Here is a 55,118-nt window from a genome sequence, read left to right as displayed (position 1 = left end):
GAGGTCGTCGCGCTCGCTGGCCAGCTGTACGACGGCCTGCAGGTAACCCAGCGGCATGCCGGTGTCGTAGCGGTGCCCGCGGTACACGATGCCGTGCACGGGGGTGCCCTCGGCGAGCAGCAGCGCCATCGCGTCGGTCAGCTGGATCTCGCCGCCGCTGCCCGGCTTGGTGCGCCGGATCGCGTCGAAGATGGTGCCGGGCAGCACGTAGCGGCCGACGACCGCCAGGTTGCTCGGGGCCTCCTCGCGGGCCGGCTTCTCGACCAGGCCGGTGACCCGTACGACGTTGTCCACGTCGGCGTACTCGGGACCGGCGTCGGACACCGACGCGATGCCGTACCGGTTGACCTGGTCCTCGGGGATCTCGATGAACGCCAGCACGATGCCGCCGGTGCGCGACTGCAGGTCGATCATCTGCGGCAGCAGCGGCTGCGACTCCTCGGTGAACTCGTCACCGAGGAGCACCGCGAACGGGGCGTCGCCCACGTGGGACTCCGCGTAGGAGACCGCGTGGCCCAGGCCCAGCGGCTCGCCCTGGCGGCAGGTGTAGATCTCGGCCAGTTCGGAGGTGCCGCGGACCGCGGCCAGGCGCTCCAGGTCGCCCTTGGCCTCCAGCCGCGCCTCCAGGTAGGGCTGGCGGTCGAAGTGGTCGACCATGCTGGTCTTGCCACGTCCGGTGATGAGCAGGACGTCGTTGATGCCCGAGCGCGACGCCTCCTCCACGATGTACTGCAGAACGGGCCGGTCGACGACGGGTAGCAACTCCTTGGGCACCGCTTTGGTGGCCGGGAGGAACCGGGTCGCCAGTCCGGCCGCCGGGATGACAGCCTTCGTGGCCCGCTGACCGTGCGCTTGTGCGTGGGGGGTGTGAGCCGACATGTCGCGAGACTAACGGCCCCGAGCCTGTCGAGGGGCCTGTGGGCTGCTCGACGCGCCGCCGGATGGGCACAGGACGCCGCCGGGCAGCGCGACCTGGAAGGTGTCCCGCCCGGCCGCCTTGGCGGCGTACAGGGCCTCGTCGGCGGCCTGGAGCACCCCGGCGCCCTGCTGCCCGTGGTCGGGCAGCACGGCCAGTCCGATCGAGACCGTGATGTTGACGTAGAGGTCCGGTCCGCCGTCGCGGGCCGGCACGATGATCGGCTCACGGCGCACCGACTCGCACAGCCGCTCGGCGACGGCGACGCCGCCCACCTCGTCGGTCTCCGGCAGCAGCACCACGAACTCCTCGCCGCCGTGCCGGAAGGCCACGTCGACCTCGCGGATCTCGTACCGGATGCGCTGGGCGAACTCGGCCAGCACGGCATCGCCGGCGGCATGGCCGTAGGTGTCGTTGATCTCCTTGAACCGGTCCAGGTCCAGGGCGAGCACGCACAGCCGGCGGCCGAAGCGGACGGCCCGCTCGGACTCGCGGCGCAGCGACTCGCGCAGCGAGCGGTAGTTGAACAGCCCGGTGAGCGGGTCGGTCACCGACAGCCGCTGCGCCTCCTCGTGCACCCGCACGTTGTCGACGGCGACCGCGGCCTGCCCGGCGAACGTGCGCAGGGTGACCAGATCGGAGTCGTCGAACTCGTCGCGGCCCAGCCGGTCGTACAGGGCCAGCACGCCGCGCGCCGCGGGCAGCGCCCCGGGCTGCGGGAACGAGCTCGCCTCGCCCAGCCCCGGCGCCGAGAAGGGCACCACCATGTACGTGCGGCAGTCCGGCTCGCCCGGGTCCAGCCGCGGCCCGTCCCGCTCGACGCGGCCCAACCGGGGCACGCCGGTGGCCGCGACCAGGCCGGTCAGCCCGAGCCCGTACGGCACCCGCAGGGTGCCCCGCTCGCCGGTGGTCCACTGCTCGGGCAGGCCCTCGGTGCACTGGCCGACCAGCGCGCCGGTGGCCGGGTCGGCCAGCAGCACCATGCCCGCCGACGCGCCGGTGGCGTGCCGGGCGGTCTGCAGGATGACGCGCAGGATCCGATCCAGGTCGTGGGTGCTGGACAGGGTGTCGCCGAGCACGCCCAGGTGCCCGCGCAACTGGTCCCGGCTGGCCGTCAGCGCCGCCACGTAGGTGTGCAGCTCGCGGGTCATGTGGTTGAACGCGGTGGCCATCCGGGCGATCTCGTCGTTGCCGCGTACCGGCACCCGGGCGTCCAGGTCGCCCCCGGCCACCCGGTCGGCGGCCGCGGCCAGCTCCACCACGGGCTCGGTGGCGGTCTTCGCGAGCCACCAGGCGACTGTCACGGCCACCGCGGCGGTGATCAGGACGACGAGGGTGAGCAGCAGGTAGAGGCCGGTCGGCGGCCGGGCGGGCAGCGACACCGCCAGCGGCAGCGGCTCCCCGGCGACGGGACCGACCCGCGCCACGAGGTGGCCGTTGTCCGCCGCGCCGGTCGCGCCGTCGCCAAGCTTTCCCGCGTACACGCTGATGGTCGCCGCGTCCGCGCCGAGCATCGTGGTGTGCACCGGCCCGCCGCCGCCGGGCTCCTCGGGCGGGGGTGCGAGGTCGATCTCCTGGCCGAACTCGTCGCCGATCGCCCCGTCGGCGGGCGGTTCGTGCGGGCCGGCCGCGACGACGCCGTTCGGGCCGGGGCCGTCGGCGCTCGGGTCGACGGGCAGCGCACCGCCGGTGAGGTCGCCGGGCTGCCCCGCCGCCGGGCCGGGCTGCGCGCCGATGCCGCCGGGCACCGCGCCCGGCATCCCGCCGATGCCGCCCGCCCCGTCCTCCGCAGCGCCGTCGGTGTCATCGCCGTCGGTGTCATCGCCGTCGAGGGTGTCGCCGGTGCCGGGTTCGCCGAGGGTGCCGTCGGCGTCGGTCGCCAGGTCGGGATCGCCGGCGGCGGCCGCGCCCGCCGGCACGCCGGTGCCGGGCAGCAGGGTCAGCTGAGCGCCGCTGGCCTGGGCCAGCCGCCGGATCAGGTCGCCGTCCACGGTGAGGGCGGCCGAGACGGTGCCCGTCGGCTCGCCGTTGGGGCCGGCCAGCGGCACCCGCGCCGACAGCGCCTCGAATCCGGCGACCGCGTCCGGGCGCACCTGCGGGTCCGGGCCCGCGCAGTCGGCCCACGGCGGGGCCGGGGCCTGGGCGGTGGTGGCGCCGTCGACGCCGGTGTCGATGTGCACGCCGCCCGCGAGGCCCGCGGCGACCATGCGCTCGGCGGTGGCCAGGCGCTGGTCGGCGGGTGCGGCGGCGACGCCCTCGGCGACGGCGCGCAGCTGGCCGCAGAGCGCGCCGACCGACGTGCGCACCGAGCCGGCGGCCACGGCCAGCCGCTCGGTGGCGCGTTCGTGGGACAGCTTGCTGACCATGGTGCCGACGAAGAAGGCGCCGAGCAGAACGGGGCTGAGGACCACCGCCAGGAAGGCGGTGGTGAGCCGTGCGCGCAGTGTCACACTTTCCCCCTCGGCGGCGGTGAAGTCATCGGAGTCAACGGCCAACGCCGCGCTAGGATGCGACGCTTGTACAACCTGGGGACGTTATGAGTGAATATTCCGTTTCTTCAGTGACGTCCGCGGCGACCAAGCGGGCGGTCCGCGCCGCGGCGCTGGCGGCCCGCCGCGCGCTGACTCCAGCGGCCGCAGCCAGGGCGGATGCGGCGCTGGCGGGGTTGCTGCCGGAACTGATCGCGGCGGACGGGGCGCTGACGGTATGCGCGTACGTGCCGATGACCGGCGAACCCGGCGGCCCGGATCTGCCGGACCGGCTCGCCGCCACGCCCGGCGTGGCCCGGGTGCTGCTGCCGGTGCTGCGGCCCGACCGCGATCTCGACTGGGCCGACTACACCGGGCCGGACTCGCTCGCGCCCGCCACGTTGGGGCTGCGCGAGCCCACCGGCCCGCGCACCGGCATGACCGGAATCACCATGGCGGACCTGGTACTGGTCCCCGCGGTCGCCGTGGACCGGCGCGGCGCGCGGCTGGGCCGCGGCGGCGGCAGCTACGACCGGGCCCTGGCCAGGGTCGCGCGCGGCACGCCGGTGGTCGCCCTGCTGTACGACGGCGAACTGCTCGACGAGGTGCCCGCCGAGGGGCACGACCAGCGGGTGGGTTACGTACTCATGCCGAGCGGCCTGCGGCGCATTCCCGGCTGACGGCGACAGTGTGATCGGCGACAGCCACTTGGCACGTCGCGGGGCGGTCAGGCACTATTAGCACTCGGTATATCCGAGTGCCAGTAATGATCATGGAGGGGAACGTGCCCACCTACCAGTACGCCTGCACCGCTTGCGGTCACCAGCTGGAGGCCGTGCAGTCCTTCGCGGACGAGCCGCTGACCGAGTGCCCGACGTGCGAGGGCACCCTGCGCAAGCTGTTCTCCTCGGTCGGCGTGGTCTTCAAGGGCTCCGGCTTCTACCGCACCGACTCGCGCGGCAGCGGCTCCGGCACGGCTCCCGCGGCGTCCGGCAGCTCCTCGACCTCCGCGTCGAGCGGCTCGACCAGCGGCGGCAGCTCCACGTCGAGCAGCAGCACGCCGTCGAAGAGCACCTCGTCGTCGACCGCGAGCAGCAGCGCTTCCTGAGCTTCGCCCGCAATGTCCGTTTCCGCGCTATAGTACGGCGGTGCGCCAGCCCCGCCACCGCTGTAGCCGGCGGTCAGTCCCAGTGCGGCGGGCGCTCGTCGCGCAGCCGGTCGTCGTTGCTCCACGACCGCTCGCCCCAGCCCCGGTCCGTGTCCTCACGGGTCTGGTCGGGCAGCACAGGCGCGTCGTCTTCGAGTTCCACGACTCGATCGTCGTCACGACCGGCGAAGTCAGCCTCAGTGCTCACCCCAGCAGCATAGGACCAGGCGCGCTGCGTCCCGCGGTCCGCCTCCGCGGGCCCGACCGCCGAAGCTCCGCCCCCGCCGGATGGCACGGGCGGAGCTTCGTCCGTTCCCGGGGCCGGTCGTGAACCGGCCCGCCGATGATCAGTGGCGCAGGCCCGCGCCGTCTGCCGACGGGGCCGACGCCGAGCAGGCCGCCTCGGCGTATCCGGGACCGCCGCCCGCCGTGCCGCCCCCGCCGGGCTGGCATCCGGAGGTCACCCCGCGCACCGTCGTCCCGCGACGGCTGCCCGAACTGGATCACGAGGCGATCGACCTCGCCGAGGAGCGCGCGGACCGCTTCACCAACGCGCTCGGCATCGCCGCGGGCATCGTGCTGATCCTCATCGCCTGCGTGCAGTGGCGGACCTGACAGTCAGATGGTGCTCCAGACCGCGTGGGCGCCGGTGTCACCGGTCTTGAAGACGTAGTAGCCGGTGGCCCCGGCGGCGAGCAGGTTCAGCGCGATCAGGGCCCAGCCCGTGGCGCGGGAGCCGCTGGTCGCCGGCTTCTTCGCGGCCGAGGTGGTGAAGAGCACCAGCGCGATCGCCAGGACGCCCAGCAGGGTGCCCGCCCAGGCCGCCGCGTCGCCGTAGTCCTTGTGCACGTCCACCTGGGCGAGGATCTGCGGCGGGTAGCCCTTCTCGACGAGCGTCGCGAACAGCGCCTCGCCGCTCTGGCGCGCGAACCACAGCGCGATGGGCGCGCCCACGCCGAGCAGCAGCACGGCCCAGCCGATGTAGCGGCGCACCGCCGGGGCGAACGAATAGACCACCACGCCGACGATCAGCAGTGGGGCGAACACGACTGCGGCGTGCACGAGCAGGGGGTGAGCCGGCAGGCCGAGTAGTTCCTCGAACACTGTGCCTCCACGTGGATTCCGGGGGTGCGTACCCAAGGTCAAGGTGAGCCTAGACCCGCCCACGTCGATGGGACAGAGGGGGAATGCGCCGTGTCGCAGAGCACGTATATCGGACCTTTTCTTGAGCAGATCCAAGTTAGCTGCTGAAATGGTGGTCATGCACGGCGACATCGAGCCCCAGGCTCTCCTTCGCGCCCGGGGCCTGCGGGTGACCCGGCCGCGCCTCGCCGTGCTCGACATCCTCGGGCAGGGTGGCCACCTCGAGGTCGAGGAGATCACCCGGCAGGCCCGGCAGCGCCTCGACTCGGTCTCCACCCAGGCCGTCTACGACGTGCTCGGCGCACTGGCCCGCGCGGGCCTGGCCCGGCGCATCGAACCGGCCGGCTCCCCGGCCCGCTACGAGGCCCGCAGCGGCGACAACCACCATCACATCGTCTGCCGCGGCTGCGGCGCGATCGCCGACGTCGACTGCGCCACCGGCGCCGCGCCCTGCCTCGACCCGAGCCAGACCCACGGCTTCGCCCTCGACGAGGCCGAGGTCACCTACTGGGGCCTGTGCCCGTCCTGCCAGCAGCTGGCCGCCGAGGACCGGACACCCGACGCGGCGTCCTGACGCCGCCCGCTACGAAACGGCCGGCGAGGCGTCCTCGACCGGCGGCGCGGCGGGCTGGAGTGCCTCCACCGCCGCCCAGGTCTCCTTCACCGGCGCTTCCGCGCCCGCCGGGCACACCCGGCGGAAGTCGCACCAGCTGCACAGGCTGCTCGGCGTGGTCGGGAACGCCTCGTCGGGCGGCGTCCCGTCGGCCAGCGCCCGTTCCGCGGCGATGATGTCGCGCGCGGTGTCCTCGGCCCGCCCCACGTGCCGGGCGATGGACTCCGGGGTGTGCTCGTGCGCGGCGACCGTGCCGGTCGGCAGGTGGTGCAGCTCGACCTTGCGGCAGGGACGGCGGAACACCCGCTCGGCGGCGAACGCGTACAGCGCCAGCGCCAGCGAACCCCGGGCGTCGTCGGCGTCCAGTCCGGTCCGGCCGGTCTTGTAGTCGACGATCACGGCCTCGCCGCCCCGGGCGTCGATGCGGTCGGCCCGGCCGCTCAGCGCCAGCACCGCCGTCTTCGCCGCCACCGTGCGCTCCACGCCCAACAGGTCCAGGTCAGGATCTAGACCTTCGGTGTATGCCTCCAGCCAGCTCAGCGCCCGGTCGTAGACCGCCCGCTCCTGCTCGTCGTCGCGGTAGCCCTCGCGCACCCAGGTGGCCCGCAGCAGCCGCGGCAGGGCCGCGCTCGTGCGCCGCTCCTCGGGCAGGTCCCACCAGTTGCGCAGCGCCGTGTGCACGCTCGCGCCGAGCGAGTTGTGCGCCCAGGCGGGCCCCTTCTGCGGCGCGGGCCGATCCAGGTAGGTGTGCCGGTAGCGGCGCGGGCAGTCGGCGTATGACGCGAGCTTGCTCGGGGTGCACACGAACAGGCGCTCGGGCATCATGTCGAAGCCGAGCTGCTCCGGGACGTCCTTGCCGCGGCGGGGGTGGGGGGTTCGGCTCACCTGGCAGATCGTGCCAGTCCGGTGGGACACTGGCCAGGCGACCCGCCCGACCGGGCCGGTCGGGCGAGGTCAGGAGTGTGTGCGGTGGGACTGTTGCGCTGGCTGCGCGGCGGCGACGACAAGAACGGCGCCACCGCGATGATGTCCGCGGGCCTGGCCGAGATCGACGGCCTGTTCCGGCCGAGCAAGCACAAGCAGACCGAGCACATCCAGGAAGCCGCCCGCCGACGCGTCGACGTCGCCAACGGCACCGGCATCGACCTGGACAACGGCGTGGCCGTCATCCGCCGCACCCCCACGCCCTGACCCCACTCCCACGTGTTGATCATGAACTTATGGCACGGCTCGACGGCGTGTCGTGTCCACAACTTCATGATCGATCAGGAGCTTCGCGTTACGGGTGCGCGGTGGTGAACATCTCGACGAAGGCGCCGATGGAGTCGGCCATCAGCTGGACCGCGATCGCGGCCAGCAGCAGACCGGCGATGCGGGTCAGCACCTCGATGCCGCCGGGCCGCAGCACCTTCACGATGAACCCGGAGTAGCGCAGGACCAGCCACACCGCGACCATGACCGCGATGATGCCCAGCCCGATCGCCAGGTACTGGCCACCGCTGTCGGCCCGCTGCACGAACAGCATCGTCGCCACGATCGCACCGGGACCCGCCAGCAGCGGCGTGCCGAGCGGGACCAGGGCGATGTTCGAGGTCGACTGCTGGTCGGGGTCGTCGGCCTTGCCGGTGAGCAGTTCCAGCGCGACCAGGACCAGCAGCAGGCCGCCCGCGCCCTGCAGCGCCGGCAGCTGGATGTGCAGGTAGTCCAGGATGGTCTGACCGGCCACCGCGAAGACCGCGATGACGCCCAGGGCCAGCGCGACCGCGTGCGTGGCGGCCTTGTGCCGGTCCCGGGCGGGCAGCGCCCCGGTCAGCGCGAGAAAGATGGGCACCATTCCCGGCGGGTCGGTGATGACGAGCAGGGTGACGAAGACCTCGCCGAAGAACTTCCAATCCACACCGGATGCATAGCACGCCGGGCAAGGGTTATCCGACGACTCCCGTGACGGGGGTGGCGCCGGTCGCACCGGCGACGATCCGCTCGAGCGCCTCCGGGGCCGTGGTGAACTCGCCGATGCGCACCTTCTTGTGCGTGCCGTGGAAGTCCGAGCTGCCGGTGACGAACAGGCCGAGCTGGGCGGCGATGCGGCGCACCTCGGCGCGTTCGGCCGGGCTGTGGTCGTGGTGGTCGGCCTCCAGGCCGTCCAGTCCGGCGGCCGCGAGCTGCGCGAACAGCTCCTTCGGCACGACCCGCCCGCGGACCCGGGCCCGCGGGTGGGCGAACACGGTCACCCCGCCGGCTGCCTGCACCAGGCGCAGCGCCTCGAACACGTCGAGGTCGTCCTTGGGCACCCGGTACGGGCTGCCGTTGCCGATCCAGCGCGGGCTGAACGCCTCCTGGGTGTCGGCGACGAGCCCGGCCCGGATCAGTGCGGCGGCCAGGTGCGGCCGGCCGACGGTGCCGCCGTCGGCGTGGGCCAGGATGTCGGCCCAGTTCACGTCGATGCCGTCGGCCCGCATCAGCGCGACCATGCGTTCGGCGCGCCCCAGCCGCGACTCGCGCACCCGGGCCAGCGCCGCGACCAGGTGCTCGTCGGCGGGGTCGAACAGGTATGCCAGCAGGTGCAGCGCGATGGACTCGCTCTCGCCGTGCCAGCGGCAGCTCAGCTCCGCGCCCCGGATGAGGGTGAGGCCGGGCGGCAGCGCCTGCGTGGCGGCCGCCCAGCCGGCGGTGGTGTCGTGGTCGGTGAGCGCGACGGCCCCGAGCCCCGCCGCGCCGGCCAGGCGCATCAGCTCGTCGGGGGGTGTGGTGCCGTCACTCGCGGTGGAGTGCAGGTGCAGGTCGATCGTCACTTGCCGGCGCCGTACGAAGGGATCATCGTCCAGCCGGGCTGGACGTCGGGCGGCAACGTGACCTGGAGCTTGGTGCCGTCGTTCCGGCAGGCGAAGATGCCGTCGGAGTCGGTCTGCGCCAGCACCGTCCGGTTGTCCGACCACACCACCGCGTCCACCGCGGCGATCGGGCAGTCGGCCTGCAGCACCAGCGCCTCGACCTGCGCCTGTTCCTTGTCCTTGCTCGCCGCCGCGTTGATCCGCGACTTGTCCAGGTCGATCATCTGCAGGCCGCTCGGCGTGGCCACGGCGAGCAGCCCGCCGTCGGGGGAGAGCGCCGCGTGGAGCTTGACCAGCGCCCGGCCCACCAGGTCGCCGCAGCCCAGCCGCGCGCCGATCTTCAGGCCCTTCTTGACCGCGGTGACGTCGACCAGGCACAGCAGGTCGCCCTCGCCGCGCACGATGCCGATCGCCACGTTGGCGCCCAGGCTGCCGAACACGGCGAGCAGATCCGCGTTCCAGGTCTCGGTGTACTGCGAGGGCGCCGCCGCGCTCCAGTAGTCGAAGCCCTTCTCGCTGGAGACGACGACCCGCTCGCCGAAGAAGGTCACCGGTGCGGCGGCGTCGGGCACCGGCGACGACGCGACCGTCGTGCCCCGGTCGCCGCCGCTCACCTTGGTGACCGCCATGGTGCCCTGGTCGTTGGTGGCCACCCGGCTGCCGTCGTGGCTCACCGCCCACTCGGCCTGGCCGGACAGCCGGAGCGGCTCGCTGGCGCTGTTGGGCAGCAGGCGCACCGTGTTGGCGTCGGAGTACACCCAGCCGTCGGGCACCTTCGCGATCATGGCGACGTCGCCCTCGTGGACCAGGTCCACCCGCTGGCCGTCGGTGGTCCACAGCTGCTGGCCGACCAGCAGGTCGACCGGCAGCTCCATGGTCGGCAGCTGGGTCTGGCGGGCGGCGACCGGCTGGTCGGCGCCGTAGAGGTTCTGGAAGGTGACCCGGTTCGGATCGGTTGCCGTCGTCGTCGCGGCGCCGAGCCCCTGGGCCGCGACGGCGCCGCCGAGCACGGTCGCGAAGGCGAACACCGTCATCGTGCCCGTCGCCGTCCGCCGCCGCCGCGTCGTCCGGCGCGCCGTTCGAATGGCGCGGCCGGCCGGGTCCGCGGCGGCAGGAAGGGTCTGCGCGCGAGCCGCGAACATCTCACGCAGCTCGTCCTCAAGCATGGTCACCGCCCAGGTTGGCCGACCGGCACGCGGGCCGGTCGAACAGCTTCCCTCCGAGGCGACGGCACCGCGGGTGCGGTGACCGGGGTGGGCTCGGCCGTCAGGATGACCTCGCCTGCGGGCAGGTCGAGCGACTCCGTGACGACCCTGCCCGCTCGCTGCTTCGGGACCGCCGGCTCCGCCGCCGCCTTCGCGGCCGGCAGCCTGCCGGTGACTCCCTCGGCAGCCAGCCGCTGCCGCAGCGTGCCCAGGGCTCGTGACGTCTGGCTCTTCACGGTCCCGGGCGAGATCTGCAGCATCGCGGCTGTCTGCGCCTCAGACATGTCCTCGTAGAAACGCAGGACCAGCACGGCGCGTTGTCGTGCCGGCAGAGCTTTGACATGTTTCCACATCACATCGCGTTCTAGCTGCTCTTCGAGGTTGTCCGGCGCTGCCCGTTCCGGGAGGAATTCGGTGGGTCGCTCGCCGTGCCAGCGTCGCCGCCACCAGCTCGTCGCGGTGTTGACGAGCACCCGGCGGGCGTACGGCTCCACCGCCTCGATCTGCCCCAGGCGCTTCCACGCCAGGTACGTCTTGGTGAGCGCCGTCTGCAGCAGGTCCTCCGCCGTGGCCCAGTCACCGGCCAGCAGGTATGCCGTGCGCAGCAGAGCTGCCGAACGTGCGGTCACGAACTCGCGGAACTCGTCCTCCATGGCCGACCGGTGGCTCACAGACGCACCTCCTATCGCAGGCGTTCGTCTCGAACGCCTGACCGAGGCGCGTCGAACGCGCCCATCACCCCGTGTAAGAGGCTGCCGCACCCCGTTTGGTTCCCGGTATCGGGTGGATACCCCGTATGCGTCGCCTCAACGGACAGACTGGCATACTCGCGCTAGCGGATCTAGATCTGGCAGTGAACTTTCCAGTCCACCGATCGGCCCTTTCGGCAGAGGCCGAATAGCCCGACTACTCCTCTTCCGCCTCACGCCCGAGCCGCGCCTCCACTGCCGCCGGCTCGTACATCTCCTCGACGATGCGCAGGTACAGCTCGTTCGGGTTGGGCATGTGGTCGACCTTGCTCAGCGCCTGGTCCTGGCCGGCGGACTCGAGCACGAACGTGCCGTAGTTGAGCATGCGGCCCAGCGGCGACTGCTCGTACTTCATGTCGGTGACCTTCAGCAGTGGCATCATCGCCACCTTGCGGGTGATGAGCCCATTGACGAGCATCAGCCGCTTGTTGGTCAGGATGAAGCGGTCGAAATACCAGTCGGCGACGGTCCAGGCGACCCAGCTCATCACCAGCGCCCAGATCACCACCGCCACCACCCACATGCCGGCGACATCCTGCTTGGCCAGAAAGCCCGACAGGTAACCCAGCGCGAAGGTGGCGAACACGCCGATCAGCAGCGGGTTGGTGAGGTGCACCCAGTGCCGCTTCCACTCCCCGCGATAACGCTCGGTGGGGAACAGGTAGCGCGCGACCATGGCGCTCGGCTCGTCCTCGAGCGGGAGCACCCGGCGCGGCCCCAGCGGCACCCCGGACGCGTCGAACCGCAGCCCGGCCAGTTCCTCCTCGGTGAAGTTCGGAAGCTCGTCACCGAGGGGCGCCGTGGTGGCGTTGTCACCGGGGGGCCTGCCTCCGGAGCCGCCCGAGGCGGCACCGGCGGTCGCCCCCACGGTGGCCTTGCCGATGAAGTGTGCGTGGTCGCCCGGATCAGCGTGCAGATCGTCCTCAGCAGGCGGCTGGGACTCCGCTCGGGTCCGCGGGATGGGCTCCGTGTCGCGTTCACGGCGACCGGACCACTCCGGACCGTCAGGACCCGGAGTGCGCTCTTCGCTTGGCTCGTCCGGCCCGAGACCGCCGATCATATGAGCTAAGCGACCAGGCTGCCGAAGAAGTCACCGAAACCCTGGGCGATGTCCATGACAGTGCCGCCCAGCGTCTTCACGACGTTCGCCGCAGAATCGGGCCGGAACGCCACGAAGAAGATCAAAAAGGCGATGCCGCCCCACGTAAGGATCTTCTTGAGCATGTCGGGCTATCCCCCTCCGCCTGGCCGTGTCCACTCGACAACTGGTGGCCGTGGCGAGACTCAGCGTATCAGTAACGGTGCCTGCCGAGAATCATTAGCGCATATCCGTGCAAGCCCGTTGACCAGCGTCCGATGAGGAAAGTAAGGAAGTCGACTCATCGAGCGGGACGCAGCCGCGGCGACAGCGCTCCGAACACCAGTTCCGGCGGCATCCAGTCGCTCAGGTCCTGCAGGACGACGTCTTCGGACAGCAGGTAGCCGGCCTGTGCGGGCCAGGTGACGGCGTACAGCCAGCGCCCCCGGGCCTCCCCCGCGTAGGCGCTGCGGTCGTCCGGCGTCGACACCGCCCACAGTGGAGTCGGGTGCCCGTCGGCCTTCACCTTCGCGTGCGCGCCGTGCCCGCCTTCCAGGTCGAGCAGGGCCGGGCCGGGGTCCGGGCCGGACAGCCCGGCGAAGTACGCGCCGAGCCCCGTGCCCGGCTCCTCGGCGACGAGCAGGACGTCGGCCGGGCCGTCACTGAACGGGGTCGGTCCGCTGCACGCCAGCGCCGTGGCCGACACGCCGGACCGGTCGTCGCCCGCCCATGCCACGCCGGTGACGGTCCAGCCGGTCGGCAGCGGCCAGGGGCACCACAGGGGCACTCCGGACTCGGCCGCGCGCTTGGTCGCGCAGGCGAAGACGTCATGGTTGACATGCTGGGCGGTGTGCAGCGGCGGGACCGGCCCGTCGCGCTCACAGACCCAGTCGGAGTGTGCAAGACCGGGCGGCCGCAGATCGCCACCGCACCGCGGACAAGACACCGCGAGCCCCATGACCACCACTGTCCGCCCCGTGATCGGAGCACGTCAAGCCACTCGCCAAGATCGGCGAGCCGGTCAGGCCGGGGGTGGGCCGGCGTACGCACGGATCCAGGCGTGCATGGCCACCGCCGAGGCCACCCCGGCGTTGACCGAGCGGGTCGACCCGTACTGGGCGATCGAGTACATCTGGTCGCACGCCGCCCGGGCCGCGTCGGACAGCCCCGGGCCCTCCTGACCGAACAGGAGCACGCAGTGCCGGGGCAGGGTGGTCGTCTCCAGCGGGCGGCTGCCGGGCAGGTTGTCGATGCCGATGACGGCCAGCCCCGCGCCCCGCGCCCAGGCGGCGAACGCCTCGATCGCGTCGTGGTGGCGTACGTGCTGGTAGCGGTCGGTCACCATGGCGCCGCGCCGGTTCCAGCGGCGCCGGCCCACGATGTGCACCTCGGCGGCCAGGAACGCGTTCGCGGTGCGCACCACCGTGCCGATGTTGAAGTCGTGCTGCCAGTTCTCGATGGCGACGTGGAAGTCGTGCCGCCGGGTGTCCAGGTCGGCCACGATCGCCTCGTGCCGCCAGTAGCGGTAGCGGTCCACCACGTTGCGCCGGTCGCCGGCGGCCAGCAGGGCGTGGTCGTAGTGGTCGGCCGCCGGCCACGAACCGGGCCACGGGCCGACGCCGACCGCCAGCTCGTCCTCGGTGGCCGGGCCGCCCGTGCCGAAGCCGTCCACGCCGTCCGGGGCCGCCTGCGGCGGCACGCCGTCCCGCGCGGTGCGCCCCGCGTCCCGTTCGATGGTCACAAGTGAAAGATTTTAGCTGGTCACACGTTGCGCAGCGCGTCCAGTAGGTCGGCCAGGAAACGCTGCTCGGCCGGGCTGCGGGTGGTCCCGCCGAGGCCCAGCAGGCCACCGGACCGAGCCGCCCCGCAGACCTGGTCCGCGATCGCCTCCAGCCAGTGGCGGTACGCCTGCCCGTCGGCCGGCGTGGCCCGGGCGTCGAGCACGATCGCCGCCGCGCGGCAGCTCACGAGTACCTCGGTGATGGCGGCGTGCGGGTCGCGGAACTGCTCCGCGGCGGGCGGATCGGGGTCCGCCTCGGCGTAGATCGCGCCGACGATGGCTTTCACCAGCTCGGAATCCACGTCGGCGCCCGCGGCGATGGCGTTGATGCCGGCCAGGCCCTCGTCGACCGTACGGCGGTCGCTGTCGGGTTCGGCGGAGGTGGCGGCGATCATGACACGGGCCGGGAGCCGGGTCAGCAGCTCCCACTCGTGCGGTTCGAAGGTGAGGGGAGCGATCTCCCGCCGATACAGCTGGCGCGAGATCAGGTGATCCGCTGCGGAATTACTCGGCATGGCGACCTCCTGAGGTCAGCATATGCCGCAAGCGCGGACGCTTGCCGCCAAGCGTGCCAATCACCCCCGGGGCGGAGATCCGTTGTCTGTGATGTAGTTCTCGGTGCGGCCTATGTACTCGCCGGTAACGGCCGTGCAGAATCCTTTTCACAAGCGCGGGCGGCGGGTGCCGGGGAGGGCCCCGCCGTTCGCTGCATCCAGGGGCGGGAGACGGACCATGCAGTTCGGGCGCTACTTCGAGGAGTTCGAGGTCGGGGCGATCTACAAGCACTGGCCCGGCAAGACCGTCACGGAGTACGACGACCACCTGTTCTGCCTGCTGACGATGAACCACCACCCGCTGCACCTGGACGCCCACTACGCGGCGACGCAGACCGAGTTCAAGCGCAACGTGGTGGTCGGCAACTACATCTACTCGCTGCTGCTGGGCATGTCGGTGCCCGACGTCAGCGGCAAGGCCATCGCCAACCTCGAGGTCGAGAGCCTGCGCCACGTCGCGCCGACCTTTCACGGCGACACCATCTACGGCGAGACCACAGTGCTGGACAAGCGCGAGTCCGGCTCCAAGCCCGACCGCGGCGTGGTCAGCGTCGAGACCCGCGGCTACAACCAGGACGGCACCCTGGTCTGCATCTTCAAGCGCAAGGTCATGGTCCCCAAGCGCCCCGACACCGCCCCCGAGTGACCGGCGGCCCGCGCACCCCGCTTTGCATAGACGTTGGCCTATCTAGATGACTCCGATCGCCGGATTTTCACCTAGATAGGCCAACGTCTATTACAAGCCGGGCGCGCGGGGCACGGCGCAGGCGGCGGTGCCGCCGGGGAGCCGGTGGCGGTGACGGGCGATCCAGCGGTACACCGGCCACGAGAAGAGTCCCACCGCGGGCAGGTCGAGCGCGGCGCCCAGCGGGCGCCAGGGTGAGCGGCTCGCCCGCAGGAGTGCGGCAATGGCTTCCGGGCCGGCGAGCGCGGGGCGGCCGGGCTCCACGTACTGCACCGCGGTCAGGCACTGCTCCCGGGTCAGCCCCAGGGCGGGCAGGTCGGCGCTGTGCCACGGCACGATCACGGCGGCGGTCGGCACCCGGCGGCGGATGAACTCGACGCACCGGGTGCAGAAGGCGCAGTCGCCGTCGTAGACGAAGGTCGCGGACACGTCTTCATGGTCCTCCGCCTCGCACGCGTTGTATCGCGTGCCGCCCTGTGCGTCACGTCACCGTCTGTACCGTGGACAGGACGGGAATGAGCTAAGTGGCGCAGTGGTTTACATGGACGCTGGTCACTCGAAGAAATGAGGAGCACGACGATGGGCACCGTGGAGTTCACCACCGAAAACTTCGGCGAGAAGACGAGCGGCGACGGCATCACGTTCGTCGACTTCTGGGCGAGCTGGTGTGGTCCGTGTGTCCGTTTCGCGCCGGTCTACGAGCGGGCCGCCGAGGCGAACCCGGACGTCACCTTCGGCAAGGTCGACACTGAGGCGCAGCAGGAACTCGCCATGCACTTCAACATCCAGTCGATCCCCACGATCATGGCCATCCGCGACGGCGTGATCGTGTACTCGCAGCCGGGCGCCCTGCCCGAGGCCGCCTTCCTGGACCTGCTCCAGAAGGTGCGCGAGCTCGACATGGAGCAGGTGAAGGCGGACGCGACAGCTGCCTAGCGTTCGAACATATGTTTCAATAGCGGGGTGCGCTGGAGCCATCTGACCGAGAGCATCCCGCCGGACGCGACCGCGCCGGTGCAGCAGACGCTGCCCGGCGCGGTCGTGCGTACGTTCGACACGCCCGGCTTCGCCGGCATGACCTTCTACGAGGTACGCGCCAAGTCGCTGATCAACAAGGTGGCGGGCGAGCCGCGCGGGGTGCCGTTCGAATACACGATCAACCCATATCGCGGCTGCACCCACGCCTGCTCGTACTGCCTGGCCGGGGACACTCCCGTGCTGATGGCCGACGGCCGCACCAAGCCCATCGCCGAGCTGCGGGTCGGCGACGCGATCATCGGCACCGTCCGCGAGGGCTCCTACCGGCGGTATGCGGTGACCCACGTGCGCGACAAGTGGTCCACGGTGAAGCCCGCCTACCGGGTGACCCTGCGCGACGGCACCGAGCTGGTGGCCAGCGGCGACCACCGGTTCCTGACCGACCGGGGCTGGAAGCACGTCACCGGGGCCAGGTCGGGACCCGAGCAGCGGCCGCACCTGACCACGGGCAACAAGCTGATGGGCACCGGCCGCTTCGCCGAGCAGCCCAAGGAGTCCCCGGAGTACCTTCGCGGCTACCTGCACGCGGTGCTGCGCCCGGAGCCGGAGACCGGCTACCGCGATCCGTACGGCACCGTGCCGCGCTTCCGGCTGGCGTGTGCCGAGCCGCAGGTGCTCAGCCGCACGATCGGCTACCTGCGCGAGTCCGGCGTGCACACCGCCGAGTACACGCCGCTGGGCCAGCGCACCGGGCTGCGCACGTACGCCCGGCGGGATCTCGATCTGATCGGCCTGCTGCTGCAGCGGCCGGAGGAACGCGACGCCGAGTGGGACAAGGGCTTCCTGGCCGGGGTCTTCGACGCCGAGGGCAGCCACACCCAGGGCCTGTGGCGCATCGTGCACACCGACCCGGAGCTGGTCGAGCCGACGAGGGCGGCGCTGCGGGCGTTCGGGTTCGAGTTCGTCGTCGAGGACCGGCGCGACCCGATCGGGCTGCTCAGCCTGCGGCTGCTCGGGGGGCTGCCGGAGAAGTTGCGCTTCTTCCACCTGACCGACCCGGCGGTGACCCGGCGGCGCACGGTGCAGGGCGTCGCGATCAAGGGCACGGTGCCGCTGCACGTGGCGTCGATCGAGCCGCTGGGCCTGGAGCTGCCGCTGTGGGACATCACCACCGGCACCGGCGACTTCATCGCCAACGGCGTGGTCAGCCACAACTGCTTCGCCCGCAACACGCACAGCTACCTCGACCTGGACACCGGGCACGACTTCGATTCGAAGATCGTGGTGAAGGTGAACGCGCCCGAGCTGCTGCGCCGCGAGCTGGCCTCGCCCCGCTGGAACGGCAAGCCGATCGCGATGGGCACCAACGTCGACTGCTACCAGCGCGCGGAAGGCCGTTACCAGCTGATGCCGGGCATCATCGGGGCGCTGTCGGACTGGTCGAACCCGTTCTCGATCCTCACCAAGGGCACCCTGATCCTGCGGGACCTGCCGCTGCTGCAGCAGGCCGCGCAGCGGGCCCGGGTGTCGGTGGCGTTCTCCATCGGCTTCCTCGACGAGGCGCTGTGGCGCAGCGTCGAGTCGGGCACGCCCAGCCCGTCGCGGCGGCTCGACGCGGTGCGCCGGATGAGCGACGCGGGCTTGCGGGTCGGCGTGCTGATGGCGCCGATCCTGCCGGGCCTGTCCGACAGCGAGGAGCAGCTCGACGCGACGGTCGGGGCGCTGGTCGCGGCGGGGGCGGCGAGCATCACGCCGCTGGTCCTGCACCTGCGGCCCGGCGCCCGGGAGTGGTACCTGAGCTGGCTCGCCGCGAACCATCCGGAGCTGGTGCCGTTCTACCAGCGGCTCTACCCCGGCAACCGGGCCTACGTGAGCGCCGACTACCAGCGGCTGGTCACCGCGAAGGTGCGGCGGGCCTGCCGGCGGCACGGGCTGCCGGCCCGGGACACGCCTACCCGGGACCTGGTGATGACCGGGGACGAGACGGAGCCGCCCGCCGCCGGCGAGGCGGCGGGCGTTCAGCTCACGCTTCTGTGAACGAGGGCTGCCGGTCGGTGCCCTGGATCCAGCCGACCACGCGGCGCTCCATCACGAACGACAGGAACGGGATGGTGCCGGCCAGCGCCACCAGCAGGATGCGGGTGACCGGCCACTGCACCCGGCGGGCCAGGTCGCCGACGGCGGCCAGGTAGACCACGAACAGCCAGCCGTGCACCGGGGCGATGATCAGCACGCCGACGTTGTTGTCGGCGAAGTACTTCATGGGCATGGCGACGAGGGTCAGCGCCAGTAGCAGCACGCCCACGATCCAGGCGATGATGCGGTACCGGGTCAGTGCGCCGTTCATCGATACTCCTTAGCGGGATAGTCGCTGGGTCGTGCCTCGGGGTTCTCGTTCAGCCAGGCCAGGTAACGGTTGTACTCGGCCAGCTGCGGATCGCCGGAGTCGTCGACCGCGGCAGTGGGCTGATTCACCCGCCGCGTGATGACCGGCCGCGGCCGGTCCACCGGGTCAACGGTCGGGGCCGTGGACTCGGCACGGCCCTTGCGGAGGGTGAGCCGGATCTCCCGGACCCAGATCACCACCACGAAGATCGCGAAGATCGGCCACTCGAAGGTGTACGCCCAGCTCAAAGTGTTTCCCTCGGCGGCGCGGCCCGCCTGCCACCAGCCGAGGGCGAGACATGTGACGACGGCCAGCAGCGCCAGCGCATGACCGGCCAGCCAGCCGGGGGTGAGCAGTCGTCGCACGTCGGCCAGAATAGCCTGCCCCGAAATCGACACCGGCCGCGCCGTTGGCGGAGGTGAGGTGGTCTCGTAGCCTTTGCGAGTGATCGCCGTGCCGACGACCCCGCGCGCCCGCGCCGCCGCGCTCACCGCGGCCGGACTCCTGCTCATCGCCGGCGCGTGGTGGTACGGACGCACCACTCCCGTCCATCCGCTGTCCGGCGACGAGGCGAACACCGTCTGGCTGATCGTCCTCGGGGTCGGGGCCGCCGTGGCGCGCTCCTTGCACCTGATGCGCCACCCGAACGGGCGGTGGCGCCAGGGCGCCGCCGACGGCGAGCCCGGCCTCGTGCTCACCCCGGTGTCGGACCGGGTGCTCACCGCGCTGTGGTTCGCCGTGCAGCTGCCGATCATCGCCCGCTGGGCGCGGCTGGAGGACGGCCGTGAGGCCGGTCTCGCGATCGGGTGGACGCTGCTGGCGCTGGGGCTGCTCTGGGTGGTCGTGCGTCCGGCCCACGGCAACGCCCGGCAGATCGTGCTCAATGCGAGCGGGGTCCGCGTACACCGGCGGCACCTGCCCTGGTCGCAGGTGCGCTCGGCGCGCCCGAACAGCGGGGCCGGGGTGCGCCTGGACACCACTGACGGCACGCTGCGCCTGCGCGGCGCCGACTACCGGATGCGCGACGCCGAGGTCGCCGCCGTCCTGCAGCACTACCTCGACCACCCCGAACTCCGGGGCGACCTCGCCTACCTCCCCGACGCCCCGCCGGAGCTGCGCTCGCGCTGACACGCCGAGGGCGCGACCCGACCCGGGTCGCGCCCTCGGCACCCGGTCAGCGCGCGCGGTACTCCTTGAGGAGGCCGCGCGAGATGATCGTTTTCTGGATCTCGCTGGTGCCCTCGCCGATGAGCAGGAACGGGGCCTCGCGCATGAGGCGCTCGATCTCGTACTCCTTGGAGAAGCCGTAGCCGCCGTGGATGCGGAACGACTCGGTGACGATCTCGTGGCAGTACTCGCTGGCCAGCAGCTTGGCCATACCGGCCTCGACGTCGTTGCGCTCGCCGGAGTCCTTGAGCCGGGCCGCGTTGACCATCAGCGCGTGCGAAGCCTCGATCTTGGTGCCCATCTCGGCGAGCTTGAAGGCGATGGCCTGGTGCTGCGCGATCGGCTTGCCGAACGTCGCCCGCTGCTGGGCGTACGCCACGGCGAGTTCGAACGCGCGGATCGAGATGCCGCAGGCGCGGGCGGCCACGTTGACCCGGCCCACCTCGATGCCGTCCATCATCTGGTAGAAGCCGCGACCGGCCTTGTCGGCGCCGCCGAGGATCGCCGACTCGGGCACCCGGTGGCCGTTGAGCACCATCTCGGTGGTCTCGACGCCCTTGTAGCCCATCTTCTCGATCTTGCCGGGGATGGTCAGGCCGGGCGCGGTCTCGCCGAATCCGGGCTCCTTCTCCAGCAGGAACGTGGTCATGTTGCCGTAGACGCTGTCGGCGCCCTGGTCGGTCTTGACCAGGGTGGCCACCACGGACGAGTACGCGCCGTTGGTCAGCCACATCTTCTGGCCGTTCAGCACGTAGGAGTCGCCGTCGCGGACCGCCTTCGAGGTGATCGCGGCGACGTCGGAGCCGGTGTTGGGCTCGGACATGCTGAACGCGCCGCGCACCTCGCCGGTGGCCATCCGGGGCAGCAGCCGCTGCTTCTGCTCCTCGGAGCCGTGCTGGCCGATCAGGTACGCCACGATGAAGTGGGTGTTGACGATGCCCGACACCGACATCCAGCCGCGGGACAGCTCCTCCACGACCAGGGCATAGGTCAGCAGGGACTCGCCGAGTCCGCCGTACTCCTCGCCGATGGTCAGGCCGAACAGGCCCATCTCCTTCATCCCGGCGAGGATCTCCTCGGGGTACTCGTCGGCGTGCTCCAGCCGCTGCGCGCGCGGGATGATCTCCTTGTCCGCGAACTCGCGCACCGTCTCGAGGATCGCGGTCTGCACATCGGACAAGCCTGGAGTACGGGCGAGACGAGCCATATGTCAGCCTCCTGGGGACTGAACGAACCTTCAGGTGAGCTGAGTATGAGCCGGGCCTCCGTCCCATCCAAGGCGCTTGACAGCACCGTCACTGTGAAAAGGTTCACCGGGTTCGCTAACGTGCGCTGAACCCACATCCGAGAGACAAGGCACCCCATGAGCTACACCCCGCCCGGCCAGGACCCCTACGCCCAGCAGCCGGACCCCTACGCGCAGCCGCAGCAGCCGAACCCCTACGGCCAGCCGCAGCCCCCCGCGCAGCAGCCGTACGGCGAGCAGCCCGGCCTGCAGCAGCCCTACGCCCAGCCGTGGGGCACCGCGCCGCTGAAGCAGAACAACGGCCTCGCCCTCGCCGCGATGATCGTCGGCATCATCGCCATCCCCGCCGCGTGCTGCGCGCTGCTCGGCGTGGCCGTCGGCGCGGCCGGCGCCATCATGGGCCACATCAGCATGAAGCAGATCGCCCAGCAGGGGCAGTCCAACCGCTCGCAGGCGCTGACGGGCATCATCTGCGGTTACGTCGGCGTGGGTCTCGGCATCCTGAACGGCATCGCCGGGCTGGCGCTGAACCTCAACGGCGGCTTCGGCTCGTTCTGACCAGACGTCGAGTCAGGAGCTCTTCATGACCTACCCGCCGCCGAGCCCGGATCCGTTCAACCAGCAACCTGATCCGTACGCTCCGCCGCCCACCCCGAATCCGTACACCCCGCAGCCGGTCAGCGGGGACCCCTACGCGGTGCCGCCGGTCAGCGCGGACCCGTACGCCGCGCCGGCCGCCAGCGGCGCGCCGTACTCCCCGCAGCCGACGGGCGCGTACGGCGTGCCCTTCACCCCCTACGCACAGGGTCCTGCCGCGCCCGGCACGAACGGGATGGCGATCGCGTCGATGGTGCTCGGCATCGTGGGCGTGCTGATGTGCTGGTGCTACGGCATCGGCGCGCTGCCCGGGCTCATCGGCGCGATCCTCGGCCACGTCAGCCAGAAGCAGATCAGGGAGCGTCAGCAGGAGGGCCGTGGGATGGCCATCACCGGCATCATCACGGGATGGTCCGCCGTCGCGCTGACCGTCATTGGGATCTTGATCGTCGTGATCATCGTTGCCAACGACCCGACCTTCTGGGACGAGATCCAGAACGGCAGCAGCAGCAGCGACTGGGACTGACCTTGGGAGAGAAGTCATGACGTACCCGCCTCCGCCAGCCGGCCAGGACCCGTACTCGGGTCAGCCGGATCCCTACGCGCCGCCGTCCGCGGCCAACCCGTACGCGACACCGCCGTCGTACGGCTCCCCGGCCGTGCCCGGCTCTCCGGCGACGCCGCCGGCGAGCGTGCCGCCGGTGGCACCGCAGTCGGGGCAGCCCTACGCCGACCCCTACAAGTCGGCGGACCCCTACGCCGCGCCGCAGCAGCCGTACGGGCAGGCTCCGTACGGGCAGCAGCCTTACGGACAGCAGCCCTACGGCGGCTACCCGCCGCCCCGGCCGCAGAACAGCATGGCCCTGGTCGCGCTGATCCTGTCCCTGGTCGGCCTGATGACCTGGATCACCGCCCCGATCGGGGCGATCCTCGGTCACTCGGCGATGAAGCAGATCCGCCAGAGCGGCGAGGACGGCGAGGGGATGGCGAAGGCGGCGATCATCGTCGGCTGGATCATCACGGGCCTCGGCGTGGTCGGCTGCCTCTGCGCATTCGGCCTGCCGTTCCTGGCCATGCTGGGCGTGAGCGGCGCCAGCTCGTACTGACGACGGCGGCGCGCACCGGACACCGGGTGGGCCGCCGAACACCGATCGAGGCTCCGACCTGCTGTCCCAGACAGCCTGGTCGGAGCCTCGACTCGTACGGTCCCGCGCGGCGCGTCAGAGGACGGCGGTGGCGCTCGCGTCCCACAGGCGGGCGGCGAACCGCGGGTCGCGGGCGCTGGGGTGCGGGCGGGTCGGCTTGCGCAGCACGTAGTACGCGCCGTTCTGCAGCCGGACCGGGTCCTCGGTGGCCAGCCAGACCAGCTGGTCGGCACCCTGCTCCGGGGTGGCGATACCGGGACCGATCTTGTAGAACAGCCGGGCCGCGGGCGTGCCGAAGCGGGTGCGCACCACGCCCGGGTGGAAGGAGTAGCTGAGCAGGTCCGGCCAGCGCCGGGCGGCCTCCGCCGCGAACAGGATGTTGGCCCGCTTCGAGCCGCCGTACGCCAGCCAGGCGCTGTAGATGCCGCCGCGCCGGTCCAGGTTGTCCGGATCGAGGGTGCCGAACGAGTGCGCCATCGACGCCGTGTTGACGATGCGGGCGCCCGGTGCCAGCTGGTCGCGCATCAGGTGCGCCAGCAGGAACGGGGCCAGGTGGTTGGTCTGGATGGTCAGCTCGTGACCGTCCACGGTGGCGGTGCGCCGGTTCGCGAGCAGGCCCGCGTTGTTGGCCAGCACGTCGACGCGCTGCCCGGAGAGCTTGGCGGCCAGGTCGCGCACCTGTGACAGCTGTGCGAAGTCGGCCAGCAGGCCGACCGGCTCGGGGCCCGCCGCCTCGGCCCGGACCGCGCCCAGTGCCGCGTCCAGCCGGCCCGGATCGCGCCCGACCAGGGTGACCTGCCAGCCCTGTCGCACCAGCGCGACAGCCGCCGCCTGCCCGATGCCGGACGTGGCACCGGTGATCACCGCATGGCGCGTGAGATCTTCCACAGTCCCGTTCTCCTCTCGACGGGAGTGAGGTTACCGTGGCGTCAACTACTGAACGCTCCCTAAGGAGTATCGATGGCCGCTCTCGGGCGTGCCCGCAGGTCATGTCTGGCCGTGCCGGGTTCCAGCGTCAAGATGCTCGGCAAGGCCCAGGGCCTGCCCGCCGACCAGGTCTTCCTCGACCTGGAGGACGCGGTGGCGCCGCTGGCCAAGCCTGAGGCCCGCAAAAACATCGTGGCCGCGCTCAACGAGGGCGACTGGGCCGGCAAGACCCGCGTGGTACGGGTCAACGACCTGACCACGCCGTGGACGTACACGGATGTCATCGAGATCGTCGAGGGCGCGGGCGCCAACCTGGACGCGATCATGCTGCCCAAGGTGCAGAGTGCGTCGCACGTAGAGTGGCTCGACCTGACGCTGACCCAGCTGGAGAAGTCGCTCGGCCTGCCGGTCGGCGCGATCGGCATCGAGGCCCAGATCGAGAACGCGGCCGGGCTGGTCAACGTGGACGCCATCGCGGCCGCCTCGCCCCGCGTGGAGACGATCATCTTCGGCCCCGCCGACTTCATGGCCTCGATCAACATGAAGTCTCTGGTCGTCGGCTCGCTCATCCCCGGCTACCCGGGCGACCCGTACCACTACATCCTGATGCGCATCCTGATGGCCGCGCGCATGCACGACAAGCAGGCCATCGACGGGCCGTACCTGCAGATCAAGGATGTGGACGGGTTCACCGAGGTGGCCCGGCGCTCGGCGGCGCTCGGCTTCGACGGCAAGTGGGTGCTGCACCCCGGCCAGCTCGACGCCGCCAACGAGGTCTACTCGCCGGCCCAGTCCGACTACGACCACGCCGAGCTGATCCTCGACGCCTACGACTACTACACCTCCGAGCAGGGCGGCCGCCTCGGCGCGGTCATGCTCGGCGACGAGATGATCGACGAGGCCTCCCGCAAGATGGCCCTGGTCATCTCCGCCAAGGGCCGCGCCGCCGGCATGACCCGCACCACGTCGTTCACACACGCGGCCTGACTGCCCCGGCTGTCATAGACGTTGGCCTATCTAGATGAGTTCGATCGCCAAGAAGTCATCCAGATAGGCCGACGTCTATTAAAGCGCCGGCCGCGGGACCCCTGCGGGTCCGGCGGCCGGCGTTCGATCAGTGGGTACGCGGTCAGTCGCGCAGTTCGGCGATGCAGCACTTCACGCTGCCGCCGCCCTTCTTCAGCTCGGCGAGGTCCACCAGGACCGGGTGGTAGCCCGCCGCGGTGAGCTTGTCCGCGAACGCGGTCGACTCCGTGTTGATCACGACGTTGCGGCCGTCGCTGACCAGGTTCAGCGCGAACGCGAGCGCGTCGGCCTCGTCGGCGATCACGGCGTTCGGGAACAGCTGCGCGATGACCTTCTGCGAGGCCGCGGAGAACGCGCCGGGGTAGTAGGCGATGTTCTCGTCGTCGAGCACGGTCAGCGCGACGTCGAGGTGGTAGAAGCGCGGGTCGACCAGCTTCAGCGAGATCACCGGGCGGCCCAGGGCCTCGGCGGCCTCGGCGTGCGCGGCGGGCTCGGTGCGGAAGCCGTACCCGGCGAGCGCGATGCCGCCGTGGGCGTCGGGCAGGTAGGCGAAGTCGCCCTCACCCTCGTTGATCTGGGTCGGCGCGACGAAGGCGTACTCGTCGCGGGACTCGTAGAAGGCCCGGTGCGCGGTGGCCTCGTCGGCGCGCTGCGGGTAGCGGAACTTCGCCCCGTACGCGACGCCGTCGACCACGAACCCGCCGTTGGCCGCGAAGACCATGTCCGGCAGACCGGCCTGCGGGGTGAGCACGTGCACCGTGTGGCCGAGATCGACCATCGTCTGGCGCAGCACGTCCCACTGCTTGACCGCCAGCGCGGTGTCCACCGGTGCGGTGGTGTCCATCCACGGGTTGATGGCGTACTCCACGACGAAGTGCTCCGGGGCGCACATCAGGTAGGTACGCGGACGGGGCCGCCGGGCAGTGGGGATCAAGTCACGCTCTGTCACGATCAGCAAGGTTACGCACCCGAGCCGCCGCCCAGTAGCGGGAAGGATTGCGTCTTTACGCTGGTCTGTTGCGTCTTAGCGGCCTCGAACGGCGGTCTGTTGCGTGAAAGGGCAGGTTCGTTTACGGATCGGCGGCGACGCACCGTGACGGACTACCGGAAACGGAACAGGCGCAGCGAATTCGTCACCACGAAGATGCTGCTCAGCGCCATCGCGGCAGCCGCCAGCACCGGCGTGACCAGGCCCGCCGCGGCCAGCGGCAGCGCCGCCACGTTGTAGGCGAACGCCCAGAACAGGTTGCCCTTGATCGTCCGCAGGGTCGCCCGCGACAGCCGGATCGCGTCCGCGGCGACGGTCAGCTCCCCGCGGACCAGCGTCAGGTCGGCGGCCTCGATCGCCGCGTCGGTGCCGGTGCCCATCGCCAGGCCGAGGTCGGCGGCGGCCAGCGCCGCCGCGTCGTTGACCCCGTCGCCGACCATCGCCACCGTGTGCCCCTGCTCCTGCAGCCGCCGCACCGCGTCGACCTTGCCGGCGGGGAGCACCCCGGCGATGACCTCGCCGATGCCGACCTCGGCCGCCACCGCCCGCGCCGGGGCCTCGGCGTCACCGGTCAGCAGCACCGGCCGCAGCCCGAGCCGCTTGAACTCGGCCACCGCGGCGGCCGACCCGGGCTTGACCGTGTCCGCCACCAGCAGCCAACCCGCGAACTCACCGTCGAGAGCCACCGCCACCGCGGTGCGCGCCTCGTCGGCCAGGACCTCGCCCCCCTGCTTCCCGCCGGCTTGCCTGATCACGCCGGTCGCGGCAGTCGCCCCCGTCGCGGCCGCCACGGCATTCGCGGCGGGTACGTCCACCAGGTCGAGGGCCATGCCCTGCTCGGCGAGCAGTGACGCGCGGCCGACCAGCACCTTGCGGCCGTCGACGACGCCCTGTGCGCCCAGGCCGGGCAGGGACTGGAAGTCGTGCACCGCGCCGGGGGCGATCCCGCGCGCGGCCGCCCCGTTCACCACGGCCCGCGCGATCGGGTGTTCGGACGCGTGCTCCACCGCGGCGGCGTACCGCAGCAGGTCCTGCTCTTCGATCCCGGCGGCCGGGAGCGTGCCGACAAGCGTCATCACGCCGGTGGTGACCGTGCCCGTCTTGTCGAGCACGATCGTGTCGACCCGGCGGGTGGATTCGAGCACCTCCGGGCCCTTGATCAGGATGCCGAGCTGGGCGCCCCGGCCGGTGCCCACCAGCAGCGCGGTCGGCGTGGCCAGGCCCAGTGCACACGGGCAGGCCACGATCAGCACCGCCACCGCCGCGGTGACCGCGGCCGAGGTGACCCCGCCGTCGTACGCCGTCCAGAACGCGAACGTGCCCACCGCCAGCGCGATCACGACCGGGACGAACACGCCGGAGATCCGGTCGGCCAGCCGCTGCACGGGGGCCTTGCCCGACTGCGCCTCGGTGACCAGCTTCGCCATCTGCGCGAGCTGGGTGTCCGCGCCGACCCGGGTCGCCCGCACCACCAGCCGGCCGCCGGCGTTCACGGTCGCGCCGACCACCGCGTCGCCGGCGCCGACCTCGACCGGCATGCTCTCGCCGGTGAGCAGGGCGGTGTCCACCGCGCTGCTGCCCTCGACGATCACGCCGTCAGTGGCGATCTTCTCGCCGGGGCGCACCACGAACAGGTCGCCGACCGCGAGGCGGTCCACCGGAACCCGCTGCTCGACGCCGTTTCGCAGCAGCACCGCGTCCTTCGCGCCCAGGTCCAGCAGCGCCCGCAGGGCCGAGCCCGCGCGGCGCTTGGCCCGGTGCTCGAACCACCGCCCGGCCAGCAGGAACGTGGTCAAGGTGGTGGTTACCTCGAGGTAGAGGTGCATGCCGGGGTCGTCGCCGCGAGCGGCCAGCCAGGTCAGCGACATGGTCATGCCGGGCATGCCCGCGCCGCCGAAGAACAGTGCCCAGGCGCTCCAGCCGTACGACACCAGCACGCCGAGGCTGATCAGCGTGTCCATGGTGGCCGCGCCGTGGCGCGCGTTGAGCGCCGCGGCCCGGTGGAACGGCCAGGCGCCCCACACCGCGACCGGCGTGGCCAGCGTGAACGCCAGCCACTGCCAGTTGGTGAACTGCAGCGCCGGGATCATGCTGAGCAGCACCACGGGCAGCGTCAGCAGGCCACTGATCAGCAGCCGCTGACCGAGCGGGTCGGGCTCGGGCCGGGCGGCCTCGTCGCTGGGGAGAGCGACCTGCGGCACGGCGGCCGTGTACCCGGTGGCCTCGACGACCTTGATCAGGTCGCCGACGGAGACCGTCTCCGGGTAGGTCACGTGCGCGGTCTCGGTGGCGAAGTTGACGGTGGCGGTCACGCCGTCCACCCGGTTCAGCTTCTTCTCCACCCGGCCGGCACAGGTGGCGCAGGTCATCCCGCCGATGTCCAGCTCGATGACGTTCGCCTGCCGCAGGTCCATGACCCCTTCGCCCCCTACTTCACTTCCAGCGTGTACTGCGCCGTGCGGACCTTGCCGCCCACCGAGTAGTCGAAGAACATCCGGTAACGCCCCGGGCTCGGCGCGGCGAGCCAGAACTTCACTCCGCCGTTGACCAGCGCGGGCTCCGGGTGCACGTGCACGTAGGCCAGGTCCAGCTCGCGCAGCACCACCAGGTGGCCGAACGAGCCGAGGTACGGCTCCAGCGCGGCGGTCGCGCCGCCCTGCTTGACCGTGAACAGCATCGGCTGGCTGGCCCCGATGACCGGGGTGCCCTCGTAGCCGGCGGTCAGGCCGTCGGCCGAGACCTCGCGGGCCGCCGCGGGCAGCGGCTGCGGGCGGTAGTCACCGGCCACGGTGAGGTCGGTGCCGAGCGCGATCGCGGTCTGCGTGCCGCCCGCGCTGATCGCGGTGAAGTCGGCGTACGCCCGCCAGAGGCCCGGCGTGGCCAGGTCGGCCTGCACGGTCCAGGTGCCGTCGGCGGCCATGGTCGGGTGCAGGTGCTGGTAGCCGGTCATGTCCCGGCGTACGACGACCAGGTGCAGCGGCTTGTCGTGCACCACCGCGAAGTCCGTCACCGCCTTGCCGTCCGCCCCGTTGACCACGAACTTGAGGTGCTGCGGGCCGGGCGCGGCGAACACCGTCGCCGCGGGGGCCAGCGTGTAGCCGCCGCTGCTCACCGCCAGGCCGCCGACCTCGGATCCCGCGCTGGCCTGCGGGGCGTGCGCGTGCACGCCGCCCATGCCCGGTGAGGCCGCCGGAGCCCCGGTCGTCGCCCCCTGCGTCGGGCTCTCGGCCGGGCCGAGCACCTTGCCGAGGGTGAAACCGACGACCAGCGCCACGATCAGCCCGCCGACGAACATGCCGAGCTTGGTGCCCGCCGCGTCGCCGGTGCGGGCCGCCGACTGGGCGCGCACCACCCCGGCCTGCTCGGGCACCTCGGCCTGCGTCGACTGCCGCTCAGGCATCTACGCCGGCCAGCTGGTAACCCGCCTCGTCGACGGCGTTGCGCACCTCGTCGAGCGGCAGCACGGCATCGCTGACGACCGCGGCGTTGCCCGCGGCGAGGTCGATCACGACCTCCTTCACGCCGGGCAGCGCGGTCAGCTCCCTGGTCACCGCGCTGGCGCAGTGCCCGCAGGTCATGCCGGTGATCTGGTATGTCGTCCGAACGGACATCGCGGTCTCCCTACGACCTATGACCGGACCAGGCGAGCGATCGCCTCGGTGGCTTCCTTGACTTTGGCAGCGGGGTCGCCCTGCCGGGCGGCGTCCACCACGCAGTGGTTGAGATGACCCTCCAGCAGCCCGAGCGCGACGGCCTGGAGGGCCCGGGTGGCGGCCGAGATCTGCGTGAGGACGTCGACACAGTACGTGTCCTGCTCGACCATCCGCTGCAGCCCGCGCACCTGCCCCTCGACCCGCTTCAGCCGCGCCAGCAGCGCCTGCTTGTCGTCGTCCTGGGCGTAACTGACCGGGGTCTTCTCGCTGCTCTCCACGATCTCACCATACCCCCTAGGGGTACCCCCGCCAAGACACGCCGGGTGTCGCTCGACACGTCAGTCTGACCAACCCTGCACCGATCATGCACTTTTGTCGTTATAGACCACGTGTCGAACTCCGCCACGCGGCGCCTCGTGTTATGGGCAGGCGCGACGTTGATCGCGTCAACCGTGCTCATCTCGGGCGCCGCGCACGCCGAACCGTCGAGCGCCGAGCTCGACCGCCAGATCCGCGCCAAGTCCGACCAGCTTGAGGTGGTCGTGGAGAAGTACCACGAGCTACGCGACGACCTCAAGACGACGGCCGCGCAGACCGGGGTCCTGCAGCGCCAGATCGAACCATTGAAGGAGAAGATCACTTCTCGCCGCGGCGCCGTCGGGCGGCTCGCGGCCGCCGGCTACCGGTCCAGCCGGTCCATGTCCCTGTCACTGCTGCTCGACGCGGGCACCACGCGCGACATCGTCGACCGGCTGCTGCTCATGAAGGCGTACACCCAGCACCAGCAGCGCGAGATCGAGGAGCTGGCGCTCACCTCGGAGCGCTACGCCACCGCCCAGCGCACCCTGGACGCGCTGCTCGAACAGCAGAAGAACCAGCAGAAGCAGCTCAGCCGCCAGCGCACCACGATCGAGTCCGCGATCGCGGACCTCAAGAAACTGCGCGTCAAGGCGTACGGGCCAACCGGGCGGCTGGCCCGCACCGAGGACCGGGCGAAGCCACCCGTGCCCCGCCTGGCGGGCGCGGGCGAGAAGGTCCTGAAGTACGCGCTTGCCCAGATCGGCAAGGACTACAAGTGGGCGGGGGAGGGTCCGGGCGGCTTCGACTGCTCGGGCCTGGTCGCCGCCACCTTCCGCACGATCGGCATCCAACTGCCGCACAGCTCCGGCCGCCAGCAGCAGCGCGCCCGCACCATCTCGCGCGGCCAGCTCGTCCCCGGCGACCTGATCTTCTTCTACCGCGACGTCCACCACGTGGGCATCTACCTGGGCGGCGACAAGATGGTCCACGCCCCCCAATACGGCGAGCGCGTCCGCGTCGACCCCATCGACTCCCTTCCCATCAACAGCTTCGGCCGCGTAGTCCTCTCCACCCACTGACCCACCCCGCCCACTCGCCCCGCGTCGCGCCCCGCGCCCCGCCCAATCGCCCCGCCCGCGATAGACGTTGGCCTATCTGGGTGAAAATTCGGCGATCGAACTCATCCAGATAGGCCAACGTATATGCAAGGCGGGGTGGGCGAGCCCAGCGCGGGGAAAGCTGCGGTCAGGGGCGGGGTGTGGGGGTGACGGCGCGGCGGAGGGCGGACAGGCGGGTGCCGAGGCCCGCGAGGCCGCCGGGGAAGAAGTAGACCGCCAGGATGAAGATCGTGCCCAGCACGAACAGCGGCTGGGACAGCGGCCCGGCAAGCACCCCGGGCAGCGAGTCCACCGCGTCGGACGCGCCGAAGTCGGTCAGCCGGTGGTCCAGGTAGGTGAACAGCACCCCGCCCAGCACCGGGCCGAACCGGGTGCCCGGACCGCCGAGCACCACCATCACCAGCAGCGTCAGCGTCAGGTCCGACGACGCGACGTGCGGGGACGCCCCCGCCGCCAGCAGCAGGTACACCACGCCGCCGAGCGCGGCCAGGGCGCTGGACAGGGTGAAGGACACCAGCTTGAAGCGGTACGGGTCCAGCCCCAGCACCCCGATGCGCCGCTCGTCGTCGCGCAGGCCGGCGAAGACCCGCCCGGTCGGCGACTGCGCCACCCGGTGCAGCACCACCACGACCAGGCCGAGATAGGCCAGCGCGATCCAGTACAGGTTGACCGTGTTGACGACGCCGACCAGCCCGTCGGGCAGCCCGGAGGCGTCCAGCGACAGGCCCTCCTCACCACCGGTCAGGCCGCCCGGGTCCCGAGCCACCAGGATCGCGCCGACCTGGCCGAACGCCAGGGTGACCATGGAGAAGGCGATGCCGTGCACCCGCAGCGCGACCGCGCCCAGGGCCGTCGCGACGGTGGTCGCGAACAGCACCGCCAGCAGCGCGGCCAGCGGCAGCGGGTAGCCGTACTTCGTGATCAGGATGTCGGTGCCGTAGACGCCGAGCGCGAAGTAGAGCGCGTGCCCGAACGAGAGCAGGCCGGTGCGCCCGAACAGCAGGTCGTAGCCGGCCGCGAGGCCGCCGAAGACCAGGCACAGCGCCAGCACCTGCAGCGCCCCGGGCGAGTTGATCGGCCCGTCGAACAGCCCCGGGATCGTGATCCCGCTGTACGGCAGCACCGCCAGCAGCACGAACGCCACCACCGGCCAGAACCGCTTCACCAGCGCGAACGCCGTCGGACGGGCCGGCGCGGGCGGCACGGCCGGCCTGTCCGGGGTCTGTGCCACGGGGGTCTGCGTCGCCGTCATGCTGTCGCCGCCTTTCCGGCCAGGCCCGCGGGACGCCACAGCAGCACGACGGCCAGCAGTGCGACCACGCAGATGTCTCCGGCGCCCGAGGTGCCGTAGTAGTTGACGAACTGCTGCAGCAGGCCCACCGCGACCGCGGCGACCGCCGAGCCGAGCACCGAGCCCATGCCGCCGATCACGACGACGATGAACGCGAAGATCAGCAGTGAGGCGCCGCTGGTCGGCGAGACGCTGCCGAAGTACACCCCGGACAGCGCGCCCGCGAGCGCCGCGGCCGCCCCGCCGATGGCGAAGACCAGGGTGAACGCCTTGCGCACGTCGATGCCGAGCGCGGTCACCATCTCCCGGTTCTCCACCCCCGCCCGGATGATCAAGCCGTACCGGGTCCAGCGCAGGAAGGCCAGCAGCGCGCCGAGCACCGCCACCGCGGCGACGATGAGCAGCAGCCGATCCAGCGGCACCCGGGCCCCGGCCATGGTGACCACCTGCTGGGTCCACGAGGGGCGCGGGAAGGGACGCGGATCCGCCCCGAAGTCGGCCTGCAGCGCGGCCACCCCGGCCAGCGACAGGCCGACGGTGACCAGCACCTGCTCGATGGTCCGCGAGTAGAGGGGCCGGATCATGACCAGTTCCACCAGCGCGGCCACCACGGTGCCGGCCAGCACGCCGAACAGCACGGCGAGCACGAACCCCCACCCGTCGGGGCCCGCGCCGGGCAGGTTGCCCGCGGCCCACCAGGTGGCGTACGCACCGACGGACAGGAACAGCCCGTGCGCGAAGTTGAGCACGTCGGCGAGCCCGAACACGAGCGACAGGCCCGACGCGACGAGGAAGTACAGCGCCGCCAGGCCGAGCCCGGTGACGGTCATCAGGACGATCGTCGACATCAGTGCCCCCCGGCAGCGTTGACGGCCAGCAGAGACTTGGTGAGCGCCGGGTCGGCCAGCAGCTGCTCGCCCGGCCCGGTCCAGGCGACCTGGCCCGCGGCGATGACGACGGCGTCGCCGGCGAGCCTGCGTACGACGGCGAGGTTCTGCTCGACGAGCAGCACCGGCACCGCCTGCGCGGCCCGCTCCAGTGCCTCGGCCACCTCGGTGACCACCTTGGGCGCGAGGCCCTTGGTCGGCTCGTCGATCAACAGCAGCCGGTTGCGGTTCAGCAGCACCCGGCCCAGCGACAGCATCTGCTGCTGCCCGCCCGACAGCGAGCCCGCCCGCTGCCTGGCCCGCTTGGACAGCTCCGGGAACAGGCTGAAGACCAGGTCGTAGTCGGGAGTGTCGGTGCGCTCGGCCAGCCGCAGGTTCTCCGCGACGGTCAGCCCGGCGAACACGCACCGGTCCTCGGGCACGAAGCCCAGCCCCGCCTTGACCAGCGCGTGGGTCGGCCTGCCGAGGATCTGCTCGCCGCCGAGGCGCACCGAGCCGGTCGCCGTGCCGTTGCGCGGGGTCAGCCCGAGGATCGCGCGCAACGTGGTCGACTTGCCCACCCCGTTGCGCCCCAGCAGCACGGTCACGCCCGACGATGCGACGTCGAAGGACACGCCCTGCAGAATGTGCAGCCCGGCGATGCGCACCGACAGGTTCTCGACCTGCAGCAGACTCGCCGCCCCGGCGGGATCGGCCACGGACGTCCACTCCTCGGCCGCCGTCACGGTGCTGCCCGGGTTCGTCCTGCGGGGCTCGCCAGCTCGCTCCTCGGCCTTCACAAGCCCTCCCCCAGGTATGCCTCCTGCACGGTGGCGTTGGCCATCACCGCGTCGGGGGTGTCGCAGGCCAGCAGCGCGCCGTGGTGCATGACGGCGATGCGGTCGGCCAGGTCCAGGATCACGTCCATGTGGTGCTCCACCATGAGCACGCTGCGACCGCTGTGGGCGGTCAGCTCCCGGATCACCTCGACCAGCTCGGGCACGTCCTCCGCGGACACCCCGGCCATTGGCTCGTCCAGCAGCAGCACCGACGGCTCGCCCGCCAGCAGCAGCGCGATCTCCAACTTGCGCTTCTCGCCGTGGGCCAGCGTGCCCGCGAGCGCCTCGCCGCGCGCGCCGAGCCCGACCGTGGCCAGGCACTCGTCGGCCCGCGCCGCGACCTCGCGGTATGCCGCGGCGCGCCGCCACAGGGCCATCGAGCCACCGCGGTGGGCCTGCACCGCGAGTCGGACGTTCTCGCGCACCGACAGCCCGCCGAAGACGGACGAGGACTGGAAGGTGCGGCCCAGGCCGCGCTGCGCCCGACGGTGGGGGGCCAGCGCGGTGATGTCCGCGCCGTGCAGCAGCACCCGGCCGGCGGTGACCGCGCGCAAGCCTGAGATGAGGTTGAACAGGGAGGTCTTGCCTGCCCCGTTCGGGCCGATCACGCCGAGGAACTCACCGGCATGCAGCTGCAGGGACACGCCGTCGACGATGGCGACTTCGCCGATGCGCCAGGTCAGCGCATCGGTGGCCAGCACGGCGGGGGCTTCTGGGGAGCCGAGGCCCCGTCCGGGCCGCTGCTGCGGCGCGGGCGGAGCCTCGGTGACACCCGTGACGGGGTGGTCCACAGGTCAGGGCTTCATCGCTACGGCGGGCGGGGTGACGTCTTCCGGCGCCAGCTCCTTGACCAGCTGCGGCTTGGCGGCCGGGCCGGAACCCACGAGCTTGACCTGGAACATCGGCTGGATCATGGCGTGGTCCTCCTTGCGGATGGTCATCTTGCCCTTGACCCCGTCGAAGCTCCAGCCCTCCAGCGCGGTGACCATCTTCTCGACGTCGTCGCCGCCCTCGGTGATCGCCCGCACCACCATCTGCGCGGCGTTGAAGCCGTCGGGGCTGAACAGGTCGAGCCCCCCGGTGATCTTCGCGCCCGCCGCCTTGGCGGCGTCGTTGCTGGTCGCGCCGTCGAAGTAGTGCGACAGGAACGAGATCTTCTCGCCGGCCGCGCCGAACACCGGGTAGGACGCCTTCTGGTCCAGGCCGGTCACGACGGTGGTGCTGGACAGCACGCCCTGCTGGTCCAGCGCCTGCCACATGGCGGTGGCGGTGGTGCCCGCCCAGGCCACGAAGAGCAGGTCCGGCTTGGCGGTGTTGACCTGGCTGGCGAACGGGGTGAAGTCGGTGGCGCTGGCCGGCACCAGGATCGCCGACACCTTCGCGCCCGCGCCGCCGATGACCGCGGTCACCGCGGCCTCGTTGGCCTTGCCGAACGCGCTGTCCTGTGCGAACACCACGACCTTCTTGTCCTTGGCGTCGCCGATGAACGACTTCGCCGCGAGCACGTCCTGGTAAGACTGGCGGCCGGAGCGGAACGTGTAGCGGTTGATGCCGGTGACGCCGTCGGTCGCGGCGGGACCGGAGATGAACAGCGTCTTGTCCTGCGCGGCGACCGGCGCGACCTGCAGCGCCACCCCGGAGGAGGCCGAGCCGGCGAGGATCTTGACACCCTTGCCGATCAGGTCCTTCGCCGCGGACACCGCCTTGGCCGGGTCACCGGCGTCGTCGGCCTCGAGCAGCTCGATCGTGCGGCCGTTGACCTTGTTGGTGCCGTTGGTGGCCTGGGCCAGGCCGGCCTTGAAGCCGTCGATGTACTGCTTGCCGTAGCTGGCCAGGGCCCCGGACTGGGAGTAGACCAGGCCGACCTTGACCGGCGCGCCGTCCCCGCCCGTGCCCTGGGCCGCCTCCTGCGGGCTGCTGCAACCGGCCGCGGCCAGCAGGGCAGCGGCAACCGTCGAGGCAACGAACACGCGCCGGGACAAACCGGCATTCTCTGCAAAACTGTGCAGTCTGCTGCGCTCGCTCACTGCATCTCCTCATTGAGTGGTCTGCCAATGCCGCGAGGTCGCTCTGATTAATGCCGTGTTGCGAGAGAGAGTCACCTCGTGGTCGCGGACCACGCTAGAGAGACACCTCACAGGCGGCCATGTGGGCGGGACCCACAACGACCGCCGAGGCGATGTAGCGCGCAGCTAGAGGACGGACAGGTGAACGTGGTTGGTGTGGTCGCCGGCCGGGTCGTCGCCGCAGCTGCCGCCCGCGGAGCTATACGTCTTCCAGCCTGATCCGGCCAGCCAGATCTTGCAGTACCAGATCACGTACATGACGCCGAGCCTGCTCGCGTTCTTGACGAAGAACGAGGCGAGCTTGTCGCCGTAGAGCTTGTTCGCGCCCTTGGACGAGAAGTTCTTGAACCCGTCCGGCTCCGAGGAGAAGTCGCAGGCCCGGCCCTTGGGGTGCTCGTACATGTCGCCCGATCGGTAGCAGGAGACGTAGTGGTCGAACCATCGCTGGGCCTGCTGCAGCGCGTGCAGGGTGCGCGGGGTGATGCAGCCGTTGGCCGGGGTCGGGTCGTTCACGGTGCAGCCCTGCGACGGCCAGCTGCCGTCGGAGTTGCGCTTGGCCGGCGCGGCGGTCGGCGCATAGGGGTCGACCCAGCCGGTGGTGGTGTACCCGCCGACGGCCGACAGCGCCCGCTCGGTGGCGCTGCGCAACTTGGCCATCTCGGACAGCTGCTTGTTCTGCTCGCGGACCCGGTTGTCGATCTCGGCCTTGGTGCCGTCGATCTCCTTGCGGGCGCTGACCAGCTCGCTGATGCGGGCCTCGTCGCGGGCCGCCATCTTCTCCAGGGCGGCGGAGCGGGCCAGGAAGGAGTCCGGCGTGTTGGCGTTCAGCATGACGCCGATGACGCCCAGGCGTCCGGCCTTGTAGGCCTCGGCCGCGTACTTCTGCACGCTGGTCTTGGCGCGCAGGTAGCGGTTCTCCGCGACGACCAGCTTCTGGTTGAGGGCTGCCTGCTCGGTCTTGGCCTTGGTGAGCAGGCCTTCGGCCTCCAGGTACTGACCGGCGGCGCTTTCCAGGGTCTGGCGCAGCTGCGCGACCTTGGTCGAGGAGATCTCGTTGGGCTCGGCCTGAGCCGCGGTGGGGAACGCGGTCACGAGCACCGCTGCCGCCACGGCGATGGCGATGGCCGGCACGAAACGCCGGCGAGGGCGCACCGTCAGGGTCACGGACGTGGATCCTTCCGTCTCACGCCGCGAAGGGAAGGAGCTGGGGGTGCGCGCGGCGGCGGCCGCCACGGGTGTCGGGGGCACCCGCAGACGCGCGGCCGCGAGGCAGATTACCGCAGCGGCGCGCCGACAGGAAAGTTGTTCATGCCAGCAACACGCTGCGTACCAGCCCAAACACCGCATCGTCACGGCACACGACGAGGCCGTTGCGCGGGTGCACCGGGTCGTAGTCGGCCCCGTCGAAGTGCCGGACCACGCCGCCGGCCTCGCGCATCAGCAGCGCGCCCGGCGCGTGGTCCCACGGCTTGGCCCGCCAGAACAGCGCGAAGTGCCGCGTCTCGCGCAGCAGTTCCGGGTACTCCCGCGCGGCGCAGCGCAGCCCCGGGATCGCCTCGGAGAGGTTGGGCAGCCGGGACACGACCTGCTCGCGCAGCTCGGGCGGCAGGTACTTGGTCATCACCGCGCCGCGCAGCTGGTCCGCGCCGACCGGGGTGTGGTCCAGCACCATCCGGACGCCGTCGACGTAGGATCCGGCGCCGGCCTCGGCCGCGGCGACGGTCCCGGGGACCGGCTCGTAGATCACCGCGAGCACCGGCACGCCGCGGCGCATCAGGGCGACCATCATGCCGAACGGCTCCTGTCCGGCGGCGAAGTTGCCGGTGCCGTCGATCGGGTCGATCAGCCACACCGCGCCGTCGTCGTCCAGCCGGGTGAGCACGTCCGGGTCGGCGGCGACGGCCTCCTCGCCGACCACCAGCGAGCCCGGCAGCAGCGCCGCGAGCCGCGCGGTCAGCATGACCTCGGCCTCCCGGTCGGCGACGGTGACGAGATCCCCGGGGCCCTTCTCCACGATCTCCCCGTCGGCCAGGTTGCGGAACCTCGGCAGAACCACCGCATCCGCGGTCTCCCGCAGAATCTCCACAATCCGGTCAATCATCGCCGCGCCCCGATCCTGGTGGGTCTATGATCGCCTAATGTTCGCACGGAGGACGAAGCGTCTCATCGCCACCGCAGCGCTGGTGACCGCACTCACCGGCGGGGCTCTGGCCGGCTGCAGCGGCGAGGGTGCGACCAGCACCTGCAGCACGACCGGCTGCACCATCACCTTCGAGCGCAACGTCACCAACGCCAAGATCTCGATCCTGGGCGTCGAGGTGCAGCTCGTCAGCGCGAACCAGGACTCGGTCACGCTCAAGGTGGCCGGTCAGGAGGTCACCGTGCAGCGCGGCGACGGCGTGAGCGTCGGCGACTTCACCGTGAAGGTCAACGAGATCACCGACAGCCAGGTCGTGGTCGAGGTATCCCGCGGCGGAAACTGACCGGCACCTGCGCCGACCCCCGCCCGCACCAGGGTCACGACGGGTTAATCTCGTACCCGTCCGGCTGCGCCAGCAGCCCAAACCCCGGCGCGGAGCGCCCCGGAACACGGTGGTCGACAATGACTGGCACCCCCTCCACACCCCCCGTTTTCGTGCACCCCAGCGCCGACGTCGAGGAAGGCGCCCAGGTCGGCGCCGGCACCAAGATCTGGCACCTGGCCCACGTGCGCAACAGCGCGACCATCGGCGCCGGCTGCGTGATCGGGCGCAACGTGTACGTCGACGCCGACGTCGTGATCGGCGACCTCGTGAAGATCCAGAACAACGTCTCGGTGTACCACGGCGTCACCATCGAGGACGCGGTCTTCGTCGGTCCGTGCGTGGTCTTCACCAACGACCTGCGGCCGCGGGCACAGAACCCGGACTGGCAGATCACCCCCACGCTGATCAAGCGGGGGGCCTCGCTCGGCGCCAACGCCACCATCGTCTGCGGCACCGTGATCGGCGAGCACGCCATGGTCGCGGCCGGTTCCGTGGTCACCAAGAGCGTGGCGCCGAACCAGCTGGTCGCCGGCAACCCCGCCCGGCACCTCGGCTGGGTCGACGAGAAGGGCCAGATCGTGTCCCGCGACGCGGAGCGGCCCGCCGGCCTGTGACGGCGGCCGGAGCATGACGACCCGCACCGCGTGCCGCCGACCACTGCAGTGGTCGGCGGCACGCGGTGCGCGCGGATCAGCCGGACAGGCCCGCGATGATCGCGGCCACCAGGCGCGGCACGTAGTCGGCCGGCACCGGGTTGCGGGTCACCGCGAGATGCCAGTAGACGGGGCCGACGATCAGGTCCACCGCCACGTCGGGATCGGTGGTCGTGGGCAGCTCGCCGCGTTCGACGGCCCGGCCGATCAGCAGCGCTCCGATCTCGTGCTGGTTGGCGCGCAGTGCGTGCTGCAGCTTCTCCCCGATCTGCGGATTGCGGGCCGCCTCGGCCAGCAGGTCCGGGATGACCTGCGAGGCCAGCGGATGGCGCAGTGCCCGGGTCAGGATCTGCAGGAAGATCGCGAGGTCGCCCTGCAGGGTCCCGGTGTCGGGCAGCGGCAGCTTCTGGCCCGCGAGGCCGGACACGATCTCCAGCACCATCTCGAGCTTGGAAGGCCACCGGCGGTACACGGCGGTCTTCGCCACGCCCGCGCGGCGGGCCACCGCCTCGATCGACAGTCGGCCATAGCCGACCAGGGCGAGTTCCTCCACCACCGCGGCCTGGATCGCCTCGGTGATATCCCCTCTCAACACGGCCGCCCCCGCGGGGACGCGCCTACTCTCTGCCAGCACGTGCATACGATAGCGCAGCGACGCAACGGTTGCGTCGCGACGCACGGCCGACTAGCATCACGTTTACGTCGATACGGTGGCGTCTCTTCCTTGGCGTCGGCTACCGTGTGTGACCGCCACTCATCCCCAGTCTGGAGATCGGAGCCCTTACCATGGCAGAAGCTGTGGTGACAGAGCCTCATCCCGTCCTCGCACCAGCCCAGCTCGCGGCCCGTCACGGCCTGCGCGCCGCGGGAGCGCGGCCGGGCCTGGTCGAGTACGCACGCTCGCTGTGGGCCTACCGGCACTTCATCGTCGCGTTCGCGAATGCACGCAACGTCGCGACGCTGACCACTGCGCGACTCGGACAGCTCTGGCACGTACTTACCCCGCTCACCAACGCCGCGGTGTACTACCTGATCTTCGGCGTCATTCTGGGCACCGGCGGCCGGATCGAGAACTTCATCGCGTACCTGTGCTGCGGCATCTTCATCTTCGGCTACACCTCGGCGGTGGCCGCCGCGGGCACGGTCTCGATCTCGGGCAACCTGAACATGATCCGGGCGCTGCAGTTCCCCCGGGCCAGCCTGCCGCTGTCGGTCACCATCACCCAGCTGCAGCAGCTGCTCGTCTCGATGTGCGTGCTGATCGGCATCGTGCTGGTCACCGGCGAGCCACCGCGGCTGATCTGGCTCACCCTCATCCCGCTGCTGCTCCTGCAGACCATCTTCAGCGGCGGCCTGGCCATGCTGCTGGCCCGCGTGGGCTCGAAGATCGTCGACCTGAAGCAGGTCATGCCGTTCGTGCTGCGCACCTGGCTCTACGGCTCGGGCGTGTTCTACAGCCTGACCACCGCGACCAACGACTTGCCGACCTGGGCCTCGACGCTGCTGCACCTCAACCCGATGCTGGTCTTCATCGAGCTGGCCCGCGAAGCGCTCATCACCACCAACCCGGCGTCCCAGTTCTCGGTTGCCTCGATGTGGGCCGTCGCCGTCGGCTGGGCGATCGTCATGGGCGTGGGCGGTTTCCTCTACTTCTGGCGTGGCGAGAAGGAGTACGGCCGTGGCTGACACCAGGATCCCCACCGTCGTCGTGGACGACGTGCACGTCGTCTACCGGGTGCACGGCGCGGCGAAGGACAGTTCGCCGCTGGGCGCCATGCGCCGGATGGCCTCCCGCAAGCCGTCGACGGCCGTGCGCGAGGTGCACGCCGTCAAGGGCGTCAGCTTCACCGCGCACGAGGGCGAGGCCGTCGGCCTGATCGGCACCAACGGCTCCGGCAAGTCCACCCTGCTGCGGGCGATCGCCGGGCTGCTGCCGGCCACCCGCGGCGCGGTCTACACCAAGGGCCAGCCCTCGCTGCTCGGCGTGAACGCGGCCATGATGGCCGACATCTCCGGCGAGCGGAACGTGGTGCTCGGCTGCCTGGCCATGGGTATGCCCAAGGCCGAGGCGCGCGCCAAGACCCCGGAGATCATCGACTTCTCCGGGATCAACGAGCGCGGCGACTTCAGCTCGCTGCCCATGCGCACCTACTCCTCGGGCATGTCGGCCCGGCTGCGGTTCTCGATCGCGGCCGCCAAGAAGCACGAGGTCCTGCTCATCGACGAGGCCCTGGCCACCGGTGACGCCAAGTTCCGCAAGCGCAGCGAGGATCGTGTCCGTGAGCTGCGCGAGGGCGCGGGTACCGTCTTCCTGGTCAGCCACTCCCTCAGCTCCGTTCGCGACACCTGCGAGCGGACGATCTGGCTGGAGTCGGGCCTGATCCGGATGGACGGTCCGACCGACGAGGTCCTCGCCGCGTATGAGGAATTCAGCACCGCCAAATGAGCCTCACCAGCGACTATAGAATCGGACTCACCATCGGAACGGGTCCGTTGAACGGCACGGAAATGGAAACGAGGAGGACCCCTTGAACGGAAAGCCCATCCCCCCGGCACGACCGGTGATCGGTGAGGCCGAGATCGAAGCCGCCGTGCGCGTGCTGCGCAGCGGCATGGTCGTGCAGGGCCCGGAGGTGAAGGCGTTCGAGGACGAGTTCTCGACCCTGGTGGACGGCCGGCACAGCGTGGCGGTGAACTCGGGCACCTCCGCCCTGCACCTGGCGCTGATCGCGATGGGTGTCGGCCCCGGCGACGAGGTCATCGTGCCCTCGTTCTCCTTCGCCGCCTCCGCCAACGCGGTCCGCCTGGTCGGCGCCGAGCCGGTCTTCGCCGACATCGAGGCGGGCAGCTTCTGCCTCGACCCCGACGCCGCCGCCGCCGCGATCACCCCGCGCACCGTCGCGATCATGCCCGTCCACCTGTACGGCCACCCCGCCGCGATGGACCGGATCATGGAGCTGGCGCAGCGCCACGGCCTGGCCGTCCTGGAGGACGCCTGCCAGGCGCACGGCGCCGCGCTGAACGGCACCCCGGTCGGCGCGTTCGGCATCGCGGGCACCTTCAGCTTCTACCCCACCAAGAACATGCACTCGCTCGAAGGCGGCATGATCACCACTGCCGACGCCGAGTTCGCCCGCACGCTGCGCCTGCTGCGCAACCAGGGTATGGAGCAGCGCTACGCCAACGAGATCGTCGGCGCGAACATGCGGCTCACCGACGTCGCCGCGGCGGTCGGCCGGGAGCAGTTCAAGCAGCTCCCCGCGTGGACCGAGCAGCGCCAGTCCAACGCCAAGTTCCTCGACTCGCGGATCACCACCGTGGTGACCCCGCCGGTCGCGGACAACGCCAAGCACGTGTATCACCAGTACACGGTGCGGGTCGAGGGCGGTAACCGCGACGCGCTGCAGCAGGGCCTGACCGAGAAGGGCATCGGCAGCGCGGTGTACTACCCGACGCCGATCCACCGCCTCAAGCCGTACCTGACGGCCGAGGGCAAGGTCAACCCGGCCTGGGACCTCCCGGAGACCGAGAAGGCGGCCGCCGAGGTGCTCTCGCTGCCGGTCTTCCCGTCGCTGACCGCGGAGGAGCTGGAGTACATCGCCGACGGCGTGAACACCGTGGCAGGCCGGCTGTGAGCACCGAACGCAAGCTGCGTGCCGGCCTCATCGGGCTCGGCGCGATGGGCCGCAACCACGCCCGCGTGCTGTCCGGTCTGGCCGGGGTCGAGCTCGTCGCGGTCGTCGACCCGATGGGCGACAGCACCGGCACGCTGCGGGTGCCCGTGGTCCCCACGGTCTCCGAGCTCATCGCGCTGGGCATCGACTACGCGGTGATCGCCTGCCCGACCGCGCTGCACGAGGAGGTCGGCCTGGAGCTGGCCGCCAACGGCATCTGCGCGCTGATCGAGAAGCCGCTGGCCCCCTCGATCGACGCCGCCCGGCGGCTGGTCGACGCCTTCGAGCAGGCCGGCCTGGTCGCGGGCGTGGGCCACATCGAGCGCTACAACCCGGCGCTGCAGAGCCTGCGGTCCCGCCTGGAGGCGGGCGAGCTGGGCGAGGTCTTCCAGGTGGTCACCCGCCGGCAGGGCCCGTTCCCGCACCGCATCGCCGACGTGGGCGTGGTCATGGACCTCGCCACCCACGACATCGACCTGACCAGCTGGGTCACCGGCCAGTCGTACGCCTCGGTGTCCGCACACACGGTCTTCCGCAGCGGCCGCCCGCACGAGGACATGGTCGCCGCGGTGGGCCAGCTCGCCGACGGCTCCATGGTCAACCACCTGGTGAACTGGCTCAGCCCGCTCAAGGAGCGCTCCACGGTGATCACCGGCGAGAAGGGCTGCTTCATCGCCGACACGCTCACCGCGGACCTGACGTTCTACGCCAACGGCGCGATCACCACCGAGTGGGAGGCGCTGCGCTCCTTCCGCGGCGTGGCCGAGGGTGACATGATCCGGTTCGCCATCCCGAAGCGGGAGCCGCTGCTCGTCGAGCACGAGCGCTTCCGCGACGCGGTGGAGGGCAAGCCCAGCGACATCGTGACACTGCGGCAGGGTTTGCGTACGGTCGAGGTGGCTTCGGCTGTTCTCGAGTCGGCGAAGTCCCGGTCGACGGTCCGGCTTCCGGAGACGATGTAGTCGGTGGCGAACTCCACTGGCTGAAACGACAGTGACGCCGATGGCCCACCAGCGAACCGCCCGTCCGGGCGGCGTTGGCGGGCCATCGGCTTGATGACTTCCTGCTCACGGAGGACCGAATGACATCCCAGGCCAGGCAGCCGCGGTTGGTCGTGGTCGTCGCCAACGACATCAGAGGAGACTCGCGGGTCCAGAAGACGGCCATCGCGGCGGCGCGGGACGGCTGGGACGTCACGGTGGTGGGCAGCACCAACGGCCAGGTCCTCGAAGAGACGACCATGGGCCCGCTGAAGGTCATCCGGGTCCCGGCGGCCAAGCCGAAGTCGCAGAGCCGCCTGAGCCGCACCGCGGACCGGCTGGCCCAGACCGGCAAGGAAGCCGACAACCGATCCCGGTCCCGGGGCGTCGGCCACGTCGGTGACCTGGGCATGCGCTTCGCCCGCCGGGTGGTGGGCAAGCTGCGCCACGAGGTCCGCCAGCTGCGCGCGCGCCGCACCCTGAGCGTCGCGCCGACCGGCGACTGGCGCCGCGACTGGCCGCCGCTGGCACAGCTCGACAAGGCGTTCGGGCCGGTGATCGACGACCTCAAGCCGGACCTGATCCACGCGAACGACATCGCCACCATCGTCATCGCGGCCCACTCCGTCGAGCGGCTGCGGGCCCGCGGGCTGAACTGCTCGTGGATCTACGACGCCCACGAGTACATCCGGGGCGTCCAGTGGCCGACCCGCCACCAGGCCAGCGCTTTCACCGGCGCCGAGCGCGAGTTCATCTCCGCCGCCGACGCGGTGGTCACGGTGTCCACGCAGCTGGCCGAGATGCTGCGCACCGACTACCAGCTCGCCACCAGCCCCGTGGTGGTCGGCAACTCGCCGGTACGCGAGATCATCGCGCCGACCAGCGCGAAGACCCTGTCCGTACGCGCCCTGTGCAACCTCGACGACGACGTCCCGCTCATGGTGTATGCCGGCTGGCTGGGCAAGGAGCGCGGCCTCGACACCGTCGTCGCGGCGATGCCGAAGCTGCCCGGCTACCACCTCGCGATGGTGGTGGGCCGGTCCAACCCGCTGCTGAAGCAGCTGCTCCTGCAGGCGGAGACGCTGGGCGTGCGGGACCGCATCCACCTGCTGCCCTACGTGCCGCAGCACGAGGTGGCCGCCTACCTGCAGTCGGCCGACCTCGGCCTGATCCCGTTCCTGAAGGTGCCGAACTGCGAGATCTCGCTGCCCACGAAGATCTCCGAATACCTGCACGCCCGCCTGCCGCTGGTCACCAGCGACGTCAAGGTGGTCCGGGCCTTCGTCGAGGAGCACGGCATCGGCGAGGTGTTCACGGCCACCGACGTCGACGGTTTCGTGGTCGCCGCGGAGAAGGCGTACGAGCAGCGCGCGATGCTCTCGGCGCGGATCAGCGAGGCGATCCTCGACGACCTGTCCTGGGAGCACCAGAGCAAGTCGCTGCTGCGCCTCTACCGCAGCCTGTCGACGCGCGTGCCGGCCGCGCCCGCCGACGTCCCGTGGGACGTGCAGGAGGACCCGCCGCCGATGGATCCGCTGCTCGTCGGGGACTGGCGGGAGATCGGGGACACCAGGGTCCGGCTGGGTCTCGGCCCGGCCAATTACGCCGGGCAGGGCGCGGCCTTCGCCAGGGCGATCTGCCGGGAGATGTCCGACGTCTCGGCCGAGGTCGTGATGGTCCGGCAGCCGGAGTCCTTCGGCTTCCCGGCCAACGTCTACATAGACGCGCACCGGCTGACCGACTTCGGCGTGCAGTCGCAGCAGATCCACCGGGTCGTCGGCCGCTACACGCACGTGCTCGTCGACGCGTTCATGCCGGTCTTCGGCCACCTCAACGGGACGACCATCGAAGGCGACCTCGCGATGCTGGGCCGCGCCGGCGTGCAGGTCGCGATCCTGGCCCATGGCAGCGAGATCCGCGACCCGCGGCGGCACCTGAAGAACCACGAGTTCTCGCTGTTCCGGGACGCGCCCGCCGGCGTCGCCGCCCAGCTGTCCAAGCGCACCCAGCGCAATCAGAAGATCGCGGACTCGTGCGGGCTGCCGCTGTTCGTCACCACGCCCGACCTGCTCGACGACCTCCCGACAGCGACCTGGACGCCGCTCGTCATCGACGTCGACGCCTGGGCCTGCGACCGGCCGGTGATGGAGCGCAAGCGCCCGATCGTGATGCACGCGCCGTCCAAGCGGTGGACCAAGGGCACGGACCGGATCCTCCCGGCGCTCACCAGGCTGCACAAGCAGGGGGCCATCGACCTGCGGCTCGCCGAGGGCATCCCCTGGGAGCAGATGAAGGAGCTGGTCAAGGAGTCCGACATCGTGCTCGACCAGTTCACCACGGGCGCCTACGGCACGCTCGGCTGCGAGGCGATGGCGGCGGGCAAGCCGGTGGTCGCGTACATCAGCGAGCGGGTGGCCACGGCCGTCGGCCCGGACCTGCCCGTCGTGCCCGCGACGCCGCTCAACCTGAGCAGCGTGCTGGAGTCCATGCTGGACGACCGGGCCGGCACGGCCCGGGTCGGCGCGGCCTCGGCAAGGTTCGTGCGCGAGTTCCACGACGGCCGGCGAACCGCCGCCGTGCTCGCGAAGTTCCTCCGCTAGCACCTCTGTCAGAAAGTCGCGGCCCGGTGGCGCACCAAGCCACCGGGCCGCGGCCGTTCTGCCGGGGCCACGACGACCCCGCAGTCCGGTGGCAGCCCCACCCGGCGCACCGGCCCCGGATGGCGTCCGGTCGCTTAATTCCCTGGTCACGGCCTATTGCCGAGCGCTGACAGTCGCTCGTAGGATGCCCCCACGGCCGCCGTGATCACGGCTATCATGCCTCCAGCCCCGCTCACCATGTCGCCCCCACGGCAGGAGAACCCCCATGTCCAAGTTCCGGCGTCGCGCACTGCTGGCGACACTGGTCACGGGCCTGGCGGGCGGCACCGCCTGGGCCCTCGGCGGGCGCGTCCGCGCCCAGGGCGGCCGTGTCGCCGCGGGCCCGGCGCCGGTCCCTGCACCGGCCCCCGCCGGGCAGAAGCTCAAGGCGGTCGCCGACGACGGCTGGAAGATGACCAAACCCGGCATCCGCCCGGCGACGTCCGACAAGCGGCTCAACATCGCCGGGTACGCCTCGGCGGCGAGCGTGAACGTCGGCCAGCGGATCAACTTCCACGTCACCGTCGCCGATCCGGGCCGGTACCGGGTGAGCCTCTATCGCAAGGGCTACTACGGCGCCGCGGAAGCGGGCCTGATGGCCAACAGCCCCATGCTGGACGGCGTACCGCAGCAGGTGCCCGCACCGCAGCCGGGATCCGGCACGATCGTGTGCGACTGGCCCGCTTCCTGGGGGCTGACCATCCCCGAGAACTGGATGTCCGGCCACTACCTCGCCGTGCTCACCACGGAGGACGGCTGGCGCAGCTACGTGCCCTTCGTGGTGCGCGACGACGAGCGCCCGGCCGAGCTGTGCGTGGTGGTTCCGACCACCACGTACCAGGCGTACAACCTCTGGCCGAAGGACGAACGCCAGGGCAAGAGCCTCTACTACGGGTACGCGCTGAACGCCGCGACGGCCAAGCGGGAGCTCCAACCCGACGCGCGTGCCGTGCAGGTCTCCTTCGACCGGCCGTACGCCAACGCGGGCCGGCCGGCGAACGTGGATCTGGACTGGGCCTTCGCGGCGTGGGCGGAGGAGGCCGGTTACGACCTGACCTTCGCCACGTCCCAGGACCTGCACGCCGGGCGGATCGACCCCTCCCGCTACGCGGGCCTGGTCTTCCCCGGCCACGACGAGTACTGGTCGCGGGAGATGCGCCAGCACGCGACGGCGGCGCTGGCCGCCGGCACGAGCCTGGTCTTCCTGTCCGCCAACAACGTCTACTGGCACTCGCGCCTGCCCGAGACGGCGGACGGACAGGCGGGGCGGTTGCTCACCTGCTACAAGTCGCGAGGCGACGAGCCGGGCGAGCGGGTGGACCGCACCTGCCGCTGGCGCGACGACACCGGCCCGGGCGACCCGGAGCAGCGCCTGCTGGGTGTGCAGTTCAACGGGATTCTGGACGACCCGGCACCGCTCGTGGTGCGGGCCCAGAACCACTGGTTCTGGGCCGGGACCGGGGTGCGCGACGGCGACAAGATCGACGATGTGGTGGGCGGCGAGGCCGACGGGTGGGATCCCGACTTGGCAGACGGGAAGCAGGTGCTGCTGTCGTCCTCGCCGTACGTGACCACCAGCGGCGATAAGAAGGTGCAGAACACCAGTCTCATCGAGACGGCGAACGGCGCCCTGGTCTTCGCGGCGGGGTCGCTGTACTGGCCGCGATTCCTGACGCAGCAGGGCGATCCGACGATCCGCCGCGTCACGGCGAACCTGCTGAACCGGGTCGTGGCGAACCGGCGATCCACCCGGGTCTGACGCCGCGGCCGGGGCGGCGGGTGCTCAGTGTCCGCGTGTGCTGCGGGCCTGGGATCCCGTCCGGCTCGGGTGGTCGGGCGCTTCCTGGATGTCCAGCAGCAGCGAGTTCACCACGAGGTGGATGCCGACCAGGCAGGGTGCGACCGCGAGCAGCACGGTGCCGGCGCTCGGGGTGACTCCGTCGAGGAACCGGACGGCGGTGAGATATGCGCCGATGAGGCCGCCGACGGTCAGCAGCGCCGACCCGCTGAGGAACAGCAGGGCGATGGGGGAGAACGAGCGCAGCACGTGCTTGATCACCATGCGGCGCCAGAAGCCGCGCCACAGCAGCCAGGAGATGCGCGGAATCACCTTGTGCAGCTTCATCCCGGAGACCTCGGTGCCGTAGCGGGCGGGCACCGGCACATCCTTCGCGCGCACGTCGGCGATGTTCAGGTTGATCAGGAGGTCGTTCTCGAACTCGTAGCGCTGGGCGATCGAGTCCAGGTCGATGCGCTCCAGGGCGTCGCGGGAGATGGCCGTGTATCCGTTCTGCGGATCGAACAGATGCCAGTAGCCGGACGCCGCCTTCGTCATGAAGGACAGGATGACGCTGCCGAAAACCCGCAGCTTCGGCATTCCCTGGAAGGAGTTGCGCGAGTAGAACCGGTTCGCCTTGGTGAATTCGACGTCGTCCGCGGCGATCGGGTCGAGCAGGCGGGGCAGGTGCGCCGGATCCATCTGGGCGTCGCCCGCCATGACCACGCTGACGTCCGCCTTGAGCTCCAGCGCCATCCGGTGCCCGTCGAGGATCGAGCCGCCGACGCCGGTGTTGCGTTCGTGGCGGATCAGTGTCACCCGCGGGTCCCCGACCTCACGTGCCCGCTGCGACGTCGCGTCGGTGCTGCAGTCGTCGACCACGATGATGTGGTCCACGAAATCGGGCATCGTGCTGATAGTCGTCGCAATCAGGGCTTCTTCGTTGTGTGCGGGCACCACAACGGCGACGACGAGTTCCTTGTACACAGCCAACTCCTCAGCCACGGCAACGATTTTTCGCCGAGTAGCCCCGACCGGCCGCCATGCTACAGTGGCCCGCGCGGCCTGGGTACCCACCGTTTCCGGGAACACTGCGCCCCACCCCCAGCAGCCGGCGAAACCGGCGTTTCGACCAGGCGCCTGCCGCAGGAGTACGCAGTGATCAGGCATTTCTTTCGCCACAGCGCTGTGCGCTATCTCACCGTCGGTGGCCTGAGTTATGTCACCGACGCTGGTGGACTCTGGCTGCTGCACGGCGTGCTGGAGGTGCCCCTGGGGGTGGCTGCCACCGTCGCGTTCTGCGGTTCCTTCGTCGTCAATTTCGGCCTGAACCGCACCATGGTCTTTCCTTCGGCCGGACAAGGCAATCCGTTCACCTCGCAGTTGGCCCGATATGTACTACTCGTCATCGCCAACTACCTGCTGACCCTTGTGCTGGTACTGGGCCTCACCGGCCTCGGCGTGAACTACCTGGCGGCAAAGACCGTCGCCGTGATAGTCATCGCCGTGGGCAACTACTTCGCATACCGGCACTGGGTCTTCGCCGGACGGCTGGTCGGGAGACATTCATGATGAGACGGTGGGCCACCGCCGTGGCCGGCGGCGTTCCGGGACGCTTCTGGGCGGTCGCGCTCGTGATGTATCTGCTGGCCTACTGGTTCACGCACGAGAACCTGAAGATGTGGTTCGGCGACTCGCTCTACTACACGTCGATGACGATGATGAGCGCCGGCCACCCGTACGCCGACGCCATCGACCTGACCGGCGCGTACTTCAACGATCCGGACATCTGGCGGCTCGACCGCGGTTACAGCAACCCGGCCTTCTACGACCTCATCAAGCCACGCGTGGTGTACGTGTGGCTGTCCACGCCGTTCGTCTGGCTCATGGGGCCGAGCGGGATGTACGTCGTCCCCGCGATCTGCGGCGTGATCACGATCGTGCTTCTGCTGCGCTTCTTCGCCCGGTTCTTCTCGCCGACTCTGGCCACCGCGCTGGTGGTGCTTTTGATGACCACCAACCAGTTCTGGTTCTACTCGACCGGTATCTACACCGAGACGCTCTGCGTCCTGTTCATCGCGGTCCTGATGTACCAGCTTCCCTTCCGCGGGCCGGTGGCCCGGGCGAACCTGGTGGGCATCACGGCCGTCATCGTCCTGCTCACCTTCACCCGGCAGATGACGGTGGTGCCGGTCGCGATGGTGCTCGGGGGCTGGCTCTGGTCGGCGATCCGGCACCGCCGGATCCGCACCGAGTGGTTCGCGCCCGCCCTGACCGCGCTCCTCACCGGGCTGGCTGCCCAGGTCACGATGATGGTGATCGCGCCGTTCGACGCGCTGCGCCAGTTCGTCGTCAACACCGGCTACTCCGGCAACCCCCGGGGTGCGGTGCTCAACCTGCCCAACCTCGCCTGGGAGACGCTGGTCGCCGAGATCTGGTCGTATCGCGTCAACGTCTCCGGGCTCCTGCTGTGGGCCGCCGCCCTCGCCGCCGGCTTCCTCCTGTGGCGGTCCGAGGCTGCCGGCGTGTACTTCGGCGGGCTTCTCAGCAGCTTCGCCTTCGACCTGCTGAACGGCACCATGACGGCGCAGCGCTACCTGTATCCGATCGTGCCCGCCTGCCTGTTCATGGTCGGCCTCGCGGTGCACCGGATGGGCCGGAGCCGAACGCCCGAACCGGACGCCGGACCCGCGGCCGCGGCCGGCAGCGGCGACCGGCAGCTGGCCGAAGTGGCAGCCTGACGGGGCGTCGACAGCACAGGGCGCGCCGAGCACCAAGATCTGGCGCACCGGCGCGGTGCCGTAGACTCCTCGGCATCTTGCCGTCGATGAACATGGACGTGGGCGATCATGCGGATGGACGACGTCGCAGCGGTCGGCGCAGCTCGCGGCCGGGTGGTGATGCTGGTCGACAACGGCGTCAAGGGTGATTCCCGCGTCCAGAAGTCGGCCCGCTCCGCGGCCGAGGCCGGCTGGGACGTCGTCCTCCTGGGCCGGGCCGCGGCTGAGACGCCCGCCACCTGGGCCGAGGGCGGCGCTCAGGTACGCCTGCTGGTGATGCCGGAGCTCCACGAGCGTTCCAAGCGTGCCCGTGGCTGGCTCAAGGAGCGGCTGTCCCCCTCGAAGAGCAGCGCCGCGACCTCGACGCCGTCGACCGGGGCGGCTGCCACCTCGGCCGCCGCCCCGTCCGCTGCTCAGGCTGCCTCGGCGGCGCCCGCGGGCGGCGCCCGAGCCGCCGTGCTGCGCTCCGCTCGCAGCGCCAAGCGCGGCTGGGACCGGCTGAACGTGGTCGTGCTGTCGGGTGTGCTGGGCAATCGCTCCTGGCGGCGGCTCGACCCGGAGCTGTCGCAGTTCGAGCACGTCTACGGCCCGGTGATCGACTCTCTGCGGCCCGATCTGATCCACGCCAACGACTTCCGGATGCTCGGGGTGGGTGCCCGCGCCGCCGCGCGCGCCCGCGCCGCCGGCCGGCCGGTGAAGCTCGTCTGGGACGCGCACGAGTTCCTGCCCGGCATCAACCCGTGGACGGACAACCCGCGCTGGCATCCCGCGCAGCTCGCGCACGAACGGATGTACGCCTCGCACGCCGACGCCGTGGTGACGGTGTCCGAGGGCCTGGCCGAGCTGCTCAAGCATGAGCACAAGCTGCCGCTTCTGCCCGAAGTGGTGCTCAACGCGCCCGAGCTGGACCACGCCGACCCCGCCGGGGCAGCGCCGAAGCCGCTGCGGGAGCTGTGCGGCATCGACGCGGCAGCGCCCGTCGCCGTCTACAGCGGTGCCGCCGCCGCGCAGCGCGGCCTGGGCATCATGGTGGAGGCCCTCCCGCAGCTGGCCGGGTCGCACACCGTCTTCATCGTGCCCCGGCCCGAGTCGCGCTACATGCAGGGGCTCAAAGCCCGCGCCGCGGAGCTGGGCGTCGCCGAGCGCGTGCACGTCCTGCCGTACGTGGAACACCAGCAGGTGGTCCGGTTCCTCTCCCCCGCCGACGTCGGCGTGATCCCCATCCACCACTACCCGAACCACGAGATCGCGCTGATCACGAAGTTCTTCGAGTACTCGCACGCCCGGCTGCCGCTGGTGGTCAGCGACGTGCAGATGATGGCGCAGACCACCCGCGCGACGGGACAGGGCGAGGTCTTCCGCGCGGAGGACCTGGCCGACTACGTCCGCGCGGTCAGCGCGGTGCTGGCCGATCCCGAGCGCTACCGGGCCGCCTACGACAAGCCCGGCCTGCTGGAGAACTGGTCGTGGGAGGCGCAGGCGCGCATCCTCGACGGGATCTACACCCGGCTGCTGTCCGACAACCCGCCGGCGAGGAACTCGACCACCCGCTCGGCCGCGCGGCCGTCGCCGTAGGGCAGCCCGCGCGGCGCGGCAGGGGCGGGGCGGGTGGCGATGTCGATCCACTCCTGCGCCCCCAGCGCCGCCGGTCGCGGCACGAGGCGGTTCCAGTCGCCTTCGAGGGTCTCGATCCACTCCGTCTCGGTCCGCAACGTGGTGCACGGGCGGTCGAGCAGGTAGGCCTCCTTCTGCAGGCCGCCCGAGTCGGTGACCACGCCGGCCGAGCCGAGCACGGCCGCGACCATGGCCGCGTAGCCGAGCGGGGTGCCCACGTGCACGGACCCCTGGGCGAGCTTGAGGCCCTGCTCTCCGGCCTTGGCCACCAGCCGCGGGTGGGCGAGCAGCGCCACCGGCAGGGGCAGCGCGGCCAGCGAAGCGATCAGCTCGGCCAGCAGCCGCGGGTCGTCGGTGTTCTCGGCCCGGTGCAGCGTGGCCAGCAGGTACGGCTGGTCGGGGTCGATGCCCGGCGGCAGCTGCGGGCGGGGGTGCCCGCCTGCCCGCACCGCGTCGCGCATGCGCAGGCAGACATCGACCATCACGTCACCGGCCAGCACGGACTTGGCGGCCAGACCCTCCGTGGCGAGGTGGCGCATCGCCTCCTCGGTCGGCGCCAGCAGCAGGTCTGCCGCGTGGTCGGTGAGGACCCGGTTGTGCTCCTCGGGCATCCGGCGGTTGAACGAGCGCAGGCCCGCCTCCAGGTGCGCCACGGGCAGGTGCTGCTTGACCGCGCTCAGCGCGCCGGCCAGGGTCGAGTTGGTGTCGCCGTAGACGAGCACCCAGTCGGGGCTCTCGGAGGCGAGCACCGGGTCGAGGGCGGCGAGCGTGTTGCCGGTCTGCACGCCGTGGCTGCCGGAGCCGACGCCCAGGTGCACGTCGGGGGCCGGGATGCCCAGGCCGGAGAAGAAGACGTCGGACAGATTCACGTCGTAGTGCTGGCCGGTGTGCACGATCACATGCTTGTGGTCCGTGTTCGCGAAGGCGGCGGCGATCGGAGCGAGTTTCACCAGCTGAGGACGCGCCCCGACGATACTGACCACCTTCATGTCGGGACTCTCCTGAAGTTCGATGTGCGCCCGGGGGATGGTTGCGTTCGGGTCGACACGTACGATACGTGGCCCGCCCGGCTTCGCCAAAGATCGACAAAGGCGACCCCTGCCGCAGCCCAGGAGCCCAGGCCGCACCGATGCCGCACGCCCGCGGACCGTCCGCCCGGCGAGGGCAATACCGTAGACTCCACCGGAATCCAAGGACTGTCGGCGGCGCGCGGTCGGCGGCGACTATACCGGCCGTTTGCCGCCGAGCAACGGCCCCTGGCACGATGGACCAGCTCATCCGCGGTTTGCGGCCGTGTGACCGTGAGGAAGAATGACAGCGATGAAGATCTGTGTGGTAGCCCTGGGCAAGATCGGCCTCCCGCTCGCGGTGCAGTTCGCCGCCAAGGGCCATGAGGTCATCGGCGCCGACGTCTCCGAGCGGGTCGTCAGCATGGTCAACGACGGTGCGGTGCCCTTCCCCGGCGAGACCGACCTCGACGTCAAGCTCAAGGAGGCCGTCGCGGCCGGCCTGCTGACGGCGACCACGGACACCACCGCAGCGGTCGCCGAGTCCGAGGCCGTCGTCGTCGTCGTGCCGCTGTTCGTGGACGCCGACGGCGTGCCCGACTTCGGCTGGATGGACGACGCCACCCGCGCCATCGCCGCCGGGCTGCGCCCCGGCACGCTGGTGAGCTACGAGACGACCCTGCCCGTCGGCACCACCCGCAAGCGCTGGGCGCCGATGCTGGAGCAGGGCTCCGGGCTCGCCGCCGGCACGGACTTCTTCCTCGTCTTCAGCCCCGAGCGCGTGCTCACCGGCCGGGTCTTCGCAGATCTGCGCCGGTACCCGAAGCTGGTCGGCGGCATCGATGCGGCATCGGCCGAGCGCGGCGTGGAGTTCTACAACGCCGTGCTCGACTTCGACGCCCGCGAGGACCTGCCGCGTCCGAACGGCGTGTGGGACCTCGGTTCGGCCGAGGCGTCCGAGCTGGCCAAGCTCGCCGAGACCACGTACCGCGACGTCAACATCGGGCTGGCCAACCAGTTCGCCCGGTTCGCCGACACCGTCGGCGTGGACGTCACCAAGGTCATCGAGGCCTGCAACACCCAGCCCTACAGCCACATCCACACGCCCGGCATCGCCGTCGGCGGACACTGCATCCCGATCTACCCGCGCATCTACCTGTGGAACGACCCCGAGGCGACCGTGGTGCGCGCCGCCCGCGAGGCCAACGCCGCCATGCCGGAGTACGGGGTCGAGCTGCTCGCGGACGCGTACGGCGACCTGTCCGGCGCGAACGTGCTCGTGCTCGGCGCGGCCTACCGGGGCGCGGTGAAGGAGACCGCGTTCTCCGGTGTCTTCCCGATCGTCGCGGCGTTGCGGGCGCGCGGCGCGAACCCCCTCGTCAGCGACCCGCTGTACACCGTCGAGGAGCTCGCCGCCCACGGCCTCCCGCCGCACCGGGGCGAGCCCGTCACGGCTGCGATCATCCAGACCGACCACGCCGAGTACCGGGCACTCAAGCCCGCAGACCTGCCCGGCCTGAAAGTGCTGGTGGACGGGCGTCGCGTCACCGATCCGGCATTCTGGACCGGGGTCACGCGCGTCGTCATCGGCGGCTGATCAACAGGCTGGAACACTCTTTCCTGCGCCAAGGGGGGTGGGGGGGGGGGGGGGGGGGGGGCCCCCGCCCCCCCCCCCCCCACGGGAAGCAGGAACGGGAGAGACGGGGA

60 protein-coding genes (1 of these 60 running past the window's edge) are annotated in these 55,118 nt (G+C 71.1%); 26 read left to right on the top strand and 34 right to left on the bottom strand.

Going from position 1 to position 55,118, the window contains the following annotated elements; translation table 11 throughout:
• Positions 1–879: the 5' portion of a UTP--glucose-1-phosphate uridylyltransferase gene (locus F9C41_RS20905; protein WP_155388509.1), read on the bottom strand. 72 nt of this gene lie to the left of the window's left edge; 879 of the gene's 951 nt are visible here — the first part of the coding sequence; it begins with the start codon at positions 877–879; its stop codon lies off the left edge, out of view.
• A 9-nt stretch (positions 880–888) separates the two neighbouring features.
• Entirely contained in the window at positions 889–3,366 is a 2,478-nt protein-coding gene (locus F9C41_RS20900) for a GGDEF domain-containing protein (RefSeq protein ID WP_230689806.1), read from the bottom strand.
• A gap of 86 nt (positions 3,367–3,452) precedes the next feature.
• On the opposite strand from F9C41_RS20900, the gene F9C41_RS20895 reads away from it, so the two are divergent.
• The gene (locus F9C41_RS20895) at positions 3,453–4,064 is read left to right on the top strand and encodes a 5-formyltetrahydrofolate cyclo-ligase (protein ID WP_155388508.1); all 612 of its coding nucleotides are present in this window, start codon (positions 3,453–3,455) and stop codon (positions 4,062–4,064) included.
• A gap of 104 nt (positions 4,065–4,168) precedes the next feature.
• Positions 4,169–4,492, top strand: a complete 324-nt coding sequence (locus tag F9C41_RS20890) for an FmdB family zinc ribbon protein (protein ID WP_155388507.1) — start codon at positions 4,169–4,171, stop codon at positions 4,490–4,492.
• Between the two features lie 73 nt (positions 4,493–4,565).
• Here F9C41_RS20890 and F9C41_RS40745 read toward each other — a convergent pair whose 3' ends face one another.
• On the bottom strand, positions 4,566–4,739 hold the full coding sequence (locus F9C41_RS40745) for a hypothetical protein (protein ID WP_196279865.1): 174 nt from the start codon (positions 4,737–4,739) through the stop codon (positions 4,566–4,568).
• A gap of 119 nt (positions 4,740–4,858) precedes the next feature.
• On the opposite strand from F9C41_RS40745, the gene F9C41_RS20885 reads away from it, so the two are divergent.
• Positions 4,859–5,146, top strand: coding sequence for a translation initiation factor 2 (locus tag F9C41_RS20885; protein ID WP_155388506.1), 288 nt, complete (start codon positions 4,859–4,861; stop codon positions 5,144–5,146).
• 3 nt (positions 5,147–5,149) lie between these two features.
• On the opposite strand, the gene F9C41_RS20880 is transcribed toward F9C41_RS20885, so the two are convergent.
• Entirely contained in the window at positions 5,150–5,635 is a 486-nt protein-coding gene (locus F9C41_RS20880; protein ID WP_155388505.1) for a DUF2231 domain-containing protein, read from the bottom strand.
• A gap of 148 nt (positions 5,636–5,783) precedes the next feature.
• On the opposite strand from F9C41_RS20880, the gene F9C41_RS20875 reads away from it, so the two are divergent.
• Positions 5,784–6,248 carry a Fur family transcriptional regulator gene (locus tag F9C41_RS20875; protein ID WP_155388504.1) on the top strand — a complete coding sequence of 155 codons (465 nt, stop codon included), beginning with the start codon at positions 5,784–5,786 and terminating at the stop codon, positions 6,246–6,248.
• A 9-nt stretch (positions 6,249–6,257) separates the two neighbouring features.
• Here the strand turns inward: F9C41_RS20875 and F9C41_RS20870 are convergent, their stop codons facing one another.
• Positions 6,258–7,112: a RecB family exonuclease gene (locus F9C41_RS20870; RefSeq protein ID WP_155388584.1), complete on the bottom strand. Its 855-nt coding sequence runs from the start codon at positions 7,110–7,112 to the stop codon at positions 6,258–6,260.
• Between the two features lie 144 nt (positions 7,113–7,256).
• Between F9C41_RS20870 and F9C41_RS20865 the strand changes: the two genes are divergently transcribed.
• Positions 7,257–7,478 carry a DUF6191 domain-containing protein gene (locus F9C41_RS20865; protein WP_155388503.1) on the top strand — a complete coding sequence of 74 codons (222 nt, stop codon included), beginning with the start codon at positions 7,257–7,259 and terminating at the stop codon, positions 7,476–7,478.
• A gap of 88 nt (positions 7,479–7,566) precedes the next feature.
• Here F9C41_RS20865 and F9C41_RS20860 read toward each other — a convergent pair whose 3' ends face one another.
• The 9 genes from F9C41_RS20860 to F9C41_RS20825 all read right to left on the bottom strand — a co-directional run bounded on the left by F9C41_RS20860 (position 7,567) and on the right by F9C41_RS20825 (position 14,445).
• Positions 7,567–8,184, bottom strand: coding sequence for a MarC family protein (locus tag F9C41_RS20860; RefSeq protein ID WP_155388502.1), 618 nt, complete (start codon positions 8,182–8,184; stop codon positions 7,567–7,569).
• A gap of 28 nt (positions 8,185–8,212) precedes the next feature.
• Entirely contained in the window at positions 8,213–9,079 is an 867-nt protein-coding gene (locus F9C41_RS20855; protein ID WP_155388501.1) for a PHP domain-containing protein, read from the bottom strand.
• The gene (locus tag F9C41_RS20850) at positions 9,076–10,284 is read right to left on the bottom strand and encodes a hypothetical protein (RefSeq protein ID WP_155388500.1); all 1,209 of its coding nucleotides are present in this window, start codon (positions 10,282–10,284) and stop codon (positions 9,076–9,078) included. The genes F9C41_RS20855 and F9C41_RS20850 overlap by 4 nt, the downstream gene beginning before the upstream one ends.
• A 2-nt stretch (positions 10,285–10,286) precedes the next feature.
• Positions 10,287–10,994 (bottom strand): SigE family RNA polymerase sigma factor, encoded by a 708-nt coding sequence (locus F9C41_RS20845; RefSeq protein ID WP_373311724.1) that lies wholly within the window; start codon positions 10,992–10,994, stop codon positions 10,287–10,289.
• 235 nt (positions 10,995–11,229) lie between these two features.
• Entirely contained in the window at positions 11,230–12,132 is a 903-nt protein-coding gene (locus F9C41_RS20840) for a PH domain-containing protein (protein ID WP_120317976.1), read from the bottom strand.
• A gap of 5 nt (positions 12,133–12,137) precedes the next feature.
• Complete coding sequence (locus F9C41_RS40740) at positions 12,138–12,296, bottom strand: hypothetical protein (protein ID WP_170213147.1); 159 nt, start codon at positions 12,294–12,296, stop codon at positions 12,138–12,140.
• 155 nt (positions 12,297–12,451) lie between these two features.
• Positions 12,452–13,108, bottom strand: coding sequence for a DUF6758 family protein (locus F9C41_RS20835; RefSeq protein WP_155388499.1), 657 nt, complete (start codon positions 13,106–13,108; stop codon positions 12,452–12,454).
• 63 nt (positions 13,109–13,171) lie between these two features.
• Positions 13,172–13,780, bottom strand: a complete 609-nt coding sequence (locus F9C41_RS20830; protein ID WP_407924717.1) for a TrmH family RNA methyltransferase — start codon at positions 13,778–13,780, stop codon at positions 13,172–13,174.
• A gap of 131 nt (positions 13,781–13,911) precedes the next feature.
• The gene (locus tag F9C41_RS20825; protein WP_155388498.1) at positions 13,912–14,445 is read right to left on the bottom strand and encodes a hypothetical protein; all 534 of its coding nucleotides are present in this window, start codon (positions 14,443–14,445) and stop codon (positions 13,912–13,914) included.
• 217 nt (positions 14,446–14,662) lie between these two features.
• Here F9C41_RS20825 and F9C41_RS20820 point away from each other — a divergent pair, with 217 nt between their 5' ends.
• Complete coding sequence (locus tag F9C41_RS20820) at positions 14,663–15,130, top strand: MaoC family dehydratase (RefSeq protein WP_155388497.1); 468 nt, start codon at positions 14,663–14,665, stop codon at positions 15,128–15,130.
• 90 nt (positions 15,131–15,220) lie between these two features.
• Here the strand turns inward: F9C41_RS20820 and F9C41_RS20815 are convergent, their stop codons facing one another.
• Entirely contained in the window at positions 15,221–15,598 is a 378-nt protein-coding gene (locus tag F9C41_RS20815) for a thiol-disulfide oxidoreductase DCC family protein (RefSeq protein WP_155388496.1), read from the bottom strand.
• A gap of 150 nt (positions 15,599–15,748) precedes the next feature.
• On the opposite strand from F9C41_RS20815, the gene F9C41_RS20810 reads away from it, so the two are divergent.
• Positions 15,749–16,105 (top strand): thioredoxin family protein, encoded by a 357-nt coding sequence (locus F9C41_RS20810; RefSeq protein ID WP_120317972.1) that lies wholly within the window; start codon positions 15,749–15,751, stop codon positions 16,103–16,105.
• 27 nt (positions 16,106–16,132) lie between these two features.
• Positions 16,133–18,184 (top strand): intein-containing Rv2578c family radical SAM protein, encoded by a 2,052-nt coding sequence (locus F9C41_RS20805; RefSeq protein WP_196279863.1) that lies wholly within the window; start codon positions 16,133–16,135, stop codon positions 18,182–18,184.
• Here F9C41_RS20805 and F9C41_RS20800 read toward each other — a convergent pair.
• On the bottom strand, positions 18,171–18,494 hold the full coding sequence (locus F9C41_RS20800) for a DUF3817 domain-containing protein (protein ID WP_155388495.1): 324 nt from the start codon (positions 18,492–18,494) through the stop codon (positions 18,171–18,173). The two genes, F9C41_RS20805 and F9C41_RS20800, sit on opposite strands and share 14 nt — an antisense overlap.
• Entirely contained in the window at positions 18,491–18,898 is a 408-nt protein-coding gene (locus tag F9C41_RS20795) for a hypothetical protein (protein WP_155388494.1), read from the bottom strand. Before F9C41_RS20795 ends, F9C41_RS20800 begins: the two co-directional genes overlap by 4 nt.
• 79 nt (positions 18,899–18,977) lie before the next feature.
• On the opposite strand from F9C41_RS20795, the gene F9C41_RS20790 reads away from it, so the two are divergent.
• Complete coding sequence (locus F9C41_RS20790; RefSeq protein WP_155388493.1) at positions 18,978–19,661, top strand: hypothetical protein; 684 nt, start codon at positions 18,978–18,980, stop codon at positions 19,659–19,661.
• 46 nt (positions 19,662–19,707) lie between these two features.
• Here F9C41_RS20790 and F9C41_RS20785 read toward each other — a convergent pair whose 3' ends face one another.
• A complete protein-coding gene (locus F9C41_RS20785) occupies positions 19,708–20,907 on the bottom strand; it encodes an acyl-CoA dehydrogenase family protein (RefSeq protein WP_155388492.1) in 1,200 nt (399 codons plus the stop codon).
• A 156-nt stretch (positions 20,908–21,063) separates the two neighbouring features.
• Between F9C41_RS20785 and F9C41_RS20780 the strand changes: the two genes are divergently transcribed.
• The 3 genes from F9C41_RS20780 to F9C41_RS20770 are packed head-to-tail and all read left to right on the top strand — an operon-like array spanning position 21,064 to position 22,649.
• Positions 21,064–21,504 (top strand): DUF4190 domain-containing protein, encoded by a 441-nt coding sequence (locus F9C41_RS20780; protein WP_155388491.1) that lies wholly within the window; start codon positions 21,064–21,066, stop codon positions 21,502–21,504.
• Between the two features lie 25 nt (positions 21,505–21,529).
• Positions 21,530–22,069, top strand: coding sequence for a DUF4190 domain-containing protein (locus tag F9C41_RS20775; protein ID WP_155388490.1), 540 nt, complete (start codon positions 21,530–21,532; stop codon positions 22,067–22,069).
• Between the two features lie 16 nt (positions 22,070–22,085).
• Positions 22,086–22,649 carry a DUF4190 domain-containing protein gene (locus F9C41_RS20770; protein ID WP_155388489.1) on the top strand — a complete coding sequence of 188 codons (564 nt, stop codon included), beginning with the start codon at positions 22,086–22,088 and terminating at the stop codon, positions 22,647–22,649.
• Positions 22,650–22,763: 114 nt separating this feature from the next.
• Here the strand turns inward: F9C41_RS20770 and F9C41_RS20765 are convergent, their stop codons facing one another.
• Positions 22,764–23,576 (bottom strand): SDR family NAD(P)-dependent oxidoreductase, encoded by an 813-nt coding sequence (locus F9C41_RS20765; protein ID WP_155388488.1) that lies wholly within the window; start codon positions 23,574–23,576, stop codon positions 22,764–22,766.
• Positions 23,577–23,648: 72 nt separating this feature from the next.
• Here F9C41_RS20765 and F9C41_RS20760 point away from each other — a divergent pair, with 72 nt between their 5' ends.
• Positions 23,649–24,602 carry an HpcH/HpaI aldolase/citrate lyase family protein gene (locus F9C41_RS20760; protein WP_155388487.1) on the top strand — a complete coding sequence of 318 codons (954 nt, stop codon included), beginning with the start codon at positions 23,649–23,651 and terminating at the stop codon, positions 24,600–24,602.
• Between the two features lie 142 nt (positions 24,603–24,744).
• Here F9C41_RS20760 and ddaH read toward each other — a convergent pair whose 3' ends face one another.
• The 5 genes from ddaH to F9C41_RS20735 form a co-directional block, all read right to left on the bottom strand.
• Positions 24,745–25,590, bottom strand: a complete 846-nt coding sequence (ddaH, locus tag F9C41_RS20755; RefSeq protein ID WP_407924715.1) for a dimethylargininase — start codon at positions 25,588–25,590, stop codon at positions 24,745–24,747.
• A 152-nt stretch (positions 25,591–25,742) separates the two neighbouring features.
• Positions 25,743–28,043: a heavy metal translocating P-type ATPase gene (locus F9C41_RS20750; RefSeq protein ID WP_155388486.1), complete on the bottom strand. Its 2,301-nt coding sequence runs from the start codon at positions 28,041–28,043 to the stop codon at positions 25,743–25,745.
• Positions 28,044–28,057: 14 nt separating this feature from the next.
• Positions 28,058–29,029 carry a hypothetical protein gene (locus F9C41_RS20745; RefSeq protein WP_230689804.1) on the bottom strand — a complete coding sequence of 324 codons (972 nt, stop codon included), beginning with the start codon at positions 29,027–29,029 and terminating at the stop codon, positions 28,058–28,060.
• The gene (locus tag F9C41_RS20740) at positions 29,022–29,240 is read right to left on the bottom strand and encodes a heavy-metal-associated domain-containing protein (RefSeq protein WP_155388485.1); all 219 of its coding nucleotides are present in this window, start codon (positions 29,238–29,240) and stop codon (positions 29,022–29,024) included. The genes F9C41_RS20745 and F9C41_RS20740 overlap by 8 nt, the downstream gene beginning before the upstream one ends.
• A 17-nt stretch (positions 29,241–29,257) precedes the next feature.
• Complete coding sequence (locus F9C41_RS20735) at positions 29,258–29,560, bottom strand: metal-sensitive transcriptional regulator (protein ID WP_155388484.1); 303 nt, start codon at positions 29,558–29,560, stop codon at positions 29,258–29,260.
• A 159-nt stretch (positions 29,561–29,719) separates the two neighbouring features.
• Between F9C41_RS20735 and F9C41_RS20730 the strand changes: the two genes are divergently transcribed.
• Positions 29,720–30,661: a C40 family peptidase gene (locus tag F9C41_RS20730; protein WP_155388483.1), complete on the top strand. Its 942-nt coding sequence runs from the start codon at positions 29,720–29,722 to the stop codon at positions 30,659–30,661.
• 166 nt (positions 30,662–30,827) lie between these two features.
• Here the strand turns inward: F9C41_RS20730 and F9C41_RS20725 are convergent, their stop codons facing one another.
• The 7 genes from F9C41_RS20725 to F9C41_RS20695 all read right to left on the bottom strand — a co-directional run bounded on the left by F9C41_RS20725 (position 30,828) and on the right by F9C41_RS20695 (position 37,863).
• Complete coding sequence (locus F9C41_RS20725; RefSeq protein WP_155388482.1) at positions 30,828–31,952, bottom strand: branched-chain amino acid ABC transporter permease; 1,125 nt, start codon at positions 31,950–31,952, stop codon at positions 30,828–30,830.
• Positions 31,949–32,839: a branched-chain amino acid ABC transporter permease gene (locus tag F9C41_RS20720; RefSeq protein ID WP_155388481.1), complete on the bottom strand. Its 891-nt coding sequence runs from the start codon at positions 32,837–32,839 to the stop codon at positions 31,949–31,951. The genes F9C41_RS20725 and F9C41_RS20720 overlap by 4 nt, the downstream gene beginning before the upstream one ends.
• Positions 32,839–33,549: an ABC transporter ATP-binding protein gene (locus F9C41_RS20715; RefSeq protein ID WP_155388578.1), complete on the bottom strand. Its 711-nt coding sequence runs from the start codon at positions 33,547–33,549 to the stop codon at positions 32,839–32,841. Before F9C41_RS20715 ends, F9C41_RS20720 begins: the two co-directional genes overlap by 1 nt.
• Positions 33,550–33,653: 104 nt before the next feature.
• On the bottom strand, positions 33,654–34,397 hold the full coding sequence (locus F9C41_RS20710; protein ID WP_155388577.1) for an ABC transporter ATP-binding protein: 744 nt from the start codon (positions 34,395–34,397) through the stop codon (positions 33,654–33,656).
• A gap of 93 nt (positions 34,398–34,490) precedes the next feature.
• The gene (locus F9C41_RS20705) at positions 34,491–35,678 is read right to left on the bottom strand and encodes a substrate-binding domain-containing protein (protein ID WP_230689802.1); all 1,188 of its coding nucleotides are present in this window, start codon (positions 35,676–35,678) and stop codon (positions 34,491–34,493) included.
• 210 nt (positions 35,679–35,888) lie between these two features.
• The gene (locus F9C41_RS20700; protein ID WP_155388480.1) at positions 35,889–36,926 is read right to left on the bottom strand and encodes a coiled-coil domain-containing protein; all 1,038 of its coding nucleotides are present in this window, start codon (positions 36,924–36,926) and stop codon (positions 35,889–35,891) included.
• Between the two features lie 142 nt (positions 36,927–37,068).
• A complete protein-coding gene (locus tag F9C41_RS20695) occupies positions 37,069–37,863 on the bottom strand; it encodes an inositol monophosphatase family protein (protein ID WP_155388479.1) in 795 nt (264 codons plus the stop codon).
• 37 nt (positions 37,864–37,900) lie between these two features.
• Between F9C41_RS20695 and F9C41_RS20690 the strand changes: the two genes are divergently transcribed.
• Positions 37,901–38,245 (top strand): hypothetical protein, encoded by a 345-nt coding sequence (locus F9C41_RS20690; RefSeq protein ID WP_230689801.1) that lies wholly within the window; start codon positions 37,901–37,903, stop codon positions 38,243–38,245.
• A 119-nt stretch (positions 38,246–38,364) separates the two neighbouring features.
• On the top strand, positions 38,365–38,901 hold the full coding sequence (locus F9C41_RS20685) for an acyltransferase (RefSeq protein WP_155388478.1): 537 nt from the start codon (positions 38,365–38,367) through the stop codon (positions 38,899–38,901).
• Positions 38,902–38,977: 76 nt separating this feature from the next.
• On the opposite strand, the gene F9C41_RS20680 is transcribed toward F9C41_RS20685, so the two are convergent.
• Positions 38,978–39,574: a TetR/AcrR family transcriptional regulator gene (locus tag F9C41_RS20680; protein ID WP_155388477.1), complete on the bottom strand. Its 597-nt coding sequence runs from the start codon at positions 39,572–39,574 to the stop codon at positions 38,978–38,980.
• Between the two features lie 152 nt (positions 39,575–39,726).
• Between F9C41_RS20680 and F9C41_RS20675 the strand changes: the two genes are divergently transcribed.
• The 6 genes from F9C41_RS20675 (at position 39,727) to F9C41_RS20650 (ending at position 47,992) form a co-directional block, all read left to right on the top strand.
• Positions 39,727–40,626: an ABC transporter permease gene (locus F9C41_RS20675; protein ID WP_155388476.1), complete on the top strand. Its 900-nt coding sequence runs from the start codon at positions 39,727–39,729 to the stop codon at positions 40,624–40,626.
• Complete coding sequence (locus tag F9C41_RS20670) at positions 40,619–41,386, top strand: ABC transporter ATP-binding protein (RefSeq protein ID WP_230689800.1); 768 nt, start codon at positions 40,619–40,621, stop codon at positions 41,384–41,386. The genes F9C41_RS20675 and F9C41_RS20670 overlap by 8 nt, the downstream gene beginning before the upstream one ends.
• Before the next feature lie 82 nt (positions 41,387–41,468).
• The gene (locus F9C41_RS20665) at positions 41,469–42,575 is read left to right on the top strand and encodes a DegT/DnrJ/EryC1/StrS family aminotransferase (RefSeq protein ID WP_155388475.1); all 1,107 of its coding nucleotides are present in this window, start codon (positions 41,469–41,471) and stop codon (positions 42,573–42,575) included.
• A complete protein-coding gene (locus F9C41_RS20660; RefSeq protein WP_155388474.1) occupies positions 42,572–43,576 on the top strand; it encodes a Gfo/Idh/MocA family protein in 1,005 nt (334 codons plus the stop codon). The genes F9C41_RS20665 and F9C41_RS20660 overlap by 4 nt, the downstream gene beginning before the upstream one ends.
• 119 nt (positions 43,577–43,695) lie before the next feature.
• Positions 43,696–46,194: a glycosyltransferase family 4 protein gene (locus F9C41_RS20655; protein ID WP_155388473.1), complete on the top strand. Its 2,499-nt coding sequence runs from the start codon at positions 43,696–43,698 to the stop codon at positions 46,192–46,194.
• A gap of 265 nt (positions 46,195–46,459) precedes the next feature.
• A complete protein-coding gene (locus F9C41_RS20650; protein ID WP_230689799.1) occupies positions 46,460–47,992 on the top strand; it encodes a N,N-dimethylformamidase beta subunit family domain-containing protein in 1,533 nt (510 codons plus the stop codon).
• 24 nt (positions 47,993–48,016) lie between these two features.
• On the opposite strand, the gene F9C41_RS20645 is transcribed toward F9C41_RS20650, so the two are convergent.
• Positions 48,017–49,180 carry a glycosyltransferase family 2 protein gene (locus tag F9C41_RS20645; protein ID WP_269058949.1) on the bottom strand — a complete coding sequence of 388 codons (1,164 nt, stop codon included), beginning with the start codon at positions 49,178–49,180 and terminating at the stop codon, positions 48,017–48,019.
• Here F9C41_RS20645 and F9C41_RS40735 point away from each other — a divergent pair.
• The 3 genes from F9C41_RS40735 to F9C41_RS20630 all read left to right on the top strand — a co-directional run bounded on the left by F9C41_RS40735 (position 49,169) and on the right by F9C41_RS20630 (position 52,365).
• A complete protein-coding gene (locus F9C41_RS40735) occupies positions 49,169–49,582 on the top strand; it encodes a GtrA family protein (protein WP_196279861.1) in 414 nt (137 codons plus the stop codon). The two genes, F9C41_RS20645 and F9C41_RS40735, sit on opposite strands and share 12 nt — an antisense overlap.
• The gene (locus F9C41_RS20635; RefSeq protein ID WP_155388471.1) at positions 49,579–50,751 is read left to right on the top strand and encodes a hypothetical protein; all 1,173 of its coding nucleotides are present in this window, start codon (positions 49,579–49,581) and stop codon (positions 50,749–50,751) included. Before F9C41_RS40735 ends, F9C41_RS20635 begins: the two co-directional genes overlap by 4 nt.
• A 159-nt stretch (positions 50,752–50,910) precedes the next feature.
• Positions 50,911–52,365, top strand: a complete 1,455-nt coding sequence (locus tag F9C41_RS20630; RefSeq protein ID WP_155388571.1) for a glycosyltransferase family 4 protein — start codon at positions 50,911–50,913, stop codon at positions 52,363–52,365.
• Here the strand turns inward: F9C41_RS20630 and wecB are convergent.
• Positions 52,290–53,393 (bottom strand): non-hydrolyzing UDP-N-acetylglucosamine 2-epimerase, encoded by a 1,104-nt coding sequence (gene wecB / locus F9C41_RS20625; protein ID WP_155388470.1) that lies wholly within the window; start codon positions 53,391–53,393, stop codon positions 52,290–52,292. The genes F9C41_RS20630 and wecB overlap by 76 nt on opposite strands.
• Before the next feature lie 331 nt (positions 53,394–53,724).
• Between wecB and F9C41_RS20620 the strand changes: the two genes are divergently transcribed.
• Positions 53,725–55,008 (top strand): nucleotide sugar dehydrogenase, encoded by a 1,284-nt coding sequence (locus F9C41_RS20620; protein WP_155388469.1) that lies wholly within the window; start codon positions 53,725–53,727, stop codon positions 55,006–55,008.
• Positions 55,009–55,118: the final 110 nt, after the last annotated feature.

The sequence above is a fragment of the Catellatospora paridis genome (assembly GCF_009720365.1).
Lineage (GTDB): Bacteria > Actinomycetota > Actinomycetes > Mycobacteriales > Micromonosporaceae > Catellatospora > Catellatospora paridis.
Note: the sequence above shows the minus strand (reverse complement) of the source record. Positions and strands in the feature narration are given on the sequence as shown.

Excerpts from the sequence above, each read along its gene's own strand:
- F9C41_RS20820 (WP_155388497.1), top strand. The coding sequence starts at position 14,663 with ATGCAGTTCGGGCGCTACTTCGAGGAGTTCGAGGTCGGGGCGATCTAC.
- wecB (WP_155388470.1), bottom strand. The coding sequence starts at position 53,393 with ATGAAGGTGGTCAGTATCGTCGGGGCGCGTCCTCAGCTGGTGAAACTC.
- F9C41_RS20875 (WP_155388504.1), top strand. The coding sequence starts at position 5,784 with ATGGTGGTCATGCACGGCGACATCGAGCCCCAGGCTCTCCTTCGCGCC.
- F9C41_RS20785 (WP_155388492.1), bottom strand. The coding sequence starts at position 20,907 with ATGGCTCGTCTCGCCCGTACTCCAGGCTTGTCCGATGTGCAGACCGCG.
- F9C41_RS20655 (WP_155388473.1), top strand. The coding sequence starts at position 43,696 with ATGACATCCCAGGCCAGGCAGCCGCGGTTGGTCGTGGTCGTCGCCAAC.
- F9C41_RS20780 (WP_155388491.1), top strand. The coding sequence starts at position 21,064 with ATGAGCTACACCCCGCCCGGCCAGGACCCCTACGCCCAGCAGCCGGAC.
- F9C41_RS20725 (WP_155388482.1), bottom strand. The coding sequence starts at position 31,952 with ATGACGGCGACGCAGACCCCCGTGGCACAGACCCCGGACAGGCCGGCC.
- F9C41_RS20770 (WP_155388489.1), top strand. The coding sequence starts at position 22,086 with ATGACGTACCCGCCTCCGCCAGCCGGCCAGGACCCGTACTCGGGTCAG.
- F9C41_RS20620 (WP_155388469.1), top strand. The coding sequence starts at position 53,725 with ATGAAGATCTGTGTGGTAGCCCTGGGCAAGATCGGCCTCCCGCTCGCG.
- F9C41_RS20810 (WP_120317972.1), top strand. The coding sequence starts at position 15,749 with ATGGGCACCGTGGAGTTCACCACCGAAAACTTCGGCGAGAAGACGAGC.
- F9C41_RS20800 (WP_155388495.1), bottom strand. The coding sequence starts at position 18,494 with ATGAACGGCGCACTGACCCGGTACCGCATCATCGCCTGGATCGTGGGC.
- F9C41_RS20750 (WP_155388486.1), bottom strand. The coding sequence starts at position 28,043 with ATGGACCTGCGGCAGGCGAACGTCATCGAGCTGGACATCGGCGGGATG.
- F9C41_RS20695 (WP_155388479.1), bottom strand. The coding sequence starts at position 37,863 with ATGATTGACCGGATTGTGGAGATTCTGCGGGAGACCGCGGATGCGGTG.
- F9C41_RS20870 (WP_155388584.1), bottom strand. The coding sequence starts at position 7,112 with ATGATGCCCGAGCGCCTGTTCGTGTGCACCCCGAGCAAGCTCGCGTCA.
- F9C41_RS20650 (WP_230689799.1), top strand. The coding sequence starts at position 46,460 with ATGTCCAAGTTCCGGCGTCGCGCACTGCTGGCGACACTGGTCACGGGC.
- F9C41_RS20685 (WP_155388478.1), top strand. The coding sequence starts at position 38,365 with ATGACTGGCACCCCCTCCACACCCCCCGTTTTCGTGCACCCCAGCGCC.
- F9C41_RS20895 (WP_155388508.1), top strand. The coding sequence starts at position 3,453 with ATGAGTGAATATTCCGTTTCTTCAGTGACGTCCGCGGCGACCAAGCGG.
- F9C41_RS20745 (WP_230689804.1), bottom strand. The coding sequence starts at position 29,029 with ATGCCTGAGCGGCAGTCGACGCAGGCCGAGGTGCCCGAGCAGGCCGGG.
- F9C41_RS20675 (WP_155388476.1), top strand. The coding sequence starts at position 39,727 with ATGGCAGAAGCTGTGGTGACAGAGCCTCATCCCGTCCTCGCACCAGCC.
- F9C41_RS20645 (WP_269058949.1), bottom strand. The coding sequence starts at position 49,180 with ATGCCTGATCACTGCGTACTCCTGCGGCAGGCGCCTGGTCGAAACGCC.
- F9C41_RS20775 (WP_155388490.1), top strand. The coding sequence starts at position 21,530 with ATGACCTACCCGCCGCCGAGCCCGGATCCGTTCAACCAGCAACCTGAT.
- F9C41_RS20850 (WP_155388500.1), bottom strand. The coding sequence starts at position 10,284 with ATGCTTGAGGACGAGCTGCGTGAGATGTTCGCGGCTCGCGCGCAGACC.
- F9C41_RS20835 (WP_155388499.1), bottom strand. The coding sequence starts at position 13,108 with ATGGGGCTCGCGGTGTCTTGTCCGCGGTGCGGTGGCGATCTGCGGCCG.
- F9C41_RS20635 (WP_155388471.1), top strand. The coding sequence starts at position 49,579 with ATGATGAGACGGTGGGCCACCGCCGTGGCCGGCGGCGTTCCGGGACGC.
- F9C41_RS20840 (WP_120317976.1), bottom strand. The coding sequence starts at position 12,132 with ATGATCGGCGGTCTCGGGCCGGACGAGCCAAGCGAAGAGCGCACTCCG.
- F9C41_RS20630 (WP_155388571.1), top strand. The coding sequence starts at position 50,911 with ATGCTGGTCGACAACGGCGTCAAGGGTGATTCCCGCGTCCAGAAGTCG.
- F9C41_RS20825 (WP_155388498.1), bottom strand. The coding sequence starts at position 14,445 with ATGCCGAGTAATTCCGCAGCGGATCACCTGATCTCGCGCCAGCTGTAT.
- F9C41_RS40740 (WP_170213147.1), bottom strand. The coding sequence starts at position 12,296 with ATGCTCAAGAAGATCCTTACGTGGGGCGGCATCGCCTTTTTGATCTTC.
- F9C41_RS20760 (WP_155388487.1), top strand. The coding sequence starts at position 23,649 with ATGGCCGCTCTCGGGCGTGCCCGCAGGTCATGTCTGGCCGTGCCGGGT.
- F9C41_RS20740 (WP_155388485.1), bottom strand. The coding sequence starts at position 29,240 with ATGTCCGTTCGGACGACATACCAGATCACCGGCATGACCTGCGGGCAC.
- F9C41_RS20720 (WP_155388481.1), bottom strand. The coding sequence starts at position 32,839 with ATGTCGACGATCGTCCTGATGACCGTCACCGGGCTCGGCCTGGCGGCG.
- F9C41_RS20690 (WP_230689801.1), top strand. The coding sequence starts at position 37,901 with ATGTTCGCACGGAGGACGAAGCGTCTCATCGCCACCGCAGCGCTGGTG.